This is a genomic window from Streptomyces sp. NPDC002564 (genome assembly GCF_042889645.1).
GTDB lineage: Bacteria > Actinomycetota > Actinomycetes > Streptomycetales > Streptomycetaceae > Streptomyces.
On record NZ_JBIARE010000011.1, the window covers coordinates 113,180 to 168,258 of the forward strand.

The window sequence follows — 55,079 nt, forward strand, 5'->3', positions numbered from 1 at the left end:
GAACTCGACGGCGCGGGCGAAATCCTCGGCGTGAATCCAGGACACGTACTGCGCACCGCCGGCGACCGGCCCTCCGAGTCCGAGGCGCGCCAGCCACAGCAGCACGTCGAAGACCCCGCCACGGTCGTGGCTCATCACCATCGCGGAGCGCAGGGCGACCTTGCGCGTATGTGGCGTATCGGCTTCCTCCTGGGCCCGCTCCCAGTTCTTCGCTATCTCGACGCTGTAGGCCCAGTAGCCGGGAACGTCGGGCTCCCTCCCGCCGATGATGCCCGTCGCCTCGTCATGGGGTGCGTCGAAGCGGTGGGCGTAGATGGTGGCGGTACTCATCTGCAGCCAGACCCGAGGCGGCCGGGCCGCGGTCGCGATGGCCTCGCCCACCACCTGGGCGGACTGCACACGCGAGTCCATCATGGCCCGAAGGTTCGCCGGGGTATAGCGGCAACTGACGCTGCGTCCAGCCAAATTGATCACGACGTCACTACCGTCCACGGCCTTGGCCCACGCCCCCAGGGTCCTGCCGTCCCAGCTCACTTCCCGGTCCCCCACCACTCCCCGGGTGAGAACCACGACCTCATGCCCCGCGCCGGTCAGGGCCCGCCTCAGGACCGCACCCACCTGCCCGGTCCCGCCGGGCAAGACAATCTTCATCAGGTCGCTCCCGTGGATCCTCGCCACCAGGCCCACCTGGCCCGGTGTGCGTCCCGTCCATAGCCGTGATGATGCGTTCCATCTGGCGCAGTGTCACCACCGCCTCGACCCTCATGACCGCCATGGCACTCGACACGTCCATGATGGGTGCCGCTCTCATCGTCGGCCCGGCGTTCGCCAGCTGGCTCAGTCTGTCGCTCTCGCCCCTGCTGCCCTACGCGGCCATCACAGCCATGACGGTCGTGGCCGTCGCGACGACCGTGACCACCACCTCGGTCGTCCTACCGACTTCAACCGCGCCGAAGAGCTGGCTGGGGCCTTTGTCGTCGTCTCCGTTACGGCGGTTGCTGGCCGCCGACGCCATCTTTGTGATGGCCGTGACGGCAATGGACGTGGTGCTGCCGATCCATGCGCGTCAGGAAGGTGCCGGCGAACTCACCGGCTTGTACGTGGGAAGCCTCGCGGCCGGTAGCGTGATCGGCAGCTTTGCGCTGGTTACGGCAGCAAGGCGGCTGCCACGAGGCCTTGTGCTCCCCTTGCTGCTCGGCCTGTTCACGCTCGGATGCGGCGCACTGGCCGTGGCCGCCCGACTCTCCCCGGTGGTGGTCCTCACGGTGTGCCCTGTCGCCGGTCTCGTCACCGGGTCCCTCTTCACCGTCCTGCGCACGGCGGGAGGTGATCTGGCACCGGCCCGGCAGGCCACCGAAACCATGTCCTGGCTGAGCACCTTCGACACGGTCGGCGGTGCGGCCGGGGCGGCCATGTTCGCTTCCCTGGCCGAGACGACGGGAGGCTCGACGGCACTCGCGCTCATTCCGGGGCTGAGCGTCATAGCTGCTCTGGCCAGTTGGCGCGTTCAGGGCCTACGGCAGGGTTGAAGTCCCGGCGTTCCTGCCGCGGCATCGACGTGGTGGTCCCCGCGCCTGCGGCGTCGTCAGTGGCTTCCCACCAGGCCCAGGCCCGGGCCGTTGTGCAGGAGGGGGCGCAGGGCCTCTTGTGCCCGGGCGAAGTAGCCGGGAACCTTCGTCGCCTGCTCCGTGTACCGGACGGCGTTCGCCAACTGCGCGGCCTGGGCCGCGGCCGCCGCCTCCGCCGTCGCGGCCTCGACGGCGCCTGCGGCTCCCGCGGTCTCTGCGGTCGCCGCCACGAGCGGTGCCGCCACGGGCCAGGCCAGCACCACGAGCGTGACGAGCAGGGCCGCGCCGAGGCCGATGGCCAGCCACTTCTTCAGCTCCCTGCTGTCGGCGGCGTTGTCCTCCCAGTACTGCTGCATCGCGGGCAGCAGGACGAGCTGGTGCTGGTTCTCCAGGTCGCGCAGGCGGCGGGCGACCCTCCTGAGCACTTCGAGGGGGGCGCCCTGCGGCAGGCGCGTGGTGTGGATCTCGTACAGCACCAAGCCGTCCTTGCCGACGCCGTCGGGACGGAAGGTGGGCTTGTAGCAGATCCACTCGTACGTGACGCTGCCGGGCTGCCCGGTGGAGGCCTGGGTCGGGAGGAGCGGGTAGTACAGCTCGTTCCAGTACGGTCGCCAGGTGGACCGGCGCACCTCGATGGACGTCGGGGCGCCGATGCTCACCTGCCCGGTTCGCTGGCGGGTCAGCATCTCCTGGAGGGCCGGTTCGACGACGAAGCGCTTCAGGGTGTCCATCTTGTGCTGAATGTCTTCGACCTCGGTCTTGTCGGCCTGGTCAACCGTCGACACCTCGACGAGTTCGAGGAGCATGGTCGTCCCCTCGGTCCGGACACCGAGGATGTCCGAGCGCAACGCCCGGCCGGACGTCTGCGTCTTGATGTCGCCCTTGAGCGCCTTGCGGCTTAGCGCGTTGCGGTACTCGGCGAGGATCCATTTCGCGAGGATCTCCATGGCGCCGCGGTACCGCTTGGTGTTCAGGAAGCTGATCGCGCTGATCACCTCGGAGTCCGGATGGCGCTGCCTGTAGTACTTCGTGAAGCACTCGACCATGTAGTACTCCGCGGTGAGCGACTCCAGGTGGCTGCGCATGCCGCTGATGTCGCCGTTGGCGTCCGCGCCGACCTTGCGGGTCGGCAATGAGCAGAAGGAGTCCAGGAGCCGGATGTCCGCCATGGTTCTCCCGCTATCCGTTCTCGCCGAAGTCGGACCCGGCCTCGATGTCGAGACCGCTGCACGGCGTGTATTCGAACCAGGTGCCGACGAGGTTGCCCTCCGCGTCGGTGGAGATGTCCAGCCCTTCGTCCGTGCCGCCCGCCGAGGAGTCCGCGCCCTGGCTGGTGACGACGAACGGCGCGGTGCGCCCCGGGTTCTGGTAGAGGTAGGGCCTGCCCCAGGGGTCGGTGAGGACCAGGTTCGGACGGGTGTCGAGCAGCACCCGCAGACCCTGGCGGGTGGTCGGGTAGTACTCCGGCTCGATGGGGGCGCCGCGCCAGGCCGGGTCGGTCCGCTGCTTCGCCTTCTCCGCGTACGCCTCCAGGGCATCGACGACGGCCTCGATCTCGCGCCATGCCCGCTGTTGGTTGACCGTGATCAGGGGCCGGGCCCGGGCGGCGATGTCGGGGTTGGCGGGTGGGATGCCGGGATAGTTGGTGCGCGCGTACGCCTGGATCTCCTCGGCGATGGACATGTACGGCGGGTCCTGCGGGTCCGGTGAACCGTCGCCGTCGATACGGCCGGTGGACATCAGCCGGGAGAAGGACCGCTCGAATCCGGGCCGGATCGGCAGGACGACGCGTGCGGCGCCCGCCCGCAGGAACTCGCGGCGCAGCGGATCGGGGTGCCACAGCAGCCGTTTGGTCTCCGCCAGCTTCTCCGACCCCCAGAAGTACGGGTAGAAGAAGTAGAGGACGTTCTCCCACTCCACGGCTTGGTGGAGGAACTTGACGAATTCGCCGAACTTCCGGATCTTCAGCCACATCTCGGCGTCGACCGGAAGGGTGGACGGATCGATGTCGTCGGTCCAGGTCGGAGTGCCGCTGGTGCCGAGGCCGGCGAGCACCGAGTCGATGTCGTCGGGTGCCGTGTCGAAGTCGCGGCCGAAGAGCCACTGCAGGGACCGCTTCATCAGCTCTTCGCGCTCGGCGCGGCGCAGTGTGAGGGTGTCGTCGCGGTTCAGCTCCGCGAGGAGCTGTTCGCGGCGGTCCCGCAGCCGCTGCTGGAGCATGTAGTACTGCTGCTCGGCGGCTTCGCGCAGCTTCTGCCAGGTGGCGACCTGCCAGGCCAGATACGCCTGTTCCGAGAGGCGCAGGGTGGTGGCGAGCCGGAATCCGGCCCAGCTGATGTTGCGGTGGGTGTACTGGATGGAGAGGTGGCCGACCTTGCCGTTCAGGTGCAGGAGCTGGGACTGGTAGCGGCCCTTGAGTTCCGCGCCGACCGGGGTCGCCGTGACCTCCAGGGCCTCGTCGCCGATCACGTCGAAGCGCGCCAGCTCGGCGGGGCGCCAACCGTAGTAGTTGACCTCGAAGAGGATCGGCACCAGTTCGTAGCCCTCCGGCAGGTCGATCTGCCAGGACTGGTACCGCGTGGTCGCGGCGTCGTCCTCGTTGATGATGGAGGGGAACTCGTAGGTGTAGTCGGGCGGGCTGAGGTACTCGTCCGGCGGCGCGGCCACGGAGGCGCCGTAGCGGGCGGCGAGGGTCATCCAGTTGTCCCGGTCGATCTGGCTGATGCCGAAGGCGAACTCGTACGGCGTGGCGAGCGTCCTGTCGATCTCGGCGAGTTCCATGAGCTGGCGCCGCAGCGCGCCGCCCGGGTCGGGCACGACCAGGTCGTACGTCATGCGCAGGCCGTAGCGCATGAGGTCCACGCGCCATTTGCGCATGATCCGGTAGTAGTCGAGGCGCAGTACGCGGGGCGAGTTGTTGGTGATCACGCGGGCGGCCTCGTCCTCCTCGCCGCGCCGGGTCTCGGTGCGGAAGGAGACCTTGTGTTCCTTGCGGGAGCGGGAGGACGCCTTCGAGGTGATCTCGGTGGCGTGCTTGTTGCTGGCCTGGCGCGACTCGTGGTCGGAGGTGGAGACGCCGTAGTTGAAGGTGCTCGTGACCGACACCGTGCCGTAGCTGCCGCTGGCCGTGACGCCGAAGTTGAGATTGGTGTCGCGCTTGGACTCGTTGGTCGTCGACATGGCCACGTCCGTCTTCTCGGCCACGCCCTTCTCCGCGTACGTCTCCAGTTCGTCCGTGACGATGCGGGACAGCTCCTCGCTCTGTGTCGACCATTCCTTGTGGCTCACGCGGACGGTCTCGCCCGGAGCCATCGGAAGGGTGGAGACGAGCTCGCCGCGCTCGAGGCCGACCGGCTGCATCTCGATCCGCTCCAGATGCAGCCAGCCGACCGGCTGGATGCCCGCTTCCTCGACGAAGCGGTCGACGAGCACGCCGACTTCGGCCGCGCAGGGGCGTTCGGCGACCGCGACGGCGTCGGCGTCGGCGTCGGCCGTCGCCGTGCCATCCGCCGTACGGAGCTCCGCCGCTCCCCTGCCGAGGGCTGCCAGGGTCTCGGGGGCGACCTCGGCGTACAGCCGGGCGGTGCTCGCGGCGGTGGCCGGGTCGCTGTCGAGGAGCGACGGCAGGACGGTCTCGAACGCCTCGGCCAGCTCGCCGCTCCGCCCGCGCAGGCGCTCTCCCAGGGCCTCGGTCTCGGAGCGGGTCAGTCTCAGGGACCGCATGAAGTTCAGCTTCGCGAACACCGACATCGATGTTCCCCGCACGCCGGCGGCGCCGGGTTCGGCCGGTACGGCCGACGGGGCGGGTTGGGTGTAGGTCGCTTTGAGGATCGCCCGGGTGGAGTTGGTCAGACCGGTCATGCCGTCGTCCCCCTCGAACTGCGGCGGCGTCGCCATGTTCAGCGCATGACGAATCGCCTGGCTGGAGCGCACTGGAGCGTCGTGGAGTCCGCCGCCCGGCGAGCTGCCGGGGCGGAGACCGAAGAAGGAGAAGTGGTCGCTGCGGCACGCTAGCAGCTCGGACCGGCAGTTTTCGTCACCCTGACGAGTGAACGGTTTCCGGCCGCGCGTCGACGGCCCCGCCGAGCGGCACATCCACGGCCCCACCGAGCGGCAGGGCCGTGGACGCGTCGCTCCCTTCAGCGTCGACGAGAGCGAACTGGTCGGCTCGGAAAGGACGTTGCCGCGTGAACCCGGGTCGTGCGATCCGGCAGCGCGGACCCGGAGCGGCCGGCAGACGCTCAGCAGTCGCGGCGCGTCGTGGCGTCGGCGACGGGCGCGCGCTTCTGGACATCCGGCGCACGCCTCTGTGTCCGGCCGCCGGCGCGCATCTCGCTCGGTGGGAATCCGTACGTCCTGCGGAACGCGCGGCTGAAGTCCGCGGGACTGCGAAAGCCCCAGCGTGCGGCCGTCGCGGCGATGGTGCGGTGGCCGAGGGCCGGGTCGGCCAGGTCCGCGGCGCAGCGCTCCAGGCGCAGGCGCCGGATCATGGCGCCCACGGTCTCCGGCTCGTCGCGGAACAGCAGGTGGAGGCCGCGTACGGACATGTGATGGTGGGCGGCGACGGCCTGCGGCAGCAGTTCCGGGTCGCCCAGGTTCTGCTCGACGAAGGCCGTGATCCGGGCACGCAGCGCGCCCTTGCGGGTCTCCGTCGGCAGCCGGTCCTGCGCTCCGAGCCGCCCCGCGAGCGCGGTCGCCGCAAGGTCGACCCCGATCGCGCCGAGGCGGGCCAGCTCGGCCGGACCGCAGGCACGGGCGGCCGTCGGCAGCCCCGTCAGGTAGGCGCCGAGGAGTGCGGCCGACCCGGACCCGGGCCGCGAGGACAGCGATTCCGCCAGCAGACGGTCCGCCCGGCCGCCTGCCAGGGGCAGGACCCTGCGCGGCAGGCGCAGCAGCGTCAGGCGGGTCTGTCGGCCCTCGTCGAGGAAGTCGCAGGCGAGGGGCGCCGACGTGGAGAACAGGGCCATGTCGCCGGCTCCGAGGCAGGCCACCCCGCGGCCCTGCTCCAGCCGGATGGGGCTCCCGTGGACCAGGACCAGGTAGTACTCCTCCGGATCGTGGCGGCGGATCTGCCGGGGCGAACGGTGGGCCGCCATCGGGGAGAAGGTGAACGCGGCCACCTGGCTGTGCGGCAGCCCGACGGCCTCCACCGAGCCCCTGAAACGCGGCGCGTGCGCGCTGCGGACCGTCACGGGCATGACCTCGGTGCCGACCATGTCGACCCACCAGTCGAACCGCTCCCCCGCCGGAACCCCGTCGGTGCTCGCGGACACCACGGATCCGTCCGCACCACCATCGGCCTGCCGCGCCCCCTCATTGTTGATGGACATTCAATGATGCTCACCGCCGCGCACCCGCGCGGAAAGCCGACGGCCGGTCAGATGCCGTCACTTTCTCCCCTTCCCGCGACGCGCCGTCCTCCTCGGCGAGGGGCGCGGCGATGGGAGTCAGGCGACCGCGGTCCCCTCCAGCTCGACCAGTTGGCCGGGGATCGCCAGCCGTGTCACCCCGAGCATCGTGGTGGCCGGCGCCACCCCGGCGGCACCCAGCCGCGACGCCAGCACGCCGTAGTGCGGGAACAGCAGGTCGACGTCGGTGGTGTAGACGTTGAGCCGGACGAGGTTCGCCAGGGACATGCCCGCCTCGGCGAGCACCGCCTCCAAGTTGGCGAGACTCAGGGCCAGTTGACCCGCCATGTCGCCGTCATGCTCCGGCTTTCCCTCGCTGCTCATGGCGGTCTGCCCGGAGCAGTACAGGGTGCGCGTGTGCCCGGAGACGAGCTCCCCCTGGTTGAATCCCATCTCCACGGACCAGGTCACCGGGTTCATTGCGGTTCTTTCCACTGCCACATCAGCTCCATGTGATTCGTCGCGCATACGAACGGACGCCGACGGCCCGGGCTCCGTCATGGGACGTCGGCGCCGTCGACGCTCATGACCCTCCCAACAAAAGGTGACACCCTTGGTCATGTATTCGCTAAGGTCCCCGCATGCGCGCCGATCGGCTGGTCTCGCTGGTACTGCTGCTGCGTCAGCGCGGTCGACTGACCGCGGACGCGCTGGCCCGTGAGCTCGAGGTGTCCACCCGTACGGTGCTGCGCGACATCGAGGCACTGTCCGCCGCCGGGGTCCCGGTCTATGCCGAACGCGGCCGCCACGGCGGATTCGCCTTGCTGCCCGGTTTCCGCACCGAGCTCACCGGGCTCAACCAGGACGAGGCCCTCGCCCTGCTGACGGCCGGATCGGGGCGCGCCGAGCAGGCCTTCGGCCTCGGCTCGGCGCTCGCCTCGGCCATGCGCAAGGTGGTCGACGCGTTGCCCGAAAGCCACCAGGCCTCCACGAGCGACGCCGCCCGGCGTTTCCTCGTCGAGCCGGAGACCGACCTGCTCTCCCGCCGGCCGGCGACCGAGGAGGTGCCCGGCACGACCATGGTCGAGATCCGGCGCGCGGTGCTCGCCGGACACAAACTCCGGATCCACTACGCGGCCACGGACCAGCCACCCCAGTGGCGCACGGTGGACCCGATCGGCCTGGTCACGGTGCGGGACCGCGGCTACCTGCTCGCCACGCGGGGCGGCGAGGACCGCACCTACCGGCTCTCGCGGGTGCGGGCCGCCGAGGAGCTGCCCGAACCGGCACAGCGGCCGCACGCGGTCGACCTGGACCGGGTCTGGCGGGAACGCAGCGCGCAGTTCCTGTCGGACGGCCACATCCCGGTCCTGGTACGGGTGGCCCCCGAGCGGCGCGAGGACCTGCTGAGCACGGTGGTGGCCGTCCGCACCGCCGAACCCGACACGGACGGCTGGCTGCGGCTGGAGGTGACGTTCCAGGATCTGCGGCACGCCGAGTGGGCGCTCTGGCAGCTCGGCACGGACGCGGAGGCACTGGCCCCGGCGTCACTGCGCAGGGCACTCCGCAACCGAGCCTCCACGATGGCCGCCCGCTACGACGCGTAGGACCGAGCCTTCGTCCGAGCCCCGACGACGGCGATGACCTTGCGGGCTGCGGGCGATGCCGTGCCATGCCGTGCCGGACTCAAGCTACGGTTGAATTTCCGAGAGTTCCATCAACCCGCACTACAGTTCTATTACTGTCATGGGATGGTCAAGCGATCCTCATTTCGGCGGCCGCGCAGATTTGGCTACCGCTCAGCACTCGCGCTGTTCCTCGGCGCCCTTTCCGCCACCGGCGGTCTCGTAGCGACCCCTCCCGCGACCGCGGCCCCACCCTTGTTCGCCGAAATCGGGAATCCCTCGGGCTTCCACCTGACCACCGACGACACCTCACCCGGCAACATCTGGGGGAAGAACCAGGGCCTCATCAAGAGCATCGAGGAGAGCGGCTCCGTCACCAACGCCTCCCCCCTGACGGTGGCCGAGTCCGCTCAGCACAAAGGCCAGTCGGGTCTGTGCCTGGGCGCCACCGAGCACAAGCTCAATCCCCGGTACGTACCCGATGGTTTCTGCTGGGACGACAAGGACGGCAGGAGCAGCAACTGGGACACCGTGGTCGGCGGATGGGTTCCTCAAGGCCTGACCGCGAGCCATGACGCGGTACCGGGCGGGACGGTCGAAGGCCGCCATCTCTACGCCGCTTCCTGGTACTACGGGAAGAACAAGAGCCAGAACGAGTTCGCCCGCGTTTCCTTCGTCAAGAACGACGGCGTGAACAACGTGACCACGTATGGCCATGTCCTCCTGGTGGAGCCCACCGACGGATCCTTCCGGGCGGTGAAGAACACGCATGCCGACGGGATGGTCTGGTACGGGAATCGGCTCTTCGTCGCCAATGGCGGCGAGCTCCAGGTGTACGACATGCGTCACCTGTGGAGGATGAAGACCACCGGTTCCGAAGCCGTCGGCGTGCACGACGGCGTCTCCTCCGCGCGCTGGCACCAGTGGGCCATGCCCATGATCGGCCGCTACTGGACGGGCGCCCAAGGGGCCGACCCCCGCGCGTGCAGCAAGGGTGAAACGGATCTGTGCCTCGGCTCCCTCAGTCTGGACCGCAGCGGAGACGACTCGCTGGTCTCGGGCGAATACGTCCAACGCGGAGCCGGGGGGCGTGTCGTGCGCTGGCCGCTCAATGCCGCCGTCGCGCTTCCCCGGGCGCAAGACGGCAGCGGCATCGGGACGGCGTTCGCCAGTGCCGCCTATGCCACCCCCGTATGGGCGATGCAGGGCGTGGCCACGGACGGTCAGTACTACTACATGGCCGGCCAATGCCCGCCCCGCTGGAACCCGCCGGATGTCCCGGCGGATTCCGGGGAAGCGTTCAGCTGCATTCACCGCGCCCGACCCGGCGAGAATTCAGAGGTCTTCACCATGGCGCCACGTATGACGCAGAACCTTTCGTACGCCCCTAATTCCGGCCGCCTCTGGGGACTCAACGAAAAGATCAATTCGGCGCGGAACCAGCGACTCGTCTTCTCCATCGACGTCAAGCCATAGGAAACCGTGCGGATTTCGCCGGCGAGCGCCGACCGGGCGCCCGCCGGCCGTCACTCGGCTCGGTCACGGAGGGGCCGACCACCAGTGCGACAGGCGTCGCTCGCGCCTGAGACGATCGACGGCATGACCCACACCACCCCCACTGGCGTCCCCCTCCCCCACCATCCCGCCGCCCCGGCCGGGGACCGGACTCCCACCCTCGCCCTCATCGCCGTCGGCAGGGCGCTGTGAGCGCGCCCGGTGTCTTTCCCGGCGGTCCCGAGCTGTTTCGGCTGAGTACCGACGTCGCGCACCTCAACCATGGGTCGTTCGGCGCCGTTCCCGTCCCGGTCGGGCGGGTTCACCGGCGTCTGGCCGAGGAGGCAACGGCCAATCCCGACACCTTCTTCCTCGGGGTCGCGGACCGGCTCGCCGAGGCGCGCTGTCGTATCGCCGCCCGGCTCGGCGTCGCATCCGAGGGGGCGGCGCTCGTCACCAACGCAACCGAGGCCGCGGGGCTCGCCCTGGACGCGCTGCGGCTCACGCCCGACGACGAGGTGCTGGTCACCGACCACGGGTACGGCACGGTCGTCGCGGCGGCCGCCCGCCGGGCCCGCGTCGTCACCGTTCCGCTCAATCCGGCGCTGCCCGACGAGGAAGCGGTGCGCAAGGCCGTCCTCGCCGCCGTCACACCGCGTACGCGGGTCGCGCTGCTCGACCAGATCAGCTCGCCCACCGCCCGGTTCATCGCCACTCCACGGCTCCTCGCCGACCTCGCGGAGCGGGGCGTGGCCACGGTCGTCGACGGCGCCCACGCCCCCGGCATGCTCGCCGAACCGCTGGCCGGCGCACCGGACTTCTGGTTCGGCAACCTCCACAAGTGGGGGTACGCCCCGCCCGGCAGCGCGGTCCTCGCGGTGGCCGCCGCGTACCGGGACCGGGTCCCCGCGCCGGTGCCCTCCTGGGAGGACGGCCGCGGCTTCCCCCGCTCGGTCGAGTACCGCGCCACCGCGGACTACACGGGCCTGCTCGCCGCGCCCGAGGGCCTCGACCTCATCGACTCCCTCGGCCCCGGCCTCGTACGCGCGCACAACAGCTCCTTGGCGGGTTACGGGGCCGAACTCCTCTCCGGGCTGCCGTCGTTGAGTCCGCTGCCCGCCGACGACCGGCTGGCGATGCGGGCGCTGCGGCTGCCGTCCGGGTTCGCCCGCACTCCGGCCGAGGCCGCCGCGCTGCGCGAGGAGATCGCCGCCCGGCTGGGCTTCCGCGTGCTGATCTGGCCCTGGCCGGACGGCGGCGGGATCCGTGTCTGCGGGCAGATCTACAACGCGCCCGAGGAGTACGAACGTCTCGCGGTGGCCCTGCGATCGCTGCTGGACGGCCGCTAGTCGTCGGCCCCTCCGGTGCACGGGGCGGGCGTCGGTGGGGCCTAGGGCCGCACGTTGGCCCGGACGGCGTCCCGGATCGGGGTGTCCCCGGTGTTGAGTTCGAGGATCTGGCGGCCGATGCGCGGCTCGTGCAGCAACTCGGCGAGTGTCGCGGCGACATCGGCGCGGGAGATCTGGCCGTGGAACTCGGCCGGTCCGAGCGACACCGCACCCGTTCCGGGGTCGTCGACGAGCAGCGAGGGGCGCAGGATCAGCCAGGACAGATCGCTGCGGCTGAGCGCGATGTCCGCTTCCTTCTTCACCGCGAAGTAGTACTCGACCTCGTCGCCGAGCTCACGCTCGCGCCAGGACTCCGGCAGCACCGAGACGAGCGCGAGGCGGTCGGTGTCCGCGCGGCGGGTCGCCTCGATCGCCTTCGCCACTCCCTCGCCGTCGACGGCCTTGGTGACCTCCGCGGCGCCGCCGTTGGACCCCGCGCCGTACACGACGGCGTCGGCATGCCCGAAGGCGGCCGCCAGTTCCGCCGCCGACATGTCGGCGATGTCGCCGACCACCGCGTCGATGCCGTGCGTCGCGAGCTCCGCGCGCTGTTCCTCCCGGCGCACGAGACCGCGCACGGTGTCCCCCCTCGACAGCAGATCCCGCGCAAGGAGCCCGCCGACCTTTCCTGTGATTCCCACAATGAATACATCCATCTCACCACTCCTTCCGTCTGCGCTCGGAGGCGGCGGCGACAGGCGCCCAGCGCCCCGATAGAACCGCCTACCCACCCCAACCCCCCTGATCCCCGGGCGCATTCCGGCGCGTCAGCGCTGATCCGCCGACACTCCACCAACGGGCGAATGACCACAGAGCGAACGCAGGGGCCGGTGTACTGGCCCCTCCTGCACCTCACGTTCTCCACTGGAGTGAAATGAGCACGCGCAACATCCCCCTCGCCCTGGGTCTCGCCGCCGTCGCACTGGCAGGCAGCGCCGGCAGCGCGGCCGCGACCGGCAACGACACCGGTACCCAGAGCCTCAGCGGCAACGACGCCGGTCAGTCCTTCGGCAACAGCTCGACCGAGGGGAACATGAGCCCGCAGACGCGGCTCGTCGACGGCTCGCTGAACAAGCTCTGCGCCGGCGTGCCCGTGAAGGCGAACGTCGGCTCCCTCGTGGGCCTCGTGCCGATCGCGGTGCAGGACATCCCGATCCTGTCGGCGCCGCAGAACCAGCAGTGTGTCGAGAACTCCACCCAGGCCAAGGGTGACGAGCCGATCTCGCACGTCCTCAGCGACATCTCGGCCCTGTCGGGCAACGGCGCCGGCAACAGCTGAGTCGAGTCCGCGCGTTCCGCGGGCCGGCCCCGACCGCCCGCGGAACGCGCGCCTCACCCGTAGCGCAGGATGCGTGGGGCGAAGGTGTTCTCGGGTCCGGCCGCCCGGCCGACGGACCACACCGTCGCCGTCCCCGGCACCGGCGCGAGCCGCACGACCGAGGACTCCCCCTCACCGGCCACCGCCGGTTCGCTGTACTCGGCGAAGGACCGGCCGTTCCAGGCGAAGAAGTCCGGCCCGGGGACGATCGGCGGGAACGTGCCCGGCGGGGCCAACTTCTGCGAGCCGGACACCGAGACCCAGCCCAGGGCGCCCGACGCGGCCGGGGTCAGCGAGGTGACCGAGCCGAAGCCGGTGGGCAGCGTCACGTGGTTCCATTGCTGCCCGTCGAAGCGGACCAGCAGCGGCGGAATGGGCTTGCCGACCGGTCCGCCGACGAATCCCGACGTACCGCCAGCCCACACCTCCGTCGGCGAGACCGCCAGCACGACGCCCACCGACGACCGCGGGAATCCGTCCACGATCGTCTGCTCCCACGTCGTGCCGTTCCAGTGCGACACGGCCGCGGTCGAGTCCGTACTGCCCGCGGCCCAGACGTCGTCGGCCGCCAGGACGTGCAGGCCGTACACGGACCCCGGCGGCACCGGCACGTCCGCCCAGCCCTTGCCGTCCCAGCGCAGCAGTGCCTGTCCGCCGCCGCGCGATCCGATCAGCCAGGTCTCCCCGCCCCCGGTCACCACCTTGGACAGCGCGACACCGCTCGGCACCCCGCTCTCGCGCCAGGCGCTGCCGTCGTGGCGGAGCAGGTGGGCGGCTCCCGCCGCGTCGCGCCCGACCGCCCACACCGCGGTCGGCGAGGTGGCGGCGACCGAGAGCAGCTCGCCCTGCCAGCGGATCCCGGGCAGGTTCTGGCGTTTCCACGCGGTGCCGTTCCAGCGCAGTACCAGCGGGAAGCCGGGCGCCTCGCGGCCCACGGCGTCGGTCCCCACCGCCCACGCCCGGTCCAGTCCGAACGCCACCGCCTCGTTCAGCGCGGCCTGGGGGCGCAGTTGAGCCGGGACCGGGACGTGCCGCCAGGAGGAGGGCTCCGCCGCGGCCGACGTCATCGCGGTGATGACGGTCAGGACGACGGCAAGAGCCGCGACGAGAAGTCGCCGTGTCATGGTCAGCCTCCCAGCCGCTCGCTCATCAGGTTCGGTTTCGAGCCGTAGATCTCGACGGTCCCGAAGGACAGCAGCGAGGATCCGGCCTTCGCCAGCGCCCGCGGCCTGACGTCGATCGCGTTCGTGCGCTTCGGCCCGTACGAGAAGGTGGTGCGCAGGCCGTCCACGCGCGCGTACTTCGACCGGAACGCGCGGTCGCTGGTCACCGGCAGCCACAGCGCGCCGTCCGGGCCGCGCACCATGGCCTCCGTGTACGTGTCGCCCAGCCCCGGGTCGCTCGTGGACCAGGTGCTCCCGTCCCAGTCCATGAGATACGTACGGTTCACGCCGTCGGTGTACCGGCTGCCGCCGACGGTGGCCCGGCCCGACGGGTCGAGGAGGATCGTGTGGACGTTGCTGTTCGGCGGCAGCGGGACCTTCGCGTCACGCCATCGCGTGCCGTTCCAGCGCAGGACGGCCGTCCCGGTGGTGGTGTCCGCCCAGGCCCAGACGTCGGTGGCGGAGCGCGCGGTGATCCCCATCAGGTAGAGCACGCCGTCCGGGGTGGACTGCGTGGTCCAGCCGGAACCGTCGTAGTGCAGCACCTTCAGGCCGGTCTCGTCCTCGCCGACGACCCACGCGCCGCCCGGTGCGGCGGCGAAGTCCTGGTAGGTCCAGAGGGTCTGCGGCAGCGGAACGGAGCTCCACCCCGCGGCCGAGCGCCGCAGGATCTCCCCCTCACCCCCGCGGTTGCGGAGGATCCACATCTCCTTGCCGACGAACTGCACCTTGCCGAGCCAGCCCGCGTCGCCGGTGCCGGGGAAGGTCGCGTCCCGGCTCCACGCGGTGCCGTCCCACCGGTACAGCATCGGCCGCATCACGTCGGCGACCTGCTCGTACCCCGTCGCCCACGCGTCGCGCGGCCCGCGAGCGGCGAGGTCCAGCACGGTCACCGAGGGGGTGGCCGCCGGCACCGGCAGCGCCGACCAGCTCGGCCGCGCGGCCGCGTCCGCCGGAGGCGGCGCCTCCATGGCGGGAGCGGAAGGCGTGGTGGGGGCAGGAGGCGCCGCGACGGGAGTCACAGCCGCCGCCGGTGACACGACCGCGGCACACGCCATGACCAGACCGACCATGACCGCACGGAGACCATTTCTGTTCACGAGACCCCCAGAACGCGAAGGCCGCAGAGCCTATGGGCGTTCACCCGCCCGCGAACAGACCGCATCCGGCCATCGCGGCGCTTCCGGACGCCGCAGGGAACACGCGCAGCTCCGACCGGGTGACGGCGACGACAGCACGGCGGGGGGTATCCCACGCGTAGGACCGCGTAGGACCGGACCGGTGGCCGCGCATGCGGATGAGCGCGGTCGAGGTCTTCGTAAAGGTGGGACAAAGCCACCTGGTCAGGGGCGCCCCCGGACGGCGTGGCAGCGGTTTTCGGACATTCGCGTCGGGCGCCTCGGGTTGCGGCCTGACGGGAACTCACCAGCCCTATGCTTCTACTCGCTTGTAGAGGAAGAGGGTGGCCGTACCCGGGCACGCGACTCCGACGCAGCACGAGAATCGCCCGCACATCAGCACATCAAAGGAGTGAACGCCGCGATGGTGTTCAAACGACTGCTCGGCTCGCTCGGCGTGGGAGGACCCACGGTCGACACCGTTCTGGACCCGGGGCCCTCGCTGCCCGGCGGCCCGCTCTCCGGACAGGTACAACTGGTCGGCGGAAGCGCCGACTTCGACATCGAGCTCATCACCTTGGAGCTGGTCGCCCGGGTCGAGGCCGAGCACGAGGACGGTGAGAGCCGAGGCACCGTCGTCTTCGACCGCTTCACCGTCGGCGGCGGTTTCCGGCTGTCCGAGGGCGAGCACCGCAGCGTGCCGTTCGGTGTGACGCTGCCGTGGGAGACCCCCGTCACCGAGCTCCACGGCCAGGGCCTGGGGGTCGTCCTCGGCGTCCGCACGGAGCTCTCGGTGGCGGGCGCGAAGGACAAGGGCGACCTGGACCAGCTCGCGGTGCGCCCGCTGCCCGCGCAGGAGGCGGTCCTGGAGGCACTCGGACAGCTGGGCTTCGGGTTCAAGTCCGCGGACCTGGAGTACGGCCGCATCGGCGGCACCGGTCAGCAACTGCCCTTCTACCAGGAGATCGAGCTCACCCCGCCCGGGCGGTACGCCCACGCCGTCAACGAGATCGAGCTGACCTTCCTCGCCTCCCCCGGCGGGCTGGAGGTCGTCCTGGAGGCGGACCGGCGCGGCGGCCTCTTCTCCGGCGGACACGACACGGTCACCCGCTTCACCGTCGGTCACGACGGGGCCGAACAGCAGGACTGGAACGCCCTCGTCGACGGCTGGGTGCAGCAGTTGGTCGAGCACCGGGCGTCGTACGACGCCCACGCCTCCTACGGGCACGGCGACCCGTATGGCCACGGGCACGGACACAGCCAAGCGCACGGGCACAGCGATCACCACCACGGGCACGAGGGCGGCCACCGGTCCGGTCCCGGCATGGGCACAGCGGTGGCGGCGGGCGCCGCCGGGCTCGCCGTCGGCGTCGTCGGCGGCATGGTCGCGGCCGAAGTCGTCGACGAGGTGGGCGACTTCTTCGAAGGGGACGACGACGAAGAGGGCGACGAGGGCTAGGCCGCCCCTCCTCGCGAGGTTCCTCCCTTACCGCTGCTGCTGCCGCTTTCCGCTGTTCCCGTAGTGCTGCTTTCCGCTGTCCCCGCTTGGCGCGCGCCCCTTGGGTGCGCGCCCATGACCAGACAGGACCGACGTGTTCGGACTCAGTGAGATCGCGATCATCCTCATCGTCGTCATAGCCGTCGTCGGCGCCAAGAAGCTGCCGGGGCTGGCCCGTTCGGCGGGCAAGTCGGCCCGCATCCTCAAGGCCGAGGCCAAAGCGGCGAAGGATGACGAGCCCCGCGTCTAGACAGCCGCTCCGTGGGCCGGCGTACCCGCGCGGTACCGGCGTACCAGCACCGGCGTACCGGCCCGGACGATCCCGCTCGCCGGCTCCCCTGCTCCCCTGCTCCCGAACAGGTGCAGGGGAGTCCGTGAATATCGTCAAACCGGCCGCGCGGGGCGCCGATTGTCCGGATCAGGCGCCGCTCTCCCGTATGTGGCGTCACTCACCCGTGCCCGAGCCCGGAATCCGTACTCCTCGATGCTGCCGTTCCTGGCAGGCTGGCGCCGTGTCAGCACACAATCAACACGAGGAGTTCGATGGACTGGCGCGAGTTTGCCGTGCAGATGGCCTCGATGGCGCGCGAGCTCTTGGCCCAGGAATCCGTGTCCGCCACCCTGGAGCGGATCACGTCGTCGGCCGTGGAGCTGATCGACGGCTGCGACGCCGCGGGCGTTCTCGTCCTCGGCAACGGCAGGGCGGAGACCCTGGCGCCCACCGACCGGCTCGTCAACGACAGCGACCGGCTGCAGGAGCAGCTCGGCGAAGGCCCCTGTCTCGACGCGGCCCGCGCGGGACACCCGGTGTTCCGCATCGCCGATCTCGACGACGAGCCCGGACGCTGGCCCTCGTACGCGCCGCAGGCCCACGCACTCGGCATCGGCAGCGTGATGGGCTTCCTGCTCTACACCGATGACGACGACCACCTGGGCGCGCTCACCCTGTACTCCAAGCGGCCCGGGGCCTTCACGGACGCGTGCGAGACCGCGGGCTGGCTCCTGGCCTCCCATGCGGCCGTGGCCTTCTCCAGTGCCCGCGAGCACGCCTCGATGCGGCGGGCGGTGGAGACCCGGCACGTCATCGGGGAGGCCATGGGGATCCTGATGGCCCGGCACGGCCTCGACGAGGACGGCGCCTTCGACGTGCTGCGGCGTTACTCGCAGGAACACAACGTCAAGCTGCGCGAAGTCGCCCGGCAGCTCTGCGAGCAGGGCACTTTGCAGGACGGCGGCACCCCTCCCGGTCCGGGGCCGAGCCGGGCCGGAGCGTGATCCGATGACGGAGATGATGTTTGCCGGGCGACTCAGCGGCCAGACGGATGAGCAGCACATGATGTCGAGCCAAGGGAGCGTGAGCGGACGATGACCGCCAACGAGAAGGCCAAGGCCAAGTTCGAGCAGGCCACCGGTGCCGCCGCCCAGGCGGCCGGACGCGCCGTCGGCAATGAGAGCCTCGTCGCGAAGGGTCACGCCCAGCAGATGAAGGGCGACGCCCGCGAGGCCAAGGAAAAGACCAAGGACATCGGCAAGCACTGACCCTTGCACTCGGATACGCCGGTGGGGCGGCCCCTTCTTCGAGGGGCCGCCCCACCGGCGTACTGCCGCGCCGAGGGACGCGCCTCGGACCATCGAACCGACGGTCGGTCGGACCGATAGGCGGGCTCAGACGACGATGACCCGGCGGCCGCGCGTGTGACCCGCCTGGCTGTCGATGTGCGCCGCCGCGGCATCGGCGAGCGAGTACGACTTCTCGACCGGAATGTGCAGCTTCCCCCGGGAGATGAGGTCGACGGCCTCGGCCAGCGCGTCCGGCACGCTCCCGGCCACTCCCGAGAAGCGCACGCCGAAGTCGGGGGCGCCGAGATCGGCGATGGACAGCACTCTGTGCGGGTCGCCGGTCAGGTCGACCAGCTGGGGGATCACGCCCGAGCCCGCCAGATCGAGAGCCGCGTCGAAGGGGCCGCCGAGCCCTCGTACCCGCTCGACCCAGCCCTCGCCGTACGTCGTCGCGAGGGCGCCCAGGCTCCGCAGATACTCCTGGTTCGCCGCCCCGGCGGTGCCGACCACCGTGATCCCGCGCTCCCGGGCGATCTGCAGCACCGCCGACCCCACTCCGCCCGACGCGCCGCTGACCAGGAGCGTCTGTCCGGGCCGTACCCCGACCTCGCGGATGAGGCGCAGCGCGGTCTCCACCACGGAGGGGTAGCCGGCCGCCTCCTCGAACGTCAGGCCCTCGGGCATCCGGGCCCAGGCCGACAGCACGGCGAACTCCGCGTAGGTGTCGGCGCCTTCGCCGAAGACGTGGTCGCCGATCGCCACCCCTTCGACGCCTTCACCGACCTGGTCCACCACCCCTGAGGCGTCGAGGCCGACCCCGGCGGGCAGCTCGACCGGATGGGCCCCGAGGACCTGGCCTTCACGAATCCGCCAGTCGACGGGATTCACGCCCGCCGCCCGCACGGCGATACGTATCCGGCCGGGGCCCGCGTGGGGCTCCTCGGCGTCCACCAGGTGCAGCACGTCAGGACCGCCGAACTCGGCGAAGCTCACTTTTTTCATGCCGCCGAACGTAGCACTAACGGTTAGCTTTCAACAACGGTTGTTGTTTTGGATTTGATAGCGTCACCGCATGACCGAGCCGCCCGGACGCCGTGAACGCAAGAAGGCCGCGACCCGCCAGAAGATCGCCGACACCGCGCTGCGGCTCTTCCTGGAACGCGGATACGAGGCGGTGGGCATCCGTGACGTGGCCGCCGAGGCCGACGTGGCCGTGACCACGCTCTTCTCCCACTTCGCCTCGAAGGAGGCCCTGGTCTTCGAACAGGACGAGGACTTCGAGCACCGCCTCGCTCAGGCGGTCACCGGCCGCGCGCAGGACGAGTCACTGATCCCCGCGCTGCGCCACGAGATCCACGCCCTCGTCCGCCACTGCGCGGCGGACGACGCCTCCCCGGTCTGGCGCATGATCGACGCATCGCCCGCGCTGCGGAAGTACGAGGAGTCGATGCGGCTGCGCCACGCGGAGTCGCTGGCCACGGCCATCGCCGCCGAACCCGGCGCGCCGCGCCCGACGGTCTGCCGGGCCATCGCACGCTTCACCGTCGACGCGTACTCGCTGGCCAGGGAGGAGGCGGATCCGCAGACCGCGGTGGACGAGATCTTCGGGCTGATCGAGGCGGCCTGGGAGGCCGCCCACGCCGCTGCCCGGGGATGATCCGTCCGCGAGGATGTCCGTCCACACGACGTGGCGTCCGCTGTTCGGTCATTGTCTTCGCATCATCCGGAACGTTCCGGCCCGGCGGGGTATCTCACTACCCGTACGGCCATGACCGACGAAAGGAACCGTTCCCCATGGTGCGCCGCGTCCGTGTGCTGGTCCTCACCGCCCTGCTGCTGGTGGCGGGTTCGATGATGTCGCCCGCTCCCGCCTCCGCCGTCATCGGCGGCTCGAAGAGCCACTACGGGCCCTGGGCGGTGCGCATGCTCGTCGACGGCAGCCCGGTGTGCACCGCCACCGCGGTCGGCCGCCAGTGGATCATCGGCGCGTCGCACTGCTTCTTCGAACAGGGCCGGCCGGTCGCCGACAAGCGGATCTCCTTCCGGGTCGGCGACCTCGACATCCGCAAGGGCACCAAGGTCCGCCCGCTGCGCGGCAAGCGCGTCGGCAGCGCGCGCGCCGACATGCTCCTCATCAAGGTTCCCCCGCTGAGGATCCCGACGGCCCGCCTGGCCACCGCCCCCGTCCGTCCCGGACAGAAGGTGCGGCAGTACGGGTGGGGCGCCACCTGCACGACGGACGAGAACACCTGCCAGTCCCCCGTCCTCAAGCAGTCCGACCTGCGCGTCGTGCGGCCCGACGACCCGGGCTGCAAGGGCTACACCGCCCCCGGGGGCTCCGACTTCTGTATGGAGAAGGTGACCGGGATCCCCGCCGGGGGCGACTCCGGCGGCCCGGTGATGAGCATCGGCCCGCGCGGCACCGAGAGGCTCGTCGGCGTCTTCGACGGCTCCGACCGCGAGGAGATCGCCGAGGCCGGTGAGGTCTCCCGGCAACTCGCCTGGATCCGCTCGGTCATCCGGCGCTAGGGCGCTCACGCCGACGAGCGCCCGCTCCGCGGTACTGCTCCCCCGCCCCGGCCGTTCAGCGGGAGCAGCGTCTCCAGGCGGGCGCCCTTGGCCCAGGCGCCCAGCAGGTCGCGGTGCACGGCCACGATGTCCTGCCGTACCGCAAGGCCGAGCGCGGCCTTCGTGAAGGTGCGGCCGGTGGTGACGAAGAGGGCGACGTCCGCGCCGTGTTCCAGGCGTGCGGTGCCCACGAACTTCTGCATGTCCTGCGAGGACACGCTGCGGTGCGGCGCGTACTTCTTGCACTGCACGACCAGCTTGCGGCCGTCCGCGAGGTGGCCGACGACGTCGGCCCCGAGGTCGCCGCTCTTGCCGCTGACGACGACCTGCGTGCAGCCGTCCCTGCGGCACAGGTCGGCGACGTACACCTCGAAGTCCTGCCAGGAGAGGGCGTCGACCTCAGCCATCGTCAACTCCCTGGCCCTCGCCTCCTCCTGCGCGCGCCACTGCCGGTCCCGGGCGACCGCGAGGCGGTGTGCGCGCCAGATCCCCGCTGCGGCCCCGCCCACCAGGACGGTGCCGAGCACGGCCGCGAGGACGGGCCACACAGCCGCGCGGCCGACGGCCGACCCCACGAGAACGACCGACACCGCCACCGCGCCCCAGACCTGTAAGCGCCTGCGCGTGCGTTTCTTCATCCACCGGATCCGCCGGACCCGCCGCCCCCGGCGCCGTGCCGCCATCGCTCCCCGCCTTCCCCCACTGCCCGTATCCGCCCGTATCCGCGCTTACCCTCCTGTACCGGCCCGTACCGAAAGTGTCGAAGCGTCGGCCGGTCCCGACAAGGGTGCGGCGCGCGCCACGGACCGGGAAGGTGGGAACACGTCACGAGGGAGCACGGCGAAGCACGAGGGAGTGCGCGATGAGCGAGCGAGCGGGCAGAGTGGTCTGCGACATCACCGTCTCGGCCGACGGGTACGCGGCCGGGCTCCATCAGAGCGAGGAGCGGCCGTTCGGTGACGACGGCGGCGACGGTACGGGCGACCGGTTGCACGCCTGGATGTTCGACACCCCCGACGAGAACCGGGACGAGATCGCCCGGATGGGCGCCGCGAAGGCGTTCGTCATGGGGCGCAACATGTTCGGCCCGGTGCGGGGCGCATGGGACCGGGAGTGGGACGGCTGGTGGGGGGAGGATCCGCCGTTCCACGCACCGGTCTTCGTCCTCACCCACCATCCGCGCGCCCCGCGGCCGATGCGGGGCGGAACCACGTACCACTTCGTCACCGACGGGATCGCGTCGGCGCTGGCACAGGCACGGGAGGCGGCCCGTGACGGCGATGTGGCGGTCCAGGGCGGCGCCGTCACCGTCAACCAGTACCTCGCCGCCGGTCTGATCGACGAGCTGCGACTGCACGTCGTGCCGCTCACCCTGGGCGCGGGGAGCCGACTGTTCGACGGCGTCCCGGCGCTGAAGCTGGAACAGGTGGCGTCGCGGGCGGCGAGCCTGGTCACCCACATCACCTACCGGGTCCTGCCCTGAGGCCGGTTCGGCCGACTGCCCGTCAGGCCTTCGTCGCCCGGTCGTAGGCGGCCACCGCTCGCTCCAGGAACGCCGCCACCGTGGCCTGCTCCTGTGCCGTCATGGACGCGGTGATCTCGCCGATACCCGTGACGAGGGGCTCGACGTGCTCGTACGCGGCCCGCTCCCAGTGCTCCGCCGGTGTGACGAGCACCTTGCGCCGGTCGCTCGGATGCGGGCTGCGGCCGGCGTGGCCGCCGTCCACGAGACGGTCGATCACCAGGGTCATGGCCGCGGTCGACGTGCTGAGTTCACGGGCCAGTTCGCTCGGCGTCGCCGGTCCGGCGCTGACGAGGTGATCCATCACCGCGAGACCGGCCGGGTCGACGTGCATCTGGCGGCCGAGGTACCGCTCGAACCGCTGCTGGCGGCGGGTCAGGCTCCGCAGCCGCTCCCGGATGGGGTCCTGGTCCGGGGCGTCGGGGCCGGGGTCGGCGGGCTGGTTGACGGTCATGGCGTGGAAGCTGCTCCCTGCATCGCTCAAGGCACTGACTCCCCATGATGCGGGAGGCGCGCGGGGCGCAGGGGACCCGGGGCGCAGGTGTCACCCCGCCTCACGACCCGGGGCGCAGGGGTCACCTCGCCCCAGGCCCCGGGGCGCAGGTGTCACCCCGCCCTGTGCCCACCTCACACACGAGGGCCGCTCACACCGCCACGTCCCGCCGCGCACCGGAACCGACCGCACCGTCACCGTCGGCTCCGGGGTCCGCGGGCGTGCTGCCGTGCTGCTCCTCCTCGGGCCGCCCCTTCTTCGGCAGGAGGAAGGTGATGGTCAGGAAGGCGAGCAGCAGGCACGCCTGCACGATCAGCGCGTGGTGGAAACCGGTGGTGAAGTCGCCGGTCCGGGCCTGCGCGAAGAAGACCGAGCCGAAGACGGCCACGCCGATGGAACCGCCGATGGCCTGCACCGCGGACAGCACGCCGGAGGCGGAGCCGATCTCCTCGTCGTCGACCGCCGCGAGGATGAAGCTGAACAGGGCGGCGATCACCATGCCCGCCCCGACACCGGTCACCGCAACTCCCGGGGCGATGTCCCAGATGGAGAACGTGTCGGCGCTCGACGCGTCGAGCTCGAACCAGAGCAGTGCCGCTCCGGCGAGCTGGACGAGCGGTCCGACCTGGATCACCTTGCGGCCGATCCGGTCGGCCAGGAACGCTCCGCTGACCGCGCCGCCGACCGCCGTGCCCACCGCGAGCGGCAGATTGCCGAGACCCGCGCCCCCGGCGCTGAACTGCCGGCCGATCTGCAGGAAGAGGGTCAGCACGAGCTGAGTGCCGATCAGTCCGCCGAAGAACAGGGCGATCCCGCCGAGCCCCACGGTGAAGGCGGGCTTGCGCAGCAGACCGGGGGTGACCAGGGGCTCGCGGCCCGCCGCGGACGTGCGGCGCTGCTGCAGCGCGAAGAGGGCGAAGCCGATCACCGAGGCGGCCATGCACAGCCACGTCCACAGCGGCCAGCCCTCCTCCTGCCCCTGGTTCAGCGGGAGTACGAGCAGGGCACAGGCCGCCACGACCAGGGACGCGCCGGTCACGTCGACCCGCACGGTGCGGTCACCGGGCTTCCTCGGAACGAACTTCGCCGCGATGACCAGGGCCGCGATACCGATGGGCAGATTGATCAAGAAGACCGATCGCCAGCCCAGGCCGAAGAAGTTCCCTTCGATGAGGAAGCCGCCCAGGACCGGGCCGATGATGCCGCCCAGACCGAGGACGGGCCCGAAGATCGCGAACACCTTGGTGAGTTCGGGTCCGGAGAAGTTCTCCCGCAGCAGCCCCAGCCCCTGGGGAAGCAGCACCGCTCCGGCGGCGCCCTGCAGCAGCCGGAAGGCGATCAGCGATCCGATGTTCGGCGCCAGGGCGCACAACAGCGAGCTCAGGGTGAACGCGGCGAGGCCCGTCAGGAACATGCGGCGGCGCCCGTAACGGTCGCCGAGACGGCCGCCAAGAACCAGGCCGGAACCCAGCGTGAGGGCATAGCCGCCGATCACCCACTGCAGGCCCACGGAGCCGGCTCCCAGGGACTTCTCCAGATCGGGTCCCGCGACATTGACGATCGACGCGTCCAGGAGGTCCATGATCTCCGCGACGATCATCACCACCAGGATCAGCCAACGCCACCGGTACGGCTGGGTGGTCCGGTCGCCGTTCATTTTGCCTCAGCTCATTGATTACCAATTTTCTTAGCAATATTGAGAGTAACGGGTGCCGAGGTGATGTCAACCGTGCGCGTGCGAAACCCCCCAGCTCAGGGTGTCGATCTGGGGGGTGATCAGGGAGGTCGTTCGGCGAGGCCGATCGGAAGGGCGTTCGGAGAGGTCGCGTCAGGGCGTACGGAAACCGCGGAACGTCACCGGCTTGTGGCTCTCGAAGCCGAGCTTCTCGTAGAGGGCGATGGCGCCCGTGTTCGCCTCGGCCACGTGCAGGAACGGCCTGTCTCCCCGGGACCGGATGTGGTCGACCAAGGCGCTCACCACCCGGGCCGCGTGCCCTTGGCCGCGCGCCTCGGGGTCCGTGCACACGGCGCTGATCTCGGTCCAGCCCGGCGGGCGCAGCCGCTCACCCGCCATCGCCACGAGCCGCCCGTGCGCGCGGACACCGAAATAGGTGCCGAGCTCGCGGGTGCGGGGGCCGAACGGTCCGGGCGCGGCGCGCTCGACGAGGGCCAGCATCTCGGGCACGTCGTCCGGGCCGAGCTCGACGGTCGAGACGTCGGCCGGGGAGGCGGTCGCGGGCGCGGCCGGGGAGGCTGTGGCGGCCGGGGGCGGGGAGGCGGTCGCGGGCGGGACCGGCGCGTCGGGGGCCCGGTCGCCCGCCCAGAGCATCTGTCGGCCTTCGAGCACGAAGACCGGCTCCCAGCCCGAGGGCGGGAGCGCCGGGTTGCTGAACATGTCCGCGAAACCGCCGCTGCCGAGCAGCCGCGCCAGGTCGGCCCAGTCGGCGGCGTCGGGCGCGGTCGGCAGCGCGCAGAAGGTCGCGACACCCGGCAGATACGTGGCCGCCCGCCCCTGACGTCGGCCCAGCTGCGCGTGCTGCCCGAGCAGCGATTCGGCCACGGGGTTCTCGAGCACGGAGTCGTCACTGTTCACGCGCCCGATCCTCGCACTGCCGCGCCGGCCGGTGGCAGCGGGGTCACGCCGGGCGCGCGGCGTACTCAGGGTGCCGCATCCCGCGACGTCGGCGTGCGCCCGGACCGCGGGTCCGGGGAGTAGCCTGGGCGTCACCGAGGGCATCTCGTACACCGGCACCACGCCGTGTCGTTCTCGGCGAGAGCTGAGACCCCGGACCGATCGCGCCCGGTCGGCCCGGAGACGGGTCCGCGCCATGTCGGCGACCTTGTACCCCACTGTCCCGCACGCCGAGCCCGCGCCGGCCCCGCCGGTTCAGCTCACTCTGAAGTCCGGAGCACCGGGCGGACTCCTGGACGGCGCCTGGTGGCCCCGCTCCAGGGACCTGATGGCCGAACTGCCCGCGCTGGTAAAGGTCCTCGACTCCTCGTGGGGCCGCATCACCCGCATCGCCGTCAACCCGGCCCACTGGCCCGTCGTGCCGCGCAAGATCCCGGTGGCGGGCCACGTCGTCAGGGCCGGCTGGTTCACCCCGGAGATCGACCCGCACAAGCTGATGCTGTTCTCGTACCGCTCGGGCCGCTGGGATCTGCTCGTCGTCCCGCCCGAGGTGGGGGCCGAGGCGGCGGCGCGGCTCATGGCGGCCGCGGCGGTCCGCGACGGCCCGCCGCTGACCGCGAGCATGCTCATGGCCGCCGACGCGGAAGAGCACGGCGTCGCGCCCGCCGATCAGTCCGTGGACTCCACACAGGCGTGGGAGTACGAAGGGGGCGCGTCAAAGGCCGTACCGGCGCAGGCAGTTCGCCTCCCAGGGGCGGACCACCGGACCGCCTGACCGGTCCCCCGACTCCCCCTCCCCTCTCGATTCCCCCAACCGCCACTGCGCTGGTCCTGCGCCCCTCCCTTAGCGCCTCGGCAGCTCCGGTCGTCGACGGCTCCGCTTGCCCGGAACCGCCGCGGCGCACGAGCCCTGTTCAGCCGTGCACGGCGCGACTAGCGTGCACACCGCAGCCCCTGTCCCCGGCAGCACTCACTGGTTGTCGCGCCCGCCCCGGGCGCGCCCCACGCATCGGAGCCGGCCATCGCCGCCTCACCCGTGCTGCCGCCCTCGCCTTTCGCCGCGCCCACGGCGAGCAGGGGCCTGTCCCGATGCGTCCGTGCGGGCCCCCGTCCGGAGCCCGTCTCGCCGCACGCGTCCCTCAGCAGGCGATACCCATGTACGCACTGGTCGCGCTCGTCCCGTTCGTCCTGCTCGCCACCGTGATGGGCCTCTCCTGGTGGGAGGACCGGATCCTGCCGCCGCCCCGCCGGGAAGACCCGCCCGTCCCCGTCTCGACGGCCTCTGCCACCCTTCCCGCCGCCTCCAACCCCACGCCGTTCAAAGGCCATTGACATCGGGTCGGGCCGAGCGTTGACTGGCCGCACGGTGTAGGGCCATGCCACTCCGGACCGTTCGGTGGCGCATTCCACCTTCCCGATTCGCCGGGACCCCGCGGATGAAGACCGACTCCGCGCGTCCTGGAGGCCCGGCCGTGCTCATGTGGATTCTCCTCTTTCTGCTGATCCTGGTGATCTTCGGGTTCGGCTTCACCCTGCAGATCCTCTGGTGGGTCGCCGCCGCGCTGCTGATCCTCTGGATCATCGGCTTCGTCATGCGGGGGCGCGGGGGCACCAGCGGGGGACGCGGCGGCGGCCGCAGGTTCGGCCACAGGTGACCTCTCACCTCCCTCCATCCGGCGAACAAGCCAAGGACAGACATGAGTTCCGCACACTCGTTCAGGAACAAGGCGCAGGCCCTCAAGGGCCGCATCACGGAGCGCATCGGCCGCAACACCCGCAACAAGCGACTGCAGCGGGAGGGCAGGACCGACCGCGTCTCCGGGAATCTGAAGCAGTCCGGCACCAAGGCCAAGGACGCCTTCCGGCGCGAGCACTGAGCCCGCGCCGCACGAAGGGAAGTGGCACACGATGATGTACGACAGAGAACGTTCCCAACAGCCGCCCCAGGCCCGGAATCCGAACCTCGCCGAGCAGCACGCCTCGCAGGATCCCCGCCACGAGTCCGCCCGTCCGCCCCTGCAGGAACCCCGCCCCGGTCTGCCCATGCGCGCACCGGGGGCGCTGCTCGTGCCCCAGGGAGAGCGGGAGAAGCTGGCCCTGCGCCTCCAGCAGGCCCTCAACTCCTTTGTGGAGAACCCGCTCAGGGCCGTCGAGGAGGCCGACGGCGTCCTCGCGGAAGCCATCGCCCAGCTGACCGCCGCGCTCACCGAGCGGCACCATGGGCTGCGCGACGGACGGCCGAACAAGGACGCCAAGGACCGCACCGAAGAATTGCGCATCGCACTGCAGCAGTACAAGGAGACGACGGAGCGCGTGCTCCGCCTGTGACGCCCGCACCGCCTGCACCGCCTGCACCGCCTGCACCGCCTGCACCGCCTGTGATATCTGCCTTACCTGCGACGCCTCGGGGCCGGTGCGGCACACCGCGCCGCACCGGCCGACCCATTTCGTAGGGTAATGGTACAAATACACGGCGTGAGGAGTGCGTGGCCGCCATGTGAGTGCCTGGCCCGGCGCGGTCGGGTGACGTGATCACGGCACTCGCTTGCCGGGCGCGGGCGCAGTGGAACGGCTAGCGCCATGTTCTCGACGCGACGTCCTCGCCCCGGTGGCCCCCTCTGGCCCGCTCTGACCTGCGCTGCCGCACTGACCCTCCTGATGCCCGCGGCGGCGGCCGCGCCCGCACCCGCCGAGCCGGGGCCGCCCGCCAACGAGAAGGACGTGCTGCGCCAGCGCACCGCCGACCTGAACGCCGCCGACTACCAGTGGCTGTGCGGCGCCGGTCGCTTCGGTCAGGCACCCGAGCACACCCTCGAGCCCTTCCCCGGCGTCCGCGTCACCCTCGTCCAGGACGGCCGCGAGTCCGACAAGGGCACCATCACGTGGACCGGCCACGTGAAGGGGGCACCGCAGGAGGCGGCCGTGATCTCCGCACGGCACGTGTGCGCCCCCGCCAGAGGGACCACGCCCGTCCTGGACGGCCTCGTCCATGTGGGGGCGCGCGCCTACCACCTGACGACGCTGCCCGGCGAGCGGGCGCGGGTCCGCGTGTCGGAAGAGGACCCGCACGCCCGCCGCCACCCGACGCCCGACAACGCCGTGCTCGACCAGCACGGCGCCCGCGAGCTGCGCGACTCCCTCAAGCACCGCGCCCCCGCGTCCGCGGACGCCCCCGTCGTCATCGACGTCCTCGCCGGGTACACCCCGGCCGCGGTACAGCGCCTCGGCAGCGAGCAGGCGATGCTGACGCGGCTGCGGCTGGCCGAGTCGTACATGAACCAGGCCCTGGCGGACAGCGACGTCGCGGCCAGCATCGACATCGTCGACAGCTACGACACCGGATACCGCGGCGACCAGACGGCCCGCCGCATGCTCGACAAGCTCTCCCGGCCCGACGACCCGGAGCTCGGCGAGGCGGCACACCGCCGGCGCGAGGAGTTGGGTGTCGACCTGGTCACCGTGATCAACGACGTGCCCGACGGCTCCTCCGGACAGGGCAGCCTGCCCACGCGGGGCCGCATGGACAGCGAACTGGCCTACTCCGCCGTCGACGTGCAGTCCCTCACGGAGTGGTACAACCTCGGGCACGAGATCGGCCACAACCTGGGCATGTTCCACGACCGCGCCACCCTGGAGCGGCAGGTCCCCGGCGGGTACGAACAACTGCTCAACTCGCCGAGCGGCACCGGGTGGATCACCCCGCGCCGCGACCACCACACCCTGATGGCGTACGCGGAGAGCTGCGGGGGCCTCTGCACCCCGGTCAACCAGTACTCGAACACGGAGAACATGGTCGAGGGCCAGCCGCTCGGCGACGCGCGCAACAACAACGCCGCGCTGGCCCGCAGGACGACCCCCGTCGTCGCCGACTACCGCGCCCTGAAGGTGCAGCGCGCCCGCCACCGCCTGACCCTCGGCGCCGGCCCGAACGGCACGCTCCGGCCCGCCGTCCACGGGCCCTACACGCCCGGCAGCACCGTCGCGGTGACGGCCGAACCGGCGTACGGCTACCACGTCGGCGCCTGGCTGGTCGACGGCCGGCGCCACGGCATCACGGACGAGCACGTCACGGTGACCATGGACCGGCCCCACACCCTCAAGGCCGTCTTCACCCGGTCCTGACCCGTCGGTCCGCCGCGGCCGGAAGCCGGAAGAGGCGTAGCCGGGCGCTCCCGGCGCGGGGAGCGCCCGGCTACGCCTCTTCCACCGTCACGCCTCTTCCTCGGTCACGCCTCTTCCTCGTTCTCGAAGTGCAGGGCGATCGACCGCAGCACGTCGGCGGAGGAGACGTCGGTCAGCCCCTCGTCGTGGATCTCGGCGAGCTGCGCGAACGCAAGGGCGAAGGCCGAGGTGATGTGTTCGATGACGGGCCCCAGCTCGTGACCGACCACCGCGGCCACCTCGATCGGTGTGGCGTCGGTGGGGATCTCGATGGGCGGCAGCATCTCCTCCAGCATCGCGCCCACCGCCCGGCTGTCGCTGACCTCGCCGTCCGGGCTCTCGCGTGCCTGGCGGCGCATCTCGAGCGCCTCGGTCAGGATGCCGACGACTCGTTGCATGATCTCCCGTTGCTCCATGCCTCGAAGCCTAGACGCTGGTGGATCACCGCGGCCGTCGCACGCCCCCCGCGCGAGGCTGCCGCGGTCCCCCGCGCCGTTCGCGCGCCCCGTCACCGGGGGTGCGCGGGCGCGGCAGGCAGGCGGTTTCGGCTGTGGGACGGGTACCCGTTAGGGTTTCGGGGTCGCTTCTGGCGTACCGCGGGGCCCATGCCCGGTCCCGCTCCCCCGCCCCGGGTGTCGCAGCCCGTCGAGGCCGGCCCCGATCGCCGTGCCGGGGGCCGGGGGACCGGGGTGAGGTGTGCGTTCGGGGGAAGGGGGCATGTGAGGCAGGCCTGCACGAGAAGCAAGGTGGAATCCATGGCCGAATTGGTGGACGAGAGCGAGCGAGCGCCCTGGCTGGGCGAATTCGTGTCCGTCTCCACCGCGTTCGACGGCAGCGAGGAGATCGCCGCCGCCCGCGACCTGGCCCGCACCTTCCTCACCGACATGCAGGACGCCCACGGCCTGCCCGTCTCCGGCCGGGTGACCGGCATGGTCCAGCTCGTCGTCAGCGAACTGGTGACCAACGTGCTCAAGTACGCCCCCGGCCCCTTCCTCCTGACGCTGCAGGCCCTGGAGGACTCGGTCGAGGTGAGCGTGTGGGACAGCGGTACGACGCTGCCCGCGGTCCTGCCGCCGAATCCGGACCGGGTCGGCCAGCACGGCCTGGAGATCGTGAAGAACGTGTGCCGGAGCTTCCAGGTGCACGCCGTGCCGGTGGGCAAGCGCATCACGGCGGCCATCGTGCTGTCCGACGACGCGCCCCGCGGAACGTAATCGTCCGCGCGCGCCCCCGCCGCGCCCCGTGTCCGTCGTCCCGCCACGGTCTCCTCCCTCCGCATCACGATTGACCCCGCGCACCAGGGGTAGCCGCACTTCATGCCTGAGACACCTGCGTGGGTGCCGGAATCTCTCGCACGCGTCATACAGCGAAGCAAGACGCCCCGGCACGCCCGATCCAACCGCCGTCGCGGCCGGCTTCACCGCCGCCTGCTCGCCTACCGTGATGTGCAGATCCTGCACTCCCTCGCGCCCGATGCCAGAGCGGACAGCCTGCTGCTGGTGTACACCCGGCGCATCGTCGGCCACCTGACGTACGAGGTGTGCGAACAGTGCGCGAGCGGTGTCATCACCGAAGTCCATGTCGTCGCCCCTCTCCAGAGCAGCGGCCTGGGCACCCGCGCCATCTCCCATCTGCGGTCCTGCTATCCCGACGTGACCTGGCGCAGCCGCCTGCCCCAGCGCATGACGCGGGATCTCGCCCACCGCATGCGCCTGCCCCAGACGCAGACTCAGCGCACCTGCCCGCACGTCCGCCCCGCCGAGAAGACACCACGGGAACGCCCCGCATCGTCGGCACCGCTCGGCTGAGCACACCGGCCGACGGAACAACCGGAGGGGCCGCACGGCAATCCGCGGCCGCCCCCGGCTCCGAATCACCCATGGGACCTGCCGAAACGTTCGGCACACACGCAGAGGCGGCATCCCATGGTCATCCTCATCCTGATCGGACTCCTCGGAGGGCTGATCACAGCCGTCTCCCCGTGCATCCTGCCGGTGCTGCCGGTCGTGTTCCTCGCGGGCGGACCAGCACCTGACGCCCCGGAGCGCGCGGCCGTCCCCGTCGGGGCGGCGGCCTCGGGAGGCGCGGGCCGGACCGCGGACGAACCGCCCGCTCCCGCCCCCGCGCCCCGGCGCCGCAACCGCCGTCCGTACGCGGTCGTCGCCGGACTCGTCCTCAGCTTCAGCTTCTTCACGCTGCTCGGCGTCACGATCGTGACCGCCCTCGGTCTGCCCGAGGACATCCTGCGGTACGTGGGGCTCGCCCTGCTCGTCTTCATCGGGCTCGGCCTGATCTTCCCGCCGGTCGAGCGGATCCTGGAGAAGCCGTTCGCCCGTATTCCGCAGCGGCAGGTGAACAAGGAAGGGGGCGCCTTCGTCCTCGGTCTCGGGCTCGGACTGCTGTACGTGCCGTGCGCGGGGCCCGTGCTCGCCGCCATCACCGTGGCCGGCGCCCAGGGGCGGCTGAGCATGGACATCGTCGCCCTGACGGTGTCGTTCGCCGTCGGCACGGCGCTGCCGCTGCTCGTCTTCGCCCTGGCCGGGCGGCGCGTGTCGGAGCGCATCGGCGCCTTCCGCAAGCGGGCCAGGAAGCTGCGGATCGTCGCGGGCTGCCTGATGATCGCCCTGGCGCTCGCGCTGGCCCTCGACGTCACGTCCGCGGTGCAGCGGGCGCTGCCGGACTACACCTCGGCGGCCCAGCGGAAGATAGAGGACAGCGATGTCGCCCGGCAGCAGCTCTCGGGCCTCTACGACGACTCCAACAAGGAACTGTCACGCTGCGCGGACGGCGTGGACGAACTGCGCTCCTGCGGGCAGGCCCCGCCGATCGAGGGCATCAGTGCCTGGCTCAACACTCCGGGCGGGCGCCCGGTCGACCTCAAGCAGGAGCGCGGCAAGGTCGTCCTGATCGACTTCTGGACGTACTCGTGCATCAACTGCCAGCGCAGCCTGCCGCACATCACCGCGTGGGAGCGCGCCTACAAGAAGGCCGGTCTCGAGGTCATCGGCGTGCACTCCCCCGAGTTCGGCTTCGAGAAGAAGACCGGCAACGTGGCGAGCCAGGCGAAGAAGCTCGGCGTCACCTACCCCGTCGCCCTCGACAACAAGCTCACCACCTGGAACAACTACCGCAACCGCTTCTGGCCCGCCAAGTACCTGGTCGACGCCGAGGGCACCGTCCGCTACTTCAAGTTCGGCGAGGGACAGTACGCGCAGACCGAGGACCTGATCCGTACCCTGCTGCGGGAGGCGGACCCCACGGTCACCCTGCCGCCGAAGACCGACCGGGGCGACGAGCAACTCACGGCGGACCGCACGCCCGAGACGTACCTGAGCAACCACCTCATCGAGGGCTACGTGGGCGACCCGCTCCTGGACGACAAGCCCAAGGCGTACCGCTTCCCGTCCGACATTCCCGTCAACCGGGTCTCCCTGGACGGCACTTGGACGGCCGGCTACGAGTACTTCACCGCGGGGCGCGACGCCCGTCTCGCCCTCACGTACAAGGCCAAGAACGTCAATCTCGTCCTGGCGGGACAAGGACAGGTGACCGTCCTGAAGGACGGCAAGGTCGTCAAGAAGCTGGACATCGACGGCACACCGACCATGCACCGCCTCGTGGACGACGGGAACGCGCGTGAGGCCCGGCTGGAGGTCCGGCTCACCCCCGGCATCCAGGCCTACGTCTTCACCTTCGGGTGACCCCTTGATTCGGGTGACCTCCCGACCAATCCGCCCGGGGGGCGGCTACGGATTACCGGTGTCGGGCTCGTGAGGGATCCCGCACGCGGAGACAGTCGGCGCCATGAGCGCTCCCGGTGGACAGTGAGGCGTCCGGCCTCCTCCGCCCGGAGGCGGGCACCGCGACCTCCGCCAGGCACCTGCCGCACGTCACACTGCGTGCGGCAGGTGCTCTGCGTGCGCCCCGTCACCCGGTCGCAGCAATCCGCGGTGCGTGGGCGGGCCCCATGCCGTATGACGAGCCAGCGCGAGGGCTGCCGAGCGCCAACTTGCCTGCGTTTCAAGCAGGTTGGAAGCCCGGGGAGGAACCGCGCCCCTCGGCGGCCGTCCGGCGGCCCGCCGTTTTGCCGAAGGTTCAAACATTGACGCGGCAACAACACGCAACCCTGGATGCCCGTTCGGGAACCGACTCCCTCTCTGAACAGACATATGGGACTAACTGCCCTAAACTAATCCAGGGGTGGGCGTCACTGGTCATAGTGGCGACTTTCAACGAGGAGGCACCGATGCTTGCTCAGCACACACCGCTTCTGACAACTCCGACGGACGCAACCGCGCTCGGCACGGCCATGGTGGAGCCGGAGGCGGTCCTGAGCGACGCTCCGACGTACGCGCCCGAGGCTGCCGGCCTGCTGCTGCTCCTGGCGCTGGTCTCGCCGAAGGAACCGAAGGAGCCGAAGGATAAGTGAGTCCTGATCGGTCGGAGGCCACGTATGTAGGGTCGGCGGCCGATCTGGCTCTTCGTGCCCTCGATGCCCTGCGCGGCATCGAGGGCACGGCCACGATCGCCGAGCACGTCGAGAAGGCGGACGACCCCCGGGCCGCGCTGGCGGCCATCCGTATCGTCGGGGCCGACGCCTTCGCCCCGTACCTCTTCGCCGGGGCCATGTTCCACCCGCAGGACGCGGTGGCCGTGTCCCAGTCCTTCGAGGTGTTTCCGCCCCCGGTGAGCACACCCGACCCGCCCCCCGCGGGTCCCGCCGAGCCCTGGATCGTCGCCTGGCGGGACTGGGCCACCACCACGCTGCTCGACCGGTTCACCGGAGCGGATCCCTCCGTCGTGCCACGGCACGGGGCGGACCCGGACCTGGACGCGGGAACCGCGCTCGTACAGCGGCCCGCCGGAGCGCCCGAGCTCACCGAAGCCGACGCCGACGCCGACGCCGGCACACCCTGGCAGGCCTGGTCGGTGCGGATGGGCCAGCTCTCGCCGCTCGCCCTGCCCGGACTCGACGGACCCGTGCACGACGCGGCCCGCGCGGCCCCGCTGCCCCTCGCGCAGGGCGCGACCCGTGCCGTACTGCGGCGCGACTTCGCCACCGCGGCCCGCATCACCCGCTGGCTCGCCCTGCTGGCCGCCGAAGGCGTCCACGTACCGCTCGACCCGGTGCCCCTGGTCGACTACCTCGGACTGCACGGCGGCGGCGCGCGGCTCGCTCTCGACGTCGCGATCAGTCGGCGACTGCTGGCCCAGGAGGGTGCATGACGACGTCCGTGACACGCACCGCGCACGAAGTGAGCTCGCGGGCCCTCGGGTGGCTGCACGCGCAGCGGGAACTCGGCGCCCTGCCCGCCGACTCCACCGCCGAACTCGGCGAACCCGACAGCGTGTACAAGCCGCTGGGCGAGAGCGCCCTCGCCGCCTCGCTCGTCCTGCGCGAGTCGGCGGCCGGCAGCACCGACCTGCGGCTCGCCCACGAGCTCATCGGCTTCTGCTGGCGCCAGCTCGGCGACGGCGACATGCTCTACGAACGGCTCCTGCGGTACTCGATGATGACCGACCCGCTGGAGACGTACGCCCCCTTCGCACGCGGCGGGCTGCGGCACGAACCCCTGGAGAACCTGCTCGCCCACACCAGCGCGCTGCGCTCGGTACGGGCCGTCGAGATCCTGCCCAACCGGCGGCTCGCCGTCGCCAACGCGGCGCGCGTCGTGGGCCTCGACCCGGAAGGGCGCTCGTACGACTGGGCGACGCTGACCCGCGCCACCTGGCTCGGCGCGACGCCCGAGCCCTGGCTCATCGACTGGATGACCGCCTACTGCCTCACCCACACGGTCTTCCACCTCACCGACTGGGGCGCCCGCCCTGAGGGCCTGCCCGCCGACCTCACCGCCTACGTCACCGCCTGGCTCCCCGCCTGGATCGACATCTGGGCCGAGATCGAGCAGTGGGACCTCGTCGCCGAGCTGATGATCGTCGGCTGCTGCCTCGTGGAGCCCTACTGCACCGCGGCCGACTGGGAGCGGCTGGCCCGCGCCCAGCACCCGGACGGCCTGGTGCCGCGCGACGGCGACCCGGTGCCCGACGACCCCGGCCGCCGATTCGCGGACCACCAGCACACCGCCGTGGTCGCCGCCATCGCCGGAACCCTCGCGGTGTCCCGGACGCTGGGCGGCGGGACAGCGGCCCCGTGACCCCGCGCGGGACCGCGCGCCCCGGCCCCGGGCCGGCCACCGACGCGCCCGCCCGGGCTGCGGACCTGCTCGCCGGGCTGCGCGCCGCCGCGCCGGGGGCGAGCACGGTGGCCCTGGCGGTGCGGCGCGGCGGCGAGGACACCGTGCTCGTCTCCGGCGACACCGCATGGCACGGAGGGACGGCCGCCGACCCGGACACGCGGTTCGAGATCGGTTCCCTGACCAAGACGTTCACCGCGCTGCTGCTGGCCGAGATGGCGGCGCGCGGCGAGGTCGCCCACGACGACCCGATCTCCCGCTTCCTGCCCCGGTCCGCCGCGCCCCACCTCCCGGGCGACCGCATCACCCTCCTGCACCTGGCCACGCACACCTCGGGCCTGCCCCGCCTCCCGCCCGGCTTCCTGCGCCGCGGGGCACCGGCCTGGTTCAGCAACCCCTACGCCGACTACTCCCCCGCCGACCTGCGCCGCGCCCTGGCGCGCACCCGGTCGCGGGCCGCTCCCGGCACCCGGATGCGCTACTCCAACTTCGGCGCGGGCCTGCTCGGCGAGCTGCTCACCCGCGCCGTCCACGGCCCGGTCCCGGCGGACCGCGTCGAGGAGCACTTCGCCGCGCTGCTCGCCGACCGCGTCCTGGACCCGCTCGGCCTCACCCGTACCGGCTGCGCCCCCGGCGGGCCGCAGGCCACCGGGTTCTGGCACGGCAGGGCGCGCCCCGCATGGGAGATGCCCGCCCTGCCCGCCGCGGGAGCCGTCCGCTCCAGCCCCCGCGACCTGCTCACGGTCCTCGGCGCCCTCCTCGACCCCGGCGCTCCGCCCACGCTCGCCCGCACCCTGCGCGCCGCGCTCGCCGACGTCACCACGCCCCGGATCGCTCTGCCGCGCACCGGCCGGCGCATCGCCCTGATCTGGAACATCAGGCCCCGCCCCGGTCACGACCTCTACCACCACTCCGGCGGCACCCGGGGCTTCACCACGTTCGCCGGATTCAGCCCGCGGACCGGGGTCGCGCTCGCCGCGCTGGCCAACACCGCCCCGGTGCTCACGGGCGCCTTCATCCAGCGCGCCTATCTGGACCTGCGGGCCCTCGCCCGGGCCGCGTCCGCCGACGGCTGACTGCTCGCCGGTGCATCCAGGCGCGCCCCGCGGGCGGAAGCGTCCTGTAACCCGTGTCCATCCGACGGTTGAGAGGACGTGCCATGCGCCCGGGGACAGGAGCACTCACCTCCACTTCCAGTGGCGACGGCCCGGCCGTGACGTCCGGTGACGACGACCCGGCCGCGCCGAAGGACCGCGCCCACGTCGTCGACACCGACGTGGGCGCCGCGGTGGGACGGACGCTGGAAGACATCCTGCACGGACGCCTGGAGGAGGCGCGGGCCCTCGATCCCACGTTCGCCGAGGACATCGCGGCCAGGGCCGCCCACTTCACGCTGCGGGGCGGCAAGCGGATCCGCTCCCGGTTCCTGTGGTGGGGACTGCGGGCGAGCGCCAGGGGCGTCGGCCCCTGCCAGGTGACGGCGGCCCTGCGGCTCGCCGCGGGGCTCGAACTCATCCAGACGTGCGCCCTGGTCCACGACGACGTCATGGACGGCTCACCGCTGCGCCGGGGCAGGACGGCCGTCCACGTGGACATCCAGCGCCAATACGCGGGGCGCGGGGCGGGCGGGCCCGGGGAGCCGTTCGGCGCCGCCGCCGCCATTCTCGTGGGTGACCTCGCGCTCAGCTGGGCCGACGACGTGCTGGCCGCGGTCGAGCTCGGGCCGGTGACCGGCCCACGGGTGCGCGCCCTGTGGCAGTCCATGCGGGCGGAGATGGTGGCGGGCCAGTACCTGGACCTGCAGGGACAGGTCACCGGTTCGCGGTCGATGGTCAGGTCCGTCCGCACCGCCTCGCTCAAGAGCGCCCTGTACTCGGTCGAGCGTCCGCTGGCCTTCGGCGCGGCGCTCGCGGGCGCCGACGAGAGCGCGACCCGGGCGCTGTGCTCGGCGGGTCGCTGCGCGGGAATCGCCTTCCAGCTGCGCGACGATCTCTTCGGCGCGTTCGGCGAGCCCGGTGAGACCGGCAAACCCTCGGGGGACGACATCCGCGACGGCAAGGGGACCTACCTCCTAGCGGTGGCCACGGCACGGGCCGAGGCCACCGGCGACCGTGCCACGCTGGCCCTCTTCGACTCCTGCGTCGGCCGGGCCGACCTGGCGGACGACGACGTGCGCAGGGTGCGGGAGGCGTTCGTGTCGACAGGGGCCCACGCGATCGTCGAGGACAAGATCCGCCGGCTGATCGGGCAGGCCAACCGGCACCTCTCCGCGGGAGCGTTCGTCCCGCACGCCGACCGGCGGCTGCGCGACCTCTTCCACCGCGTGGCCGGCCTCTCCGGGGCGGACGAGCCCGCTGCGCCGTCCACCGCCCCCGGTCCCCTCTCCGTCGCGGGCGGACCGGCCGGTCCGCGCGTCCCCTGTGCCGAAGGCGGCAGCCGATGAAGACCCTTCCCGGGCGCACCGATCACGTGGTGGTCGTCGGCGCCGGACTCGCGGGCCTGTCGGCCGCCCTGCATCTGCTGGGCTCCGGCCGCGCGGTGACGGTCGTCGAACGGGCCGACCGGCCGGGCGGCCGGGCCGGGCTCCTGGAGCGGGCGGGCTACCGGATGGACACCGGGCCCACCGTGCTGACCATGCCGGACCTCCTGGAGGACGCCTTCGCCGCCGTGGGCGAGACGCTGCGCGACCGCCTCGACCTCGTCGCGCTGCACCCCGCCTACCGGGCGCGGTTCGCGGACGGCAGCAGCCTGGACGTGCACACCGCGGCCGACGCCATGGAGGCCGAGGTCGCACGCTTCGCCGGTGCCCGCCAGGCCGTCGGCTACCGGCGGCTGCGCACCTGGCTGACCCGGCTCTACCAGGTGCAGATGCGCCGGTTCATCGACACCAACTTCGACTCGCCGCTGGAACTGCTGACCCCGGACCTGGCCCGGCTCGCCGCCCTCGGCGGGTTCGGCCGGCTCGACGCCCGGATCGCGTCGTTCATCTCCGACGAACGGCTGCGGCGCGTCTTCTCCTTCCAGGCGCTGTACGCGGGCGTGCCACCGGCCAGGGCCCTGGCCGCCTATGCCGTCATCGCCTACATGGACACCGTCGCCGGGGTCCACTTCCCGCGCGGCGGCATGCACGCCGTGCCCCGGGCCATGGCGGACGCCGCCGCCGACGCGGGCGCGGCGTTCCGCTACGGACACGGCGTGCGGCGCCTGGAGCGCTCCGGGAGCCGGATCACGGCCGTCGTCACCGACCAGGAGCGCATCGCCTGCGACGCGGTGGTCCTGACCCCGGACCTGCCGGTCGCCTACGAGCTGCTCGGCCGGGCCCCGCGACGGCCGGTGCCGCTGCGCCACTCGCCGTCCGCGGTCGTACTGCACCTGGGCACCGACCGCACATGGCCCCAACTGGCGCATCACACGATCTCCTTCGGGTCGGCCTGGAAGCGCACCTTCCACGAACTGACCCGCAGCGGGCACCTCATGTCCGACCCCTCCCTGCTCATCACCCGCCCCACGGCCACCGATCCCGGCCTGGCCCCCGCCGGACGGCATCTGCACTACGTACTGGCCCCCTGCCCCAACACCGACATCGGCCCCGGCGCCCACGCGTGGACGGACCTGGCGCCCCGCTACCGCGACCGTCTCCTCGCGGAGCTGGAGGGGCGCGGTCTCGCCGGGATCGGCGCCGCCATCGAAGAGGAGTGCCTGGTGACCCCCGCGGACTGGACAGCTCAAGGGCACGCCGCCGGCACGCCCTTCTCCGCCGCCCACACCTTCCCGCAGACCGGCCCCTTCCGGCCCCGCAACCTGGTGCGGGGCACGGACAACGCGGTACTCGCGGGCTGCGGCACCACGCCCGGCGTGGGCGTGCCCACGGTGCTCATCTCCGGCAAGCTGGCCGCCGCGCGCATCACCGGACCGCCGCGCGGGCGCCCCCGCACCGCCGGGCGCCCGCTGGCGGCGGGAGGCGCGGAGTGACCGCCCGCGAGCTGGACGCGGCGGCGATCACGGATCCCGCGCTGCGCGCCGCGTACGGCCACTGCCGCCGCCTCAACGCCCGCCACGGCAAGACCTACTTCCTGGCGACGCGGCTGCTCCCGGTCGAACGGCGGCCCGCCGTGCACGCCCTGTACGGCTTCGCCCGCTGGGCCGACGACATCGTCGACGACCTCGACTCCCCCGCCGCTCCGGCGGAGCGGGCCGCCGCGCTGCTCCGGCTCCAAGAGCAGCTGGTGGCCGGAATCCGCACGGGGGTGAGCGGCGAGCCCGTCGTACGGGCGCTCGCCGACACCGCGCGGCGGTACGCCATCGATCCGGCGCACTTCACCGACTTCATGGCGTCCATGCGCCTGGACCTGGAGGTGAGCGAGTACGCCACCTACGGTGACCTGGAGCGGTACATGCACGGCTCGGCCGCCGTGATCGGCCTGCAGATGCTGCCCGTGCTCGGCACCGTCGTCCCCCGCGAGGAGGCCGCGCCGCACGCCGCCGCCCTCGGTGTCGCGTTCCAGCTCACCAACTTCCTGCGGGACGTGGGTGAGGACCTCGACCGCGGCCGCGTCTACCTGCCCCAGGACCTGCTGCACGCGCACGGCGTCGACCGCGCGCTGCTGCACTGGAGCCGCGCCCGCGGGCGCCGGGACCGCCGGATCACGGCCGCGCTGGAGGCCGCCGCCGCCCTCACCCGCGACGTGTACCGCACGGCCGCCCCGGGACTTGCCATGCTCGACCCCGTCTCCCGCCCCTGCATCCGCACCGCGTTCGTGCTCTACGGCGGCATTCTGGACGCCATCCGTGAGGACGGGTACGCCGTGCTGCACCGCAGGGCGGTCGTCGCCCGCCGCCGCCGCGCCGCCGTCGCCTGCGACGGCCTGGCCCGGCTGGCCGTCGCCAGGCTGCGCCACCGCGGCCCGGGCGGCGTGCCACCGCTCGCCGCACCGCCCGCGCACGCCGTGCCGCACGGCGCTCCCGGCGTGCAGGCCCACCGTTCGTGGAAGGAACCGGTATGACAGGCGCGCGCTCCTCCCGGCCCGGGCGCTACCCGCTGCGGCTGCGCCGCCGCCCCGTGGCCTGGGAGGACCAGCGGCCGACCTGGCGCGAGGCACGGCCCGCGGTGATCGCGACGGCCCTGAAGCGCGCCCAGGCCCGGCCGTCCGGCAACTGGTACGTGGTCGGCGCCAGTCGGCGGATCAGGGACGACCGCCCGGTGGGTCGCACGGTGGCGGGCCGGGAGATCGTCCTGTGGCGCGGCGCGGACGGCGGCCTGCGGGCGGGCCCGGGCGTCTGCCCGCACCTGGGCGCCCCGCTCAAGGACAGCCGGGTGCGCTGCGGCACGCTGATCTGCCACTGGCACGGACTGGCCCTGGACGGCCGGGCGTTCGGGGACTGGCAGCCCTGGCCGGCCTACGACGACGGGGTGCTGGCCTGGGTGCGTCTCGACGACGTCGGCGGTGAGGAGGCGCTGGCGCAGCCGGTGCTCCCCCCGCGGCCCGACCCGGCGCAGAGCGTCGCGGCCGTGGTGACCACCAGCGGCACCTGCGAGCCCGAGGACGTGGTCGCCAACCGGCTCGATCCCTGGCACGGCGCCTGGTTCCACCCGTACTCCTTCGTCGACCTGACCGTGGCGCCGCTGACCGGGGACGAGCAGGACGACGCGTTCACCGTCGACGTGTCGTTCAAGGTGGCGGGGCGCGCGGTCGTGCCGGTGCGGGCGGTCTTCACCGCGCCGGAGCCCCGTACCGTCGTCATGCACATCACCCGGGGCGAGGGCGCGGGTTCCGTGGTGGAGACGCATGCGACGCCGCTGGGCACGGACCGGGCGGGGCGGCCGCGCACCGCCGTCGTCGAAGCGGTGATCGCGACCTCGCACCGGCCCGGCTTCCTCGTCGCGCAGGGCGCCGCTCCCGCGCTGCGGCCCGTCATGCGGGCGGCGGCCGCGCGGCTGTGGCGGGACGACATCGCCTACGCGGAGCGCCGCTGGAATCTGCGCAGCACGGGTCGTTTTCCGGGGTGAGGGCGTGCGGCGCCGTGCGGGGGCGTCACGTTCCGGCCAGCCGGTTGAGGGCCCGGAGCGCTCCGACGCGGCCCCGGTCGGGGACCGACCACAGGGTCTGGCCGTGCAGTCCCCAGCGTTCGAGCAGGGCGTTCGCGGCGAGGAATCCGGTGGTCGCGGCCCGTTCCATGAGGGCGCTGGGCAGCTCGGTGCGCACGAGGTCGCCCGCGACGGTCAGGGCCGGGTCGGTGGTGCGCACGGTGGGCCGGTCGTCGTAGCCGCCGACCGCGAACAGCGGGCAGTCGGCGCGCCATTCGTGCCGCTCGTCGACGATCTTGGCGTCGCGCGTCTCGGGGTAGAGGCGCTGCAGTTGTACGAGCAGCCGGTCCTGTTCGGCGGTGCGGTCGGTGCCCGGTGCCACGGCGTAGGCGTGCAGTTCGACGACCGAGCCGCCGGTGCGGGCGACCCAGCGCATGGCCTCGCCCTCCCAGCGTTCCAGCACGCTGACGTTGTCCAGGGGGCCGTAGCCGCTGGTGCCGAGGAACCCGGCGCGGTCGGCGGCCACGGGACGGTCCAGCCACAGCCGGGAGACGAGGAAGGGCGGGGCGGTGCGCAGGCGCATGACCCGCTCGCGCCAGTCGCGGTCGGCGAGTCCGGGCGAGCGCGCGACGACGTACTGCAGGCCCGCCGTGTCCAGGGCGAGCACGACGGCGTCGTGCCGGAGCTCGCCGTGCTGGGTGGCGACGCGGAATCCGCCGTCGCCCTGCGGCCGGACGCTCTCCACGGCCTGCCCGGTACGCAGGTCGGCTCCGTGTCCGGTGAGGTAGGCGGCCAGGGGCTGCCACAGCGCCGCGGGGAAGGGCTCCTGCGGCACGTCGAAGAGCAGGCCCTCGCTGGAGCCGAGGAAGTAGATGTGGAACATCAGGGCGAGTTCGGCGGCGGAGAGCCGGCTCGGGTCGGCGAAGAAGCTCCGCGAGAACACCTCGAACGCCAGGTGGTGGGCGGCCTCGGGGAAGCGGATCCGCTCCAGCAGGTCCTGTGCGCTGACCTTGTCGAGCCGCCGGTAGACGTCGGGGACGCGCACGTCCATCAGGGGCAGGGCGGCGCGCGGGTTCATCCCGGTGAGGTCGCGCCAGCCGAAGGTGGGGCTCCGGGCGGCGAAGCCGAGCGCGCTCCACGGCGGTGTGCGCGGCACCTTGGCGAAGCTGTCCTCGAATCCCGCGCTGTGCCGCAGCGGGTAGTCGGCGAGGCCGGTCAGCATGTTCAGCCCGGGGTCCGCCCGGCGCAGCAGGCCCCGCAGGTTGTAGTACTGGCGGAAGAAGGCGTGGAAGCCCCGGCTCATGGTCGCCGTGGAGCCGTCGGCGAGCTCGACGGGCCAGCCCGCCAGGCGGCCGCCCAGCTGGTACTCGCGCTCGTACAGGGTGACGCGCACGCCGCGTTCGGCCAGGGCGGTGGCGGCGGCCAGGCCGGCGATGCCGCCGCCGACGACCGCCGTCGTGGGGGCCTGGTGGCCGTGCGGGACCCGGGCGAGGCCGGGCGCCGCCCGCCACACCCGGGCGCGGCGGTCGCGGCCACGGCGCGGGGCGGGTCCCTGGGGCGCGGGGGCGTTCCGGGTCATCGGGCGTCCGCCGCGGCGTCGTCGGCCGAGGCGAGGAATGTGTGCACGATGCCGGTCTGCCAGCCGGGCATCGGCAGGACGCGTACGCCGGAGAATCCGGCCCGTCGGGTCCGGTCGGCGAAGGCGTCCGCGGTGTCGAAGTCGGCGACGCTGTGGAACAGGTGGCGGTAGAGGGGCCCGTCACCGGTCAGGGTGCCGGCGGGCTGGACGACCGCCTTGCAGACGGCCGTCCACACCAGACGGTCCGTCAGGCGTCCGCTCAGGGTGTACTCGTGGACGGCGAGGCGGCCCCGGGGTGCCAGGAGCGCGCGGACCTGGTGCAGGACGGTGTCCGGGTCGGCGACGTTGCGGAACAGGTAGGCGGCGAACACCGCGTCGAAGGGGCCCTTCACGCCTGCCTGGGCGAGGTGTTCGGCGGGGGCGTGCACGAAGGTGACGCCCGGCGGCCAGGGTTTGGCCTCGGCCTGGGCGAGCATGCCCGCGGAGGCGTCGACCGCGACGATCTCGGCCAGGGGCGCGGCGTGCCGCAGGGCCGCGGTGGAGGCGCCGGTGCCGCAGCCCAGGTCGAGCAGGCGCAGACCGGCGCCGCCGCGCGGCAGCCGCAACCTGCGGGCGGAGCGGCGGAGGTGGGCGTGGTAGCCGGGGTTGGCGGCGACCAGCCGGTCGTAGGTGCGGGCGGCGTGGTCGAACGCGGCGGACAGCGTGTCGTCGCGCAGCACGGTCATCTCAGGTCTCTTTCCGGTCGGCCGGGCGGCTCGCCGCCCCGGGCACGGGGGCGGGTGCGCGGCGCTTGGGCAGCCGGGGCAGTTCGGCGGCCGTGCGCAGCATGGGGGCGACGGGGGTGCGCAGTCCGATCGTCACGTCCTCGTAGGCGCTGGTGCGTCCGTCGAGGAAGCGGAGCAGCCGTTCCATGGGGACGTGGCGGAACAGGCCCGTGAAGAACGACGCGCCGCTCACCCGCCCGGTGTCCAGCGCCCGCAGCAGGACGGCGTCCATGGCGCGGGAGCGCGGTGAGTGGGCCGGGGGCGGCTGGGGGGTGCGGCCGCGGTGGTAGGCGACGGCGATGGCCCGGGCCTGGCGCTGGATGGCGGCGAAGGTGTACCCGGTCGAGGGGCGGGTCGCGCCGCCCGCGGTGCCGATGCGGAAGACGGAGCGGCCCGCGCGGCGCGGGAAACGCGCGTCGGTCATGGGGATCACGCCGTGCTCCACGCGGGCCACGTCGTAGTGCCGGAGCCCGAGTTCGTGGGTGAGGTATCGGTTCAGCGCCTGCTCGTACTCCGCGGTGTCGAGGACCTGGCGGGAGAACTCGGTGTACTCGACGAGGGCGTGGCGGGGGCCGGTGGGCAGGACGTAGGCGAAGGAGAGTCCCTGGGCGGGCTGTGCGGTGCGGAAGTCCATGAGGTCCGCCACCCGCGGGTCGAAGGCGGGCCGGTCGGTCGTGACGAACCAGCCGTGGAAGTGCTGCAGCAGCGTCGTCCGGGCCGGTGGCAGGACCCGCAGCGGCCGGGAGTCGAACACCCAGCGGGCGCGCAGCGTCAGGGGGTGTCCGGCCGCGGTGCGGGTGCGGACCTCGGCGCCGTCGTCCGCGTCGCGGATCTCCTCGACCACGGCGGCGAGCCGGGCCACGTTCGGCTCCGCGGCGAGGCGGGCGTCGACCAGCGACTCGAAGGAGGTGGAGCGCAGCATCTTGTAGCGCAGGGGTGCGGGCGAGGCGGCGACGGCGGTGCCGTCGGGGGCGTGGACGCGCAGGGTGTCCCAGGCCGCGGTCAGGGCCGCGTCGAACTCGCCGTGCGGTTCCTCCCAGAAGCACCAGGTGCGCTCCGCGGGGCGCAGCGGGCCCGCCGGGGCGTCGACCAGGACCACGGACGGTCTGCGGATGCCCGGCCGGGTGGTGGCCAGGCGGTGGGCGAGCGAGAGCCCCGCCGCGCCGGCCCCCACGATGGCGATGTCCGTGTCCCGCATGAAGCCCCTCGCCGGTCGTCTGCGTGTGCCCAGCATTCCGTACGCGCCCGCTTCCCGGATGCACCGACGGCGCGGGATTCTTCGCGGCGCGCGGGGCCGGGGCCGGAGGCAGGACCCGCGTGCCGGGCGGTGCATCCGGGGGCGTATGCGCGCCGGTATCCCTGACAGGGGCTACCGGGCCGCCCCGGCGGGCACGATCACGGGCAGCGGATCCCGCCGCGGGCGTCCGCGCGGCGCGGTGGTGGACCGGGAGGACCGGGAGGACCGATGATCACGACGATGGCACGCGGGCTCGACGCGGTACGGGCGCGCGCCGGAGACCTGCTCTTCGCGCGGGTGGCGGGCCCCGAGGGCCCCCGTAACAGGGAGCGGATCCACACCACCCCCGGCCCCCGCTGGTTCGCGCCCGACAGTCCCGTCCGTCGCGTGCACGGCGACAGCTCGATGTTCATCGGCGGCCTGTCCGCGCTGCTGCTGCAGTCGCTGCATCCGCAGGCGATGGCCGCCGTGGCCGCGCACTCCGGGTTCCGCGGCGATCCGTGGGGACGCCTGCAGCGCACCAGCACGTTCCTGGCGACCACGACCTACGGCACGGCACGGAGCGCGCAGGCGGCCTGCGACCGCGTGAACGCCGTCCACGCCCGGATCAGCGGCAGGACGTCCCGGGGCGTTCCCTACCGTGCGTCGGACCCGCATCTGGTGCAGTGGGTGCATGTCGCCGAGGTCGACAGCTTCCTGCGGGCGCACCAGCAGTTCGGCGCGCACCCGCTGACCCGGGACGAGTGCGACACGTACATCGCCGAAACGGCACGTATCGCGCGGGCCCTCGAAGTGCCGGACCCGCCGGAGTCGGTGCGTGCGCTGGCGGACTGCATGGCCGGCTACCGCGGCGAACTGCGCGGCACGCCCGAGGCGTTGGAGACCACCCGTTACCTGCTGTTCAGGCCTCCCGTCCCGCTTCCCGCGCTCCCCTTCTACGCGGCACTGGCCTCCAACGCGGTGGCCCTCCTCCCCCACTGGGCGGCGACCGAACTGGGCCTGACCCGCTTCGACCCGGCCGAACGATGGCTCGTACGACCGGTGGGCCGGGCCGCGACGGGCCTGATCCGCTGGGCGATGGGCCAGACGCGACCGGCCGGCGGCCCGGCGGAGGCCCCCTCGGCCGACTGAGGCTCCCCCGGCCGACTGCGGCGCTCCTCCTCGGCTCCCGAGCCCTTCCACCACTCCCACATCACCCGACCGGCCCACCAGGGACCCCCGTGCGGCGCATCTGGACGGTGGCCAGGGGCGGAACCACTGATGCGAGACCTGCCCGCCGTCGAGGAGCCGCGCCATGATCATCTCCGTTGTCCTCTTCACCTCGGACCTGCGGGTGCACGACCATCCGCCGCTGCGCTCCGCACTGCACGGCGCCGACCGGGTGGTGCCGCTGTTCGTACGCGACCGTGCGGTCGACGCCGCCGGTTTCGCCGCGCCCAACCGGCTGGCGTTCCTGGCCGACTGCCTGCACGACCTCGACCGCAGCCTGCGCGAACGCGGCGGGCGGCTCGTCCTGCGGTCCGGTGACCTCGTGGACGAGGTGTGCAAGGTGGCCGCCGAGTCCGACGCCGACGAGGTCCACCTGGCAGCGGGGTACAGCAGCCACGCGCACCGCCGTGAGGAGCGCCTCCACCAGGCGCTGGAGGCCAAGGGGATCCGGCTCTTCGTCCACGAGACCGTGGGGACGGCGGTCGCCCCGGGCGCGGTGACGCCGGCGTCGTCGGACCACTTCGCCGTCTTCACGCCCTACTACCGGCACTGGTCGCAGCAGACCCGGCGGGACGCCCTCGCGGCGCCGCGCGTCGTGCGGGTCCCCGACGACGTGCGCTCGGAGGAACTGCCGGACCGCGCGGACGTCGACGACGTGTCGCCGGGTCTGGCCGAGGGCGGCGAGAGCCGGGGCCGGCGGCAGCTCAACGCCTGGCTGCGGGGCGGAGTCGGTCAGTACGACGAGCGCCACGACGACCTGCCGGGCGACGCCACCTCGCGGCTCTCCGCGCATCTGCACTTCGGCACGCTGTCCGCCGTGGAGATCCTGCACCGGCTCCGCGACAAGCAGGGCGCCGGGCCCGCCGCCTTCGTACGCCAGCTCGCCTGGCGGGACTTCTACCAGCAGGTCCTCGCGGCCCGTCCGGACGCCGCGGCCGACGACTACCGCGGCCGGCACGACCGGTGGCGCGACACGAAAGAGGCGCACGAGGACATCGCGGCCTGGAAGGAGGGCCGCACCGGCTACCCGGTGATCGACGCGGCGATGCGCCAGCTGCGGCACGAGGGCTGGATGCACAACCGCGCCCGCCTGCTCACCGCCAGCTTCCTGACCAAGACGCTGTACGTGGACTGGCGCGTCGGCGCCCGGCACTTCCTGTCCCTGCTGGTGGACGGCGACATCGCCAACAACCAGCTCAACTGGCAGTGGATGGCGGGCACCGGCACGGACACCCGGCCCAACCGGGTCCTCAACCCGCTCGCCCAGGCCAGACGGCACGACCCGGACGGCGTGTACGTCCGCCGCTGGGTGCCCGAACTCGAAGGTCTGGACGCCCCCGCCGTGCACGAGCCGTGGAAGCTGTCCGGCCCCGACCGCGCGGCCTACGACTATCCCGATCCGATCGTCGACCTGTCCGACGGCCTGGACCGCTTCCGGCAGGCCCGTGGGCGCACGACGGGGGCGAAGGGATGAGCACCGCGCACTGGCTCTTCGGCGACCAGTTGGGCCCGCACTTCCTGCGCCCCGGCGACCAGGGGCCCGCCCCCGACGCACCGGTCGTCCTCATCGAGGCCAAGTCGGTCTTCCGGCGTCGCAGGTTCCACCGCGCCAAGGCCCACCTCGTGCTGTCCGCGATGCGCCACCGGGCCGCCGAGCTGGGCGACCGGGCCCGCCACGTCCGGGCCGAGACCTACCGGGAGGGTCTGCGAGAGGCCTGCGGAGACAGTGATGTGACGGTGCATCACCCCACCTCGCGGGCCGCACTCGACTTCGTACGGCGGCTGCCGCAGGTACAGGTGCTGCCCGCCCGGGGCTTCCTGGTGGAGCAGGACGCGTTCCGTGCCTGGGCCGACGGACACACGGGGACGAAGCTGCGGCAGGAGGACTTCTACCGCTGGACGCGGCGCCGCCTCGACCTGCTCATGGAGGGCGACTCGCCCGTCGGCGGCCGCTGGAACCTGGACCACGACAACCGCGAGCCGCCGCCGCGCGGCACCGGGACCCTGGACGCCCCCGCGCCCTACCGGCCGCGCGAGGACGACATCGACGAGCAGGTGCGCGAGGACCTGGACCGCTGGGAGCGCGAGGACGGCATCGAGTTCGTGGGGCGGGACGGGCCGCGTCTGTTCCCCGCGTCCCGCCGCGAGGCACGTGCGGCGCTGTCCCGGTTCGTCGAGCACCGGCTCGCCGGATTCGGGCCGCACGAGGACGCGGTGCTCGCCGCCGACCCGGTGATGAGCCACAGCCTGCTCTCCTCCTCCCTCAATCTGGGGCTGCTCGACCCGGCGGAGGTCGTGGAGCTCGCCGAGGACGCCTGGCGGGCGGGCCGGGCCCCGCTGAACAGCGTGGAGGGCTTCGTCCGCCAAGTCGCGGGCTGGCGGGAGTACGTGTGGCAGGTGTACTGGTACTTCGGCGCCGACTACCGCGACCGCAACGCGCTGCGCCACCACGAGCCGCTGCCCGACTGGTTCCTGGACCTGGACGCGGACGCGGTCACCGCCCGCTGCCTGTCCACCGTGCTGGCCCAGGTGCGGGACACCGGCTGGACCCACCACATCCCGCGCCTGATGGTCCTCGGCAGTCACGCGCTGCAGCGCGGCTACGACCCGCGCGCGGTCACCGACTGGTTCCACCGCTGCTTCGTCGACGGCTACGACTGGGTGATGCTGCCCAACGTCGTCGGCATGTCCCAGTACGCGGACGGCGGCCGAATGACCACCAAGCCGTACACCTCGGGCGGCGCCTACCTGAACCGCATGAGCGACCTGTGCGGCCCCTGCGCCTACCGGCCCACCCGGCGCACCGGGGAACAGGCCTGCCCCTACACCGCCGGGTACTGGGCCTTCCTGCACCGGCACCGGCAGCGCCTGGGCGGCAACCCCCGCATGGTCCAGGCGGTGCGCGGCCTCGAACGCCTGGGTGATCTGGACCAGTTGCTGCGGGAGGACGCCGACCGCGGCGACCGCGCGCCGTGACCCGCCGCCGAGTCCTGGACGAGGCGGTCAGGCGGCGCCCCTGCGCAGGTCGGCGATGATCTCGCGGGCCGCGCGGGCGCCGGAGGCCAGCGCCCCCTGCACCGATCCGGTGGCCCGGTGGTCGCCGCAGACATAGCGGCCCCGGGCGATCCGGCTGGTGCGGCTGAGCGGGTGCCCCGGCAGCATGGCGGGCAGGGCCGCGGGCACGGTGCGTACCGTCAGGAGCTCCCAGCCCGCCGTGTCCGCCTCGTACGCCTCCGCGAGCGCGGCCCGCACGGTGTGCTCGCGACCCGGCCGGTCCGCGCCGAGCACCGACGTGGCCACCAGGCTGCAGCCGTCGGGCGCACAGGACGGGACGACCTCGCTCAGCACGCAGGTGTTCAGAAAGCGCCGGCGCGCGTCGGTGAGCAGGGTCGGCTCGCCCAACGGGCTGCGTTCGCACAGGTGGTAGTACGTCGTGACGGTGCGGTACGCGGGTGGGGCGAGGTCCGGCAGCAGGGCGGCGGCGGGCCCCGGTCCGGTCGCCACGACCACGACGGGCGCCTTCACCTCCGCTCCCCCGCTTCCGCCGCCGAGCAGCACACCGCCGTCGGTGAGGCCTTCGACGGGACATTCCAGCCGCACCGTCTCCGCGGGGAGTCGGCCGGCGAGCTGCGCCGGTACGGCGCCGATGCCGTCGGTGGGCAGGCAGAGGGTGCCGCGCACCATGCTGCGCCAGACGAGATGGAAGAAGCGGCTCGACGTCTCCAGCTCCTCCTCCAGGAAGATGCCGGACAGGAACGGCCGGAAGAAGCCTTCGACGAACGGGGCCGAGAATCCGGCCGCGGCCAGGGCCGTTCGGGTGTCGTGGTCGCGCCGGTGCTTGAGCCGTCCGGCGGGGAGGAGGGCGTCGCGGCCCGACAGGACCGCGAGGGCGGCGAGATCGCGCGGGCCCGCCGCCCGGCCGCGGACCAGGTCCACGACGTCCCGCGGCGCACGGGTGGGGTCGCTCAGGCGCAGCCTCCCCCGATCGGTGTGGACCAGGACTCCGGGGGTGAACGGGCGCAGCCGCAGCGCGCGCAGGTCCAGGCGCTCGCGGACCTGCGGGTAGGCGGTGTTGAACACCTGGAAACCGCGATCGATCACGCATCCGCCCACGCGGTCCGAGCGCATCCGGCCGCCCACGGCCTCGGCGGCCTCCAGCACCTGGACGTCCAGTCCCACGTCCGCCAGGTCCTTGGCGCAGGCCAGCCCGGCGAGCCCGGCCCCCACCACGAGGACATCCGGCCCGCCCCGGCTCCAGAACACGGCGACCACCTCCACGACACGCCCGTTGCTGCTGTGTTCGCCCCTTCTTCGGTTCGGGCGGCGGACGTGGATGCACCCGCGGGGGATCAAGGGGGCGGCTGTGCCGTGCCGTTGTGCGCCCGGCTCAGGAGGGCGACGGCCTCGCGCAGCCCGCCGCAGTGGGCGAACCCCTTCGGGACCGACCGCCCCCACCCGGGTCCGACCGGCAGCACGAGGGCGCGGCGGCGGGCTCCCGCGGGCCCCCACTCCATGCCCGCCACGTGACGTGCGTGGGCCGTCCCGGCCGTGGAGCGCGCCTGCGACCACAGCACGACGCCGGAGGGGCCGGTGCGCCGCACGGCGGCGACCAGCGCCTCGAAGGGGACGGCGCCGCCCAACATGCGGGTGGGCAGGCCGTGTTCGCCGAGGGCCGCGTTGAGGGCCTCCAGGGGCAGGGTGTGCTGCTCGTTCGGCATGCAGGCGAGCAGGACCGGGGCGCTGTCCCGGGGCGGCAGGCCGCGCGGCCTGAGCAGGGGGGCGCTGCGCAGGGTGGTCGAGATGTGCCAGGACAGGAGGTGCTCGACCTCCACGTAGCGGTCGTCGGACAGCTCCCACTTGCGGCCCACCGCACGCAGCGTGGGCACCATGACCTCTTCCCAGACCGGTACGAGGCCGTGCTCGCCGACCAGCGCGTTCAGTCGGTCCTGCACCTCCTGGGCGTCGAGGCGGACCGCGGCGCGGGCGAGCCCCCGGCACTCGCGGCGCACGTCGCCGAGCGGCAGGGCGCTGCTGGCGTTCCGGTAGCGCCGTCCGGGCGTCGGGGCCGCTGCGGCGTCGGCGGGCGGCCGGGCGTCGTCGGGTGGCGGGGCGGCCTCCGGCGGGGAGGCCTCGTCCGGCACGGGTGCGGCTGTCGGCTCGGGCGCGCTCCTGACCAGGCGCGCGGCCTCGGCGGGCGGTACGCCGCCGGCCGTCAGCCGGCACATCTGCTCCAGCATCGCGATGTCCTGGGGCGTCCAGCGGCGGTGCCGCCCTTCGGGGCGGATGGCGGGACCGAGTCCGTAGCGGCGGTCCCAGCTCCTGAGGGTGGTCGGGGAGACGCCCAGGCGCCGGGCCACGGCGCCCGAGGTCATCGCGGCCCGGGGCGCCCCCGACGGCTCCGCGGCGGCTGCATCGTTCATGTCTCCAAAATACGACGCAGAATCGATGCACGTTGCCCCGAGGGTCTCCCCCGCGAAGGATCGGCGACAAGGCCGACCGCCCGACCCGAACTGCCCCGGAGTGGGAGATGCGGCCCACGGGCAGAAGGAGCCGCCGCCATGATCGCCAGCCATCCGGCCCACGAGAGCGCCCGCGCCCCGGGCGGTGCGGCCACCGCGGACCACGAGGACCTGGTCGCCGGTTTCATGGCCGGGGACGAGGACTGCCTGGCCGCCGCGTACAGCAGGTGGGGAGCGCTCGTGAACACCGTCGCCCGGCGCTCGCTCGGCGACGCGCGCGAGGCGGAGGACGTCACCCAGCAGGTCTTCATCGCCGCCTGGCGCGGCCGGGACGGCTTCTGCCCCAGCAGGGGGACCCTGGCGGGCTGGCTCGTCGGGATCACCCGGCGCAAGGTGGCCGACGCGCTGTCCGCGCGGACCCGCCGGGCCGCCCTCGTCGACGCCGCGGGTTCCGCCCTCGCGGTGCGCGCCGAGACCGCGTCGCCCTTGGACGGCGTACTGGACCAGGTGCTCGTGGAGCACGAGCTGAGCCGCCTGCCGGAACCGCAGCGGCAGGTCCTGCGCCTGGCCTTCTACGACGACCTCACCCAGCCGCAGATCGCCGTGGTCACGGGGTGGCCGCTGGGCACGGTCAAGAGCCACGCCCGGCGCGGTCTGCTGCGGCTGCGCCGCGCCTTCGAGAGCGGGGGCGAGGTGGGGGCGGTGCGCTGCCTGCGCGCGTGAGGGGCGGGGTCCCGCCCGGGCGGGAGGGAGCCGGGCACGGCGGTCGCGTGCACGGGTCGCCGGGGGCGCTCTATAGGCTGCTCGCGTGGCACTTTCGGAAGAACCAGCACCTGAGAGCGGTACGGCGACGGACCTGTTGTCGTTCGCGGTACAACTGCGCCGCATGAACGGCGAGATCAACCGTGTGGTGCACGCGTTCGCCGCGGGACACGACCTGCATGCCACCGACGTCCAGGCGCTCGGCGCCATCCTCGACGCGCAGGAGCCGATGACGCCGGGCCGGCTCAGGGCACACCTCGGACTGACGTCCGGTGCGGTCACCGCCTGCCTGGACCGGCTGGAGCGGGCGGGCCACATCCGCCGGTCGCGGGAGAGCCAGGACCGCCGGGTCGTGCACCTGCACTACGAGGACGGGGCCCGCGCCGCCGCGCGCACCTTCTTCCAGCCGCTCGCCGTCGCCACGGAGAGCGCCCGCACCCGCTTCAGCCCCGAGGAACTCGCCGTCGTCATGCGCTTCCTCACCGAGCTCAACGGCGAACTGTCCGAGATCCGGCGCCCGGCCGCCGATGCCCCCCGCGCCGATCGCGCGTCGGGCGACCGACGCGACTGACTCGACTGGCCCGACTGGCTCGACTGGCTCGACTGGCTCGACTGGCTCGACTGAACTCAGGCTCACCTGGCTCGACTGAACTCAGGCTCGCCGAGGGGGCATACGATCCGCCCTTCGGGGCATTTGATTCAATCATTGAGATTGTTTTTCGTTGAGATTGTTGTTCCTGCATCAACAGGTCGAGGAGACCCATGTCCTCAGGCACCCGCCTCGCACGCTGGCTCGTCCCCGTCGTCCTGCTCGTGGCGTGGCTCGGCATCGGCGGAACGCTCGGCCCCTACGCGGGGAAGCTGGGTGAGGTCGCCACCAACGACCAGGCCGCCTTCCTCCCGCAGAACGCCGAGTCGACCCAGGTGATCGACGCGCAACGCGCCTTCGACCGGGACGAGTCGCTCCCCGCCGTCGTCGTATGGACCGCGGACGGTTCCGCCGGAGCGGGGCGACTGGACCGCGCCCAGCGGGACGCCGCGACGCGCGCCCTGCGCTCGCTGGACGACGCGCCCGGCACCACGGGCCGCGCCTCGCCCGCGCTGCCCTCCAAGGACGGGCGCGCGCTCCAGGGCGTCGTGCAGTTGCGGCCCGACCTGGGCGACGAACTGCCGACCGCCCTCGACCGGGTCAGGCGGGCCGCGTCACAGGTGTCCGGCACGGACGTGCAGCTGAGCGGCCCCGCGGCCAGCCAGGCCGACCTGTCCGACGCCTTCGCCGGCATCGACGGCCTGCTCCTCGGCGTCGCCCTGGCCACCGTGCTCCTGATCCTGCTGCTCGTCTACCGCAGCCTGCTGCTGCCCTTCGTCATCATCGTCGGCGCGGTGTTCGCCCTCGGCCTGGCCTGCGCGGTCGTCTACGTCCTCGCCGATCACGACGTCGTCCGCGTGGACGGCCAGGTGCAGGGCATCCTGTCGATCCTCGTGATCGGCGCCGCCACCGACTACGCCCTCCTGCTCACCGCCCGCTTCCGGGAGGAACTCGCCCGCTCCGAGGACCGCACGGCCGCCATGCGTGCGGCGCTGCGCCGTTCCTTCGGCCCGATCGTCGCCAGTGGCGCGACGGTGGCCCTCGCCCTGCTCGCGCTCCTCCTCAGCGACCTGACGAACAACCGGGCCCTCGGCCCGGTCGGCGCCATCGGCATCGCGTGCGCCGTGCTGAGCGCGCTGAGCTTCCTGCCCGCCGCGCTCCTGCTGCTCGGGCGCGCCGCGTACTGGCCCGCCAAGCCCCGCACCCCGCGGGACGGATCCGACGGGCACGGCGTGTGGGGCAGGGTCGCCGCGCTCGTGGACCGGGCACCGCGCAAGGTCTGGGCCGGCACGCTCGCCGCGCTGTGCCTGTGCGCCGCGTTCGCCCCCGGCCTCACCTCCAAGGGCGTGCCGCTGGACGAGATCTTCGTCAACGACGCCCCGTCCGTGGCGGCGCAGGAGACGCTGAGCAGGCACTTTCCCGGCGGCTCCGGCAACCCGGCCGTCGTCATCGCCGACGCGGCCCGCCTCGACCGGGTGACGGCGGCGGCCACCGGGACCGAGGGAGTGTCCGACGTGTCGGCCCTGACCGCGTCCGGCCGTCCCGGGGCCGGAAAGCCCCTCGTCGTCGACGGTCGCGTACGCCTCGACGTGACGCTCGACGACCCCGCGGACAGCGACGCCGCCAAACGGACCGTGGTCCGGCTGCGCGACGCCGTGCACGGCGTGGAGGGCGCCCGGGGGCTGGTCGGCGGGTACACGGCCCAGCAGTACGACACCCAGAAGACGGCGGAGCACGACCGCAAGCTGATCGTCCCGGTGGTCCTGGCCATCATCCTGGTGATCCTCGTCGGGCTGCTGCGCTCC

At 72.7% G+C, this 55,079-nt stretch carries 53 protein-coding genes and 1 pseudogene (2 of these 54 running past the window's edge); 35 read left to right on the forward strand and 19 right to left on the reverse strand.

Annotated elements, in window-relative coordinates:
- On the reverse strand, positions 1–651 hold the 5' portion of the coding sequence (locus tag ACFYXE_RS31300; RefSeq protein ID WP_389318368.1) for an epimerase. 303 nt of this gene lie to the left of the window's left edge; the window shows 651 of its 954 coding nt (coding positions 1–651); its start codon is at positions 649–651; the stop codon falls past the left edge of the window.
- Positions 652–719: 68 nt separating this feature from the next.
- Between ACFYXE_RS31300 and ACFYXE_RS31305 the strand changes: the two genes are divergently transcribed.
- Positions 720–1,529 (forward strand): MFS transporter, encoded by an 810-nt coding sequence (locus tag ACFYXE_RS31305; protein WP_389318370.1) that lies wholly within the window; start codon positions 720–722, stop codon positions 1,527–1,529.
- Between the two features lie 56 nt (positions 1,530–1,585).
- Here ACFYXE_RS31305 and ACFYXE_RS31310 read toward each other — a convergent pair whose 3' ends face one another.
- The 4 genes from ACFYXE_RS31310 to ACFYXE_RS31325 form a co-directional block, all read right to left on the reverse strand.
- The gene (locus ACFYXE_RS31310) at positions 1,586–2,737 is read right to left on the reverse strand and encodes a hypothetical protein (protein ID WP_389318372.1); all 1,152 of its coding nucleotides are present in this window, start codon (positions 2,735–2,737) and stop codon (positions 1,586–1,588) included.
- A 10-nt stretch (positions 2,738–2,747) separates the two neighbouring features.
- Entirely contained in the window at positions 2,748–5,465 is a 2,718-nt protein-coding gene (locus tag ACFYXE_RS31315; RefSeq protein WP_389318374.1) for a type II secretion system protein GspG, read from the reverse strand.
- 344 nt (positions 5,466–5,809) lie between these two features.
- On the reverse strand, positions 5,810–6,898 hold the full coding sequence (locus ACFYXE_RS31320; RefSeq protein WP_389318376.1) for a helix-turn-helix domain-containing protein: 1,089 nt from the start codon (positions 6,896–6,898) through the stop codon (positions 5,810–5,812).
- 117 nt (positions 6,899–7,015) lie between these two features.
- The gene (locus tag ACFYXE_RS31325; protein WP_389318378.1) at positions 7,016–7,411 is read right to left on the reverse strand and encodes a RidA family protein; all 396 of its coding nucleotides are present in this window, start codon (positions 7,409–7,411) and stop codon (positions 7,016–7,018) included.
- A 146-nt stretch (positions 7,412–7,557) separates the two neighbouring features.
- On the opposite strand from ACFYXE_RS31325, the gene ACFYXE_RS31330 reads away from it, so the two are divergent.
- From ACFYXE_RS31330 to ACFYXE_RS31340, 3 genes are all read left to right on the forward strand, one after another.
- A complete protein-coding gene (locus ACFYXE_RS31330; protein ID WP_389318380.1) occupies positions 7,558–8,523 on the forward strand; it encodes a helix-turn-helix transcriptional regulator in 966 nt (321 codons plus the stop codon).
- 144 nt (positions 8,524–8,667) lie between these two features.
- The gene (locus tag ACFYXE_RS31335) at positions 8,668–10,017 is read left to right on the forward strand and encodes a hypothetical protein (RefSeq protein ID WP_389318382.1); all 1,350 of its coding nucleotides are present in this window, start codon (positions 8,668–8,670) and stop codon (positions 10,015–10,017) included.
- A 227-nt stretch (positions 10,018–10,244) separates the two neighbouring features.
- Positions 10,245–11,384, forward strand: a complete 1,140-nt coding sequence (locus ACFYXE_RS31340; protein ID WP_389318384.1) for an aminotransferase class V-fold PLP-dependent enzyme — start codon at positions 10,245–10,247, stop codon at positions 11,382–11,384.
- A gap of 41 nt (positions 11,385–11,425) precedes the next feature.
- Here ACFYXE_RS31340 and ACFYXE_RS31345 read toward each other — a convergent pair whose 3' ends face one another.
- Positions 11,426–12,079, reverse strand: coding sequence for an NAD(P)H-binding protein (locus tag ACFYXE_RS31345; RefSeq protein ID WP_389318386.1), 654 nt, complete (start codon positions 12,077–12,079; stop codon positions 11,426–11,428).
- Positions 12,080–12,297: 218 nt separating this feature from the next.
- Between ACFYXE_RS31345 and ACFYXE_RS31350 the strand changes: the two genes are divergently transcribed.
- A complete protein-coding gene (locus tag ACFYXE_RS31350; RefSeq protein WP_361178391.1) occupies positions 12,298–12,702 on the forward strand; it encodes a rodlin in 405 nt (134 codons plus the stop codon).
- A 53-nt stretch (positions 12,703–12,755) separates the two neighbouring features.
- Here ACFYXE_RS31350 and ACFYXE_RS31355 read toward each other — a convergent pair whose 3' ends face one another.
- Positions 12,756–13,865 carry a hypothetical protein gene (locus ACFYXE_RS31355; RefSeq protein WP_389318388.1) on the reverse strand — a complete coding sequence of 370 codons (1,110 nt, stop codon included), beginning with the start codon at positions 13,863–13,865 and terminating at the stop codon, positions 12,756–12,758.
- 2 nt (positions 13,866–13,867) lie between these two features.
- On the reverse strand, positions 13,868–14,977 hold the full coding sequence (locus ACFYXE_RS31360) for a hypothetical protein (RefSeq protein WP_389318390.1): 1,110 nt from the start codon (positions 14,975–14,977) through the stop codon (positions 13,868–13,870).
- 469 nt (positions 14,978–15,446) lie between these two features.
- On the opposite strand from ACFYXE_RS31360, the gene ACFYXE_RS31365 reads away from it, so the two are divergent.
- From ACFYXE_RS31365 to ACFYXE_RS31380, 4 genes and pseudogenes are all read left to right on the forward strand, one after another.
- A complete protein-coding gene (locus ACFYXE_RS31365) occupies positions 15,447–16,481 on the forward strand; it encodes a sporulation protein (protein WP_389318392.1) in 1,035 nt (344 codons plus the stop codon).
- Positions 16,482–16,614: 133 nt separating this feature from the next.
- A pseudogene (locus tag ACFYXE_RS31370) lies at positions 16,615–16,761 on the forward strand (twin-arginine translocase TatA/TatE family subunit); the annotation flags it as partial.
- Between the two features lie 302 nt (positions 16,762–17,063).
- Entirely contained in the window at positions 17,064–17,795 is a 732-nt protein-coding gene (locus ACFYXE_RS31375; RefSeq protein WP_389318394.1) for a GAF and ANTAR domain-containing protein, read from the forward strand.
- A 90-nt stretch (positions 17,796–17,885) separates the two neighbouring features.
- The gene (locus tag ACFYXE_RS31380) at positions 17,886–18,059 is read left to right on the forward strand and encodes a CsbD family protein (protein WP_389318396.1); all 174 of its coding nucleotides are present in this window, start codon (positions 17,886–17,888) and stop codon (positions 18,057–18,059) included.
- A 126-nt stretch (positions 18,060–18,185) separates the two neighbouring features.
- Here the strand turns inward: ACFYXE_RS31380 and ACFYXE_RS31385 are convergent, their stop codons facing one another.
- Entirely contained in the window at positions 18,186–19,082 is an 897-nt protein-coding gene (locus ACFYXE_RS31385) for an NADP-dependent oxidoreductase (protein WP_389318398.1), read from the reverse strand.
- Between the two features lie 70 nt (positions 19,083–19,152).
- Here ACFYXE_RS31385 and ACFYXE_RS31390 point away from each other — a divergent pair, with 70 nt between their 5' ends.
- Together ACFYXE_RS31390 and ACFYXE_RS31395 are read left to right on the forward strand one after the other, a co-directional pair.
- The gene (locus tag ACFYXE_RS31390; RefSeq protein WP_389318400.1) at positions 19,153–19,737 is read left to right on the forward strand and encodes a TetR/AcrR family transcriptional regulator; all 585 of its coding nucleotides are present in this window, start codon (positions 19,153–19,155) and stop codon (positions 19,735–19,737) included.
- Positions 19,738–19,874: 137 nt separating this feature from the next.
- Positions 19,875–20,609 carry a S1 family peptidase gene (locus ACFYXE_RS31395; RefSeq protein ID WP_389318402.1) on the forward strand — a complete coding sequence of 245 codons (735 nt, stop codon included), beginning with the start codon at positions 19,875–19,877 and terminating at the stop codon, positions 20,607–20,609.
- Positions 20,610–20,614: 5 nt separating this feature from the next.
- Here the strand turns inward: ACFYXE_RS31395 and ACFYXE_RS31400 are convergent, their stop codons facing one another.
- The gene (locus ACFYXE_RS31400; RefSeq protein ID WP_389318404.1) at positions 20,615–21,286 is read right to left on the reverse strand and encodes a restriction endonuclease; all 672 of its coding nucleotides are present in this window, start codon (positions 21,284–21,286) and stop codon (positions 20,615–20,617) included.
- A gap of 224 nt (positions 21,287–21,510) precedes the next feature.
- On the opposite strand from ACFYXE_RS31400, the gene ACFYXE_RS31405 reads away from it, so the two are divergent.
- Positions 21,511–22,131: a dihydrofolate reductase family protein gene (locus tag ACFYXE_RS31405; protein ID WP_389318406.1), complete on the forward strand. Its 621-nt coding sequence runs from the start codon at positions 21,511–21,513 to the stop codon at positions 22,129–22,131.
- 22 nt (positions 22,132–22,153) lie between these two features.
- Here the strand turns inward: ACFYXE_RS31405 and ACFYXE_RS31410 are convergent, their stop codons facing one another.
- The 3 genes from ACFYXE_RS31410 to ACFYXE_RS31420 all read right to left on the reverse strand — a co-directional run bounded on the left by ACFYXE_RS31410 (position 22,154) and on the right by ACFYXE_RS31420 (position 25,256).
- Positions 22,154–22,654 carry a MarR family winged helix-turn-helix transcriptional regulator gene (locus ACFYXE_RS31410; protein ID WP_389318408.1) on the reverse strand — a complete coding sequence of 167 codons (501 nt, stop codon included), beginning with the start codon at positions 22,652–22,654 and terminating at the stop codon, positions 22,154–22,156.
- Positions 22,655–22,814: 160 nt separating this feature from the next.
- Positions 22,815–24,320: an MFS transporter gene (locus ACFYXE_RS31415; protein WP_389318410.1), complete on the reverse strand. Its 1,506-nt coding sequence runs from the start codon at positions 24,318–24,320 to the stop codon at positions 22,815–22,817.
- A 171-nt stretch (positions 24,321–24,491) separates the two neighbouring features.
- On the reverse strand, positions 24,492–25,256 hold the full coding sequence (locus tag ACFYXE_RS31420) for a GNAT family N-acetyltransferase (protein ID WP_389318412.1): 765 nt from the start codon (positions 25,254–25,256) through the stop codon (positions 24,492–24,494).
- 235 nt (positions 25,257–25,491) lie between these two features.
- Between ACFYXE_RS31420 and ACFYXE_RS31425 the strand changes: the two genes are divergently transcribed.
- From ACFYXE_RS31425 to ACFYXE_RS31450, 6 genes are all read left to right on the forward strand, one after another.
- A complete protein-coding gene (locus tag ACFYXE_RS31425) occupies positions 25,492–26,070 on the forward strand; it encodes a DUF5994 family protein (protein ID WP_389318414.1) in 579 nt (192 codons plus the stop codon).
- Positions 26,071–26,450: 380 nt separating this feature from the next.
- On the forward strand, positions 26,451–26,627 hold the full coding sequence (locus tag ACFYXE_RS31430; RefSeq protein ID WP_389318416.1) for a hypothetical protein: 177 nt from the start codon (positions 26,451–26,453) through the stop codon (positions 26,625–26,627).
- 146 nt (positions 26,628–26,773) lie between these two features.
- On the forward strand, positions 26,774–26,950 hold the full coding sequence (locus tag ACFYXE_RS31435; RefSeq protein ID WP_389318592.1) for a hydrophobic protein: 177 nt from the start codon (positions 26,774–26,776) through the stop codon (positions 26,948–26,950).
- Between the two features lie 42 nt (positions 26,951–26,992).
- Positions 26,993–27,172, forward strand: coding sequence for a CsbD family protein (locus tag ACFYXE_RS31440; protein WP_389318418.1), 180 nt, complete (start codon positions 26,993–26,995; stop codon positions 27,170–27,172).
- A 31-nt stretch (positions 27,173–27,203) separates the two neighbouring features.
- A complete protein-coding gene (locus tag ACFYXE_RS31445) occupies positions 27,204–27,623 on the forward strand; it encodes a hypothetical protein (protein ID WP_389318420.1) in 420 nt (139 codons plus the stop codon).
- A gap of 330 nt (positions 27,624–27,953) precedes the next feature.
- Positions 27,954–29,417 (forward strand): reprolysin-like metallopeptidase, encoded by a 1,464-nt coding sequence (locus tag ACFYXE_RS31450; RefSeq protein ID WP_389318422.1) that lies wholly within the window; start codon positions 27,954–27,956, stop codon positions 29,415–29,417.
- 104 nt (positions 29,418–29,521) lie between these two features.
- Here ACFYXE_RS31450 and ACFYXE_RS31455 read toward each other — a convergent pair whose 3' ends face one another.
- Positions 29,522–29,872 carry a hypothetical protein gene (locus ACFYXE_RS31455; protein WP_361181030.1) on the reverse strand — a complete coding sequence of 117 codons (351 nt, stop codon included), beginning with the start codon at positions 29,870–29,872 and terminating at the stop codon, positions 29,522–29,524.
- 339 nt (positions 29,873–30,211) lie between these two features.
- Between ACFYXE_RS31455 and ACFYXE_RS31460 the strand changes: the two genes are divergently transcribed.
- The 11 genes from ACFYXE_RS31460 (at position 30,212) to ACFYXE_RS31510 (ending at position 41,657) form a co-directional block, all read left to right on the forward strand.
- Positions 30,212–30,670, forward strand: a complete 459-nt coding sequence (locus ACFYXE_RS31460; RefSeq protein ID WP_389318424.1) for an ATP-binding protein — start codon at positions 30,212–30,214, stop codon at positions 30,668–30,670.
- Between the two features lie 231 nt (positions 30,671–30,901).
- Complete coding sequence (locus ACFYXE_RS31465; protein WP_361181032.1) at positions 30,902–31,264, forward strand: N-acetyltransferase; 363 nt, start codon at positions 30,902–30,904, stop codon at positions 31,262–31,264.
- Positions 31,265–31,381: 117 nt separating this feature from the next.
- Positions 31,382–33,157: a cytochrome c biogenesis protein DipZ gene (locus tag ACFYXE_RS31470; RefSeq protein ID WP_389318427.1), complete on the forward strand. Its 1,776-nt coding sequence runs from the start codon at positions 31,382–31,384 to the stop codon at positions 33,155–33,157.
- A 545-nt stretch (positions 33,158–33,702) separates the two neighbouring features.
- On the forward strand, positions 33,703–33,885 hold the full coding sequence (locus ACFYXE_RS31475) for a hypothetical protein (protein WP_361181034.1): 183 nt from the start codon (positions 33,703–33,705) through the stop codon (positions 33,883–33,885).
- Positions 33,882–34,682 (forward strand): hypothetical protein, encoded by an 801-nt coding sequence (locus tag ACFYXE_RS31480; RefSeq protein ID WP_389318430.1) that lies wholly within the window; start codon positions 33,882–33,884, stop codon positions 34,680–34,682. The genes ACFYXE_RS31475 and ACFYXE_RS31480 overlap by 4 nt, the downstream gene beginning before the upstream one ends.
- Positions 34,679–35,611, forward strand: a complete 933-nt coding sequence (locus ACFYXE_RS31485; protein WP_389318432.1) for a DUF6895 family protein — start codon at positions 34,679–34,681, stop codon at positions 35,609–35,611. Before ACFYXE_RS31480 ends, ACFYXE_RS31485 begins: the two co-directional genes overlap by 4 nt.
- The gene (locus ACFYXE_RS31490; RefSeq protein WP_389318434.1) at positions 35,608–36,726 is read left to right on the forward strand and encodes a serine hydrolase domain-containing protein; all 1,119 of its coding nucleotides are present in this window, start codon (positions 35,608–35,610) and stop codon (positions 36,724–36,726) included. The genes ACFYXE_RS31485 and ACFYXE_RS31490 overlap by 4 nt, the downstream gene beginning before the upstream one ends.
- 137 nt (positions 36,727–36,863) lie before the next feature.
- The gene (locus ACFYXE_RS31495; RefSeq protein ID WP_389318436.1) at positions 36,864–38,093 is read left to right on the forward strand and encodes a polyprenyl synthetase family protein; all 1,230 of its coding nucleotides are present in this window, start codon (positions 36,864–36,866) and stop codon (positions 38,091–38,093) included.
- Complete coding sequence (locus ACFYXE_RS31500; RefSeq protein ID WP_389318438.1) at positions 38,090–39,622, forward strand: phytoene desaturase; 1,533 nt, start codon at positions 38,090–38,092, stop codon at positions 39,620–39,622. The genes ACFYXE_RS31495 and ACFYXE_RS31500 overlap by 4 nt, the downstream gene beginning before the upstream one ends.
- Positions 39,619–40,653 carry a phytoene/squalene synthase family protein gene (locus tag ACFYXE_RS31505; RefSeq protein ID WP_389318440.1) on the forward strand — a complete coding sequence of 345 codons (1,035 nt, stop codon included), beginning with the start codon at positions 39,619–39,621 and terminating at the stop codon, positions 40,651–40,653. Before ACFYXE_RS31500 ends, ACFYXE_RS31505 begins: the two co-directional genes overlap by 4 nt.
- On the forward strand, positions 40,650–41,657 hold the full coding sequence (locus ACFYXE_RS31510) for a DUF5914 domain-containing protein (protein ID WP_389318442.1): 1,008 nt from the start codon (positions 40,650–40,652) through the stop codon (positions 41,655–41,657). Before ACFYXE_RS31505 ends, ACFYXE_RS31510 begins: the two co-directional genes overlap by 4 nt.
- 25 nt (positions 41,658–41,682) lie before the next feature.
- Here the strand turns inward: ACFYXE_RS31510 and ACFYXE_RS31515 are convergent, their stop codons facing one another.
- The 3 genes from ACFYXE_RS31515 to ACFYXE_RS31525 are packed head-to-tail and all read right to left on the reverse strand — an operon-like array spanning position 41,683 to position 45,216.
- A complete protein-coding gene (locus ACFYXE_RS31515; protein ID WP_389318444.1) occupies positions 41,683–43,254 on the reverse strand; it encodes an FAD-dependent oxidoreductase in 1,572 nt (523 codons plus the stop codon).
- The gene (locus ACFYXE_RS31520) at positions 43,251–43,979 is read right to left on the reverse strand and encodes a class I SAM-dependent methyltransferase (protein WP_389318446.1); all 729 of its coding nucleotides are present in this window, start codon (positions 43,977–43,979) and stop codon (positions 43,251–43,253) included. Before ACFYXE_RS31520 ends, ACFYXE_RS31515 begins: the two co-directional genes overlap by 4 nt.
- Before the next feature lies 1 nt (position 43,980).
- Complete coding sequence (locus ACFYXE_RS31525; RefSeq protein ID WP_389318448.1) at positions 43,981–45,216, reverse strand: lycopene cyclase family protein; 1,236 nt, start codon at positions 45,214–45,216, stop codon at positions 43,981–43,983.
- Positions 45,217–45,483: 267 nt separating this feature from the next.
- Here ACFYXE_RS31525 and ACFYXE_RS31530 point away from each other — a divergent pair, with 267 nt between their 5' ends.
- The 3 genes from ACFYXE_RS31530 (at position 45,484) to ACFYXE_RS31540 (ending at position 49,440) form a co-directional block, all read left to right on the forward strand.
- Positions 45,484–46,386 (forward strand): oxygenase MpaB family protein, encoded by a 903-nt coding sequence (locus ACFYXE_RS31530; RefSeq protein ID WP_389318450.1) that lies wholly within the window; start codon positions 45,484–45,486, stop codon positions 46,384–46,386.
- A 163-nt stretch (positions 46,387–46,549) separates the two neighbouring features.
- Entirely contained in the window at positions 46,550–47,938 is a 1,389-nt protein-coding gene (locus ACFYXE_RS31535; RefSeq protein WP_389318452.1) for a cryptochrome/photolyase family protein, read from the forward strand.
- On the forward strand, positions 47,935–49,440 hold the full coding sequence (locus tag ACFYXE_RS31540) for a cryptochrome/photolyase family protein (protein WP_389318454.1): 1,506 nt from the start codon (positions 47,935–47,937) through the stop codon (positions 49,438–49,440). Before ACFYXE_RS31535 ends, ACFYXE_RS31540 begins: the two co-directional genes overlap by 4 nt.
- Before the next feature lie 27 nt (positions 49,441–49,467).
- Here the strand turns inward: ACFYXE_RS31540 and ACFYXE_RS31545 are convergent, their stop codons facing one another.
- Positions 49,468–50,736 carry an NAD(P)/FAD-dependent oxidoreductase gene (locus ACFYXE_RS31545; RefSeq protein ID WP_389318594.1) on the reverse strand — a complete coding sequence of 423 codons (1,269 nt, stop codon included), beginning with the start codon at positions 50,734–50,736 and terminating at the stop codon, positions 49,468–49,470.
- A gap of 77 nt (positions 50,737–50,813) precedes the next feature.
- The gene (locus tag ACFYXE_RS31550; RefSeq protein ID WP_389318456.1) at positions 50,814–51,884 is read right to left on the reverse strand and encodes a MerR family transcriptional regulator; all 1,071 of its coding nucleotides are present in this window, start codon (positions 51,882–51,884) and stop codon (positions 50,814–50,816) included.
- A gap of 138 nt (positions 51,885–52,022) precedes the next feature.
- On the opposite strand from ACFYXE_RS31550, the gene ACFYXE_RS31555 reads away from it, so the two are divergent.
- From ACFYXE_RS31555 to ACFYXE_RS31565, 3 genes are all read left to right on the forward strand, one after another.
- Positions 52,023–52,646, forward strand: a complete 624-nt coding sequence (locus ACFYXE_RS31555) for a sigma-70 family RNA polymerase sigma factor (RefSeq protein WP_389318458.1) — start codon at positions 52,023–52,025, stop codon at positions 52,644–52,646.
- Between the two features lie 85 nt (positions 52,647–52,731).
- Complete coding sequence (locus ACFYXE_RS31560; RefSeq protein WP_361178762.1) at positions 52,732–53,256, forward strand: MarR family transcriptional regulator; 525 nt, start codon at positions 52,732–52,734, stop codon at positions 53,254–53,256.
- Positions 53,257–53,447: 191 nt separating this feature from the next.
- A protein-coding gene (locus ACFYXE_RS31565; protein ID WP_389318461.1) for an MMPL family transporter crosses the window boundary here: on the forward strand, positions 53,448–55,079 show its 5' portion. It continues 465 nt past the right edge of the window; only the first 1,632 of its 2,097 coding nucleotides appear in the window; it begins with the start codon at positions 53,448–53,450; its stop codon lies off the right edge, out of view.

Coding starts and splice junctions, on each gene's coding strand:
- ACFYXE_RS31550 (WP_389318456.1), bottom strand. CDS start 51,884: ATGAACGATGCAGCCGCCGCGGAGCCGTCGGGGGCGCCCCGGGCCGCG.
- ACFYXE_RS31380 (WP_389318396.1), top strand. CDS start 17,886: ATGACCGCCAACGAGAAGGCCAAGGCCAAGTTCGAGCAGGCCACCGGT.
- ACFYXE_RS31450 (WP_389318422.1), top strand. CDS start 27,954: ATGCCCGCGGCGGCGGCCGCGCCCGCACCCGCCGAGCCGGGGCCGCCC.
- ACFYXE_RS31520 (WP_389318446.1), bottom strand. CDS start 43,979: ATGACCGTGCTGCGCGACGACACGCTGTCCGCCGCGTTCGACCACGCC.
- ACFYXE_RS31515 (WP_389318444.1), bottom strand. CDS start 43,254: ATGACCCGGAACGCCCCCGCGCCCCAGGGACCCGCCCCGCGCCGTGGC.
- ACFYXE_RS31555 (WP_389318458.1), top strand. CDS start 52,023: ATGATCGCCAGCCATCCGGCCCACGAGAGCGCCCGCGCCCCGGGCGGT.
- ACFYXE_RS31425 (WP_389318414.1), top strand. CDS start 25,492: ATGTCGGCGACCTTGTACCCCACTGTCCCGCACGCCGAGCCCGCGCCG.
- ACFYXE_RS31390 (WP_389318400.1), top strand. CDS start 19,153: ATGACCGAGCCGCCCGGACGCCGTGAACGCAAGAAGGCCGCGACCCGC.
- ACFYXE_RS31510 (WP_389318442.1), top strand. CDS start 40,650: ATGACAGGCGCGCGCTCCTCCCGGCCCGGGCGCTACCCGCTGCGGCTG.
- ACFYXE_RS31365 (WP_389318392.1), top strand. CDS start 15,447: ATGGTGTTCAAACGACTGCTCGGCTCGCTCGGCGTGGGAGGACCCACG.
- ACFYXE_RS31395 (WP_389318402.1), top strand. CDS start 19,875: ATGGTGCGCCGCGTCCGTGTGCTGGTCCTCACCGCCCTGCTGCTGGTG.
- ACFYXE_RS31485 (WP_389318432.1), top strand. CDS start 34,679: ATGACGACGTCCGTGACACGCACCGCGCACGAAGTGAGCTCGCGGGCC.
- ACFYXE_RS31305 (WP_389318370.1), top strand. CDS start 720: ATGATGCGTTCCATCTGGCGCAGTGTCACCACCGCCTCGACCCTCATG.
- ACFYXE_RS31475 (WP_361181034.1), top strand. CDS start 33,703: ATGCTTGCTCAGCACACACCGCTTCTGACAACTCCGACGGACGCAACC.
- ACFYXE_RS31405 (WP_389318406.1), top strand. CDS start 21,511: ATGAGCGAGCGAGCGGGCAGAGTGGTCTGCGACATCACCGTCTCGGCC.
- ACFYXE_RS31310 (WP_389318372.1), bottom strand. CDS start 2,737: ATGGCGGACATCCGGCTCCTGGACTCCTTCTGCTCATTGCCGACCCGC.
- ACFYXE_RS31360 (WP_389318390.1), bottom strand. CDS start 14,977: ATGGTCGGTCTGGTCATGGCGTGTGCCGCGGTCGTGTCACCGGCGGCG.
- ACFYXE_RS31430 (WP_389318416.1), top strand. CDS start 26,451: ATGTACGCACTGGTCGCGCTCGTCCCGTTCGTCCTGCTCGCCACCGTG.
- ACFYXE_RS31320 (WP_389318376.1), bottom strand. CDS start 6,898: ATGTCCATCAACAATGAGGGGGCGCGGCAGGCCGATGGTGGTGCGGAC.
- ACFYXE_RS31415 (WP_389318410.1), bottom strand. CDS start 24,320: ATGAACGGCGACCGGACCACCCAGCCGTACCGGTGGCGTTGGCTGATC.
- ACFYXE_RS31445 (WP_389318420.1), top strand. CDS start 27,204: ATGATGTACGACAGAGAACGTTCCCAACAGCCGCCCCAGGCCCGGAAT.
- ACFYXE_RS31335 (WP_389318382.1), top strand. CDS start 8,668: ATGGTCAAGCGATCCTCATTTCGGCGGCCGCGCAGATTTGGCTACCGC.
- ACFYXE_RS31530 (WP_389318450.1), top strand. CDS start 45,484: ATGATCACGACGATGGCACGCGGGCTCGACGCGGTACGGGCGCGCGCC.
- ACFYXE_RS31330 (WP_389318380.1), top strand. CDS start 7,558: ATGCGCGCCGATCGGCTGGTCTCGCTGGTACTGCTGCTGCGTCAGCGC.
- ACFYXE_RS31315 (WP_389318374.1), bottom strand. CDS start 5,465: ATGGCGACGCCGCCGCAGTTCGAGGGGGACGACGGCATGACCGGTCTG.
- ACFYXE_RS31355 (WP_389318388.1), bottom strand. CDS start 13,865: ATGACACGGCGACTTCTCGTCGCGGCTCTTGCCGTCGTCCTGACCGTC.
- ACFYXE_RS31460 (WP_389318424.1), top strand. CDS start 30,212: ATGGCCGAATTGGTGGACGAGAGCGAGCGAGCGCCCTGGCTGGGCGAA.
- ACFYXE_RS31435 (WP_389318592.1), top strand. CDS start 26,774: ATGTGGATTCTCCTCTTTCTGCTGATCCTGGTGATCTTCGGGTTCGGC.
- ACFYXE_RS31345 (WP_389318386.1), bottom strand. CDS start 12,079: ATGGATGTATTCATTGTGGGAATCACAGGAAAGGTCGGCGGGCTCCTT.
- ACFYXE_RS31350 (WP_361178391.1), top strand. CDS start 12,298: ATGAGCACGCGCAACATCCCCCTCGCCCTGGGTCTCGCCGCCGTCGCA.
- ACFYXE_RS31385 (WP_389318398.1), bottom strand. CDS start 19,082: ATGAAAAAAGTGAGCTTCGCCGAGTTCGGCGGTCCTGACGTGCTGCAC.
- ACFYXE_RS31540 (WP_389318454.1), top strand. CDS start 47,935: ATGAGCACCGCGCACTGGCTCTTCGGCGACCAGTTGGGCCCGCACTTC.
- ACFYXE_RS31400 (WP_389318404.1), bottom strand. CDS start 21,286: ATGAAGAAACGCACGCGCAGGCGCTTACAGGTCTGGGGCGCGGTGGCG.
- ACFYXE_RS31440 (WP_389318418.1), top strand. CDS start 26,993: ATGAGTTCCGCACACTCGTTCAGGAACAAGGCGCAGGCCCTCAAGGGC.
- ACFYXE_RS31525 (WP_389318448.1), bottom strand. CDS start 45,216: ATGCGGGACACGGACATCGCCATCGTGGGGGCCGGCGCGGCGGGGCTC.
- ACFYXE_RS31500 (WP_389318438.1), top strand. CDS start 38,090: ATGAAGACCCTTCCCGGGCGCACCGATCACGTGGTGGTCGTCGGCGCC.
- ACFYXE_RS31375 (WP_389318394.1), top strand. CDS start 17,064: ATGGACTGGCGCGAGTTTGCCGTGCAGATGGCCTCGATGGCGCGCGAG.
- ACFYXE_RS31455 (WP_361181030.1), bottom strand. CDS start 29,872: ATGGAGCAACGGGAGATCATGCAACGAGTCGTCGGCATCCTGACCGAG.
- ACFYXE_RS31535 (WP_389318452.1), top strand. CDS start 46,550: ATGATCATCTCCGTTGTCCTCTTCACCTCGGACCTGCGGGTGCACGAC.
- ACFYXE_RS31470 (WP_389318427.1), top strand. CDS start 31,382: ATGGTCATCCTCATCCTGATCGGACTCCTCGGAGGGCTGATCACAGCC.